This is a genomic window from Streptomyces sp. NPDC058008, assembly GCF_042886395.1.
Taxonomy (GTDB): Bacteria; Actinomycetota; Actinomycetes; order Streptomycetales; family Streptomycetaceae; genus Streptomyces.
On the sequence record NZ_JBHVQX010000003.1, the window covers coordinates 121811 to 179329 of the forward strand.

Consider the following 57519-nt stretch of genomic DNA (forward strand, 5'->3'; position numbering starts at 1 on the left):
CCGGACAACGGCCTCAACGGCTGTAACATGCACTGGGCGTAGTGGACAAAGTCGGCCCCCGCCGTTTGGGGGTGGGGGGGCGGGCCGGGTGCTGTGACCAACGGCACCGGGCCCGCCCGCGTTAGTCCTGGTTAACCTGCTCCCCATGACCGTAACCCTCGAAGTAAGCGACAGCGTCGGCACGATCCGGCTGGACCGTCCGCCGATGAACGCCCTGGACGTCGCCGTCCAGGACCGGCTGCGGGAGCTCGCCGAGGAGGCGGGCCGGCGCGACGACGTACGGGCGGTGATCCTCTACGGCGGCGAGAAGGTGTTCGCGGCGGGCGCGGACATCAAGGAGATGCGGGCGATGGACCACGCGGCCATGGTCGTGCGCTCCCGGGCCCTCCAGGAGGCCTTCACCGCGGTGGCCCGCATCCCCAAGCCCGTGGTCGCGGCCGTCACCGGCTACGCCCTGGGCGGCGGCTGCGAACTGGCGCTCTGCGCGGACCACAGGATCGCCGCCGACAACGCGAAGTTCGGCCAGCCGGAGATCCTGCTGGGGCTGATCCCCGGCGCCGGCGGCACCCAGCGCCTGGCTCGTCTGGTGGGCCCCTCCAAGGCCAAGGACCTGATCTTCACGGGCCGTCAGGTGAAGGCCGACGAGGCCCTGTCGATCGGCCTGGTGGACCGTGTGGTGCCCGCCGCCGAGGTGTACGCGCAGGCGCACGCCTGGGCCGCGCGCCTCGCGCGGGGGCCCGCCCTGGCGCTGCGGGCCGCCAAGGAGTCCGTCGACGCGGGACTGGAGACGGACATCGACACCGGGCTCACCGTCGAGCGGAACTGGTTCGCCGGCCTGTTCGCCACCGAGGACCGCGAGCGCGGCATGCGCAGCTTCGTGGAGGAGGGCCCGGGCAAGGCCGAATTCGTCTGACCGGGGGTGAGCCGCGTGCACGGGCACGCGTTCATCCGTGCGAGCGGTTCGGCGGGACCTTAAGGCAACCTTAAGGTCCGGCCTCCGCCCGGCCCGTGCAATTACCGGGCCCTCTCGGGTCGCCGCAGGTGGGCATGTCCGAGGGGGCCTCCGTTCTGCCTCTGGCATATGCCAGAGAACCGGCGCGGAATGACTGGTTCCGGGCAAGGGATTCCGTCGGAACGGTCACGGAGAGCGTTCTGTGCGGCCATGATGGGGGGCATGGCGGGCCTGGAGGGTGTGGAACAGCCGCGGCCGCGCAGCAACGCTGCGGCGGCGCGCTCGATGTCTGTCGTCGAAGACGAACAGGCGTTCAAGGCACTGGAGTTGTTCGGGAATCCGACGGAGGGCGAGGTCCGGCTCCCCTCGCGTCCGGAGTCCGCGGCCTCCGCCCGCAGGATCACCGCGTGCGTGATGCTGCACCAGTGGCAACTCCCCCCGCAGACAGCCGAGTACGGCGTCCTGCTCGTCTCCGAACTGGTGGGCAACGCGGTGCGCCACACCGGGGCGCGGATATTCGGCCTGCGGATGCTCCGCCGTCGGGGCTGGGTCCGGATCGAGGTGCGTGACCCGTCGCGCGGACTGCCGTGCCTGATGCCTGTCCGTGAGATGGATGTCAGCGGCCGCGGTCTGTTTCTGGTGGACAAGCTCTCCGACCGGTGGGGCGTGGACCTCTTACCGCGCGGCAAGACCACCTGGTTCGAGATGCGCACCACCGACCGCTGACACGCAGAAGCCCCCGGCCGGCCTGGGTGTGGCGCGTCGGGGGCTTCTGAGGGGACCGTGGAATGGGGGGTGTGTCCACGGTCGCACGGGGGACCTGGCCCGGGTCGGAGGAGGTCGCGTCACCGACTATGGCAGACGGGCGACCCCGCATCCAAAGCCGTAAATCAGGCATTTAGCTCAAAGCTGCCCATTTAGGTTGGGAATCGCAGGTGTGTTGGGTCACTCGCCTGGCATTCTTTACGTTTTATTCAGCTTCGCTGAGTGATTCATTGATCACCTCCCGGGATCGGCCACGCCCGGCAACGCGGGTTTCCGGCCCCCTCCGCCTTACTGTGTCCCGGTCCCGGGCAACCCGGGACACAGGACCCGAACCGATCCGCGAGGTGGACGGCCATGGACGGTCGCTGGACACCGGTGCCCCGCCGTGGCGCCCTGCGCACGGCGGCCGGAGCCCTCCTGGGAGGCGTCGCGGCGGCGGGCTGCGCACAGGCCGGGGCCCCGCCGTCACCGGCCCGCAGGCCGCAGAGCGCCGACGGCGCCGCCGACAGCACGTCCGCGGTCCCGAAGGCCCACGGTGCCGTCGCTCCGGCCCCGTCCCCGCGCGGCTTCCCCGGACAGCCCGTCCAGATCGAGCACGGCCCCCGGGGCCGTCCCGGCGTCGCCCTCACCTTCCACGGCCAGGGGGACCCCGCCCTGGCCCGCGCCGTCCTCGGCGAGGCCGAGCGGGCGGGCGCCCGGATCACCGTCCTGGCCGTCGGCAGCTGGCTCGACGAGCACCCCGGCATGGCCCGCCGCATCCTGGACGGCGGCCACGACCTCGGCAACCACACCCAGAGCCACCTCGACATCAACGCGATGGACGGGGCGCGGGCGTACGAGGAGATCACCGGCTGCGCCCGGCGGCTGCGCCGGCTGACCGGCTCCATCGGCACCTGGTTCAGACCCTCACGCGCCCGCCGCGCCACCCCCCTCGTCCAGGACCTCGCACGCCGGGCCGGATACCCGCACGTCCTGTCCTACGACGTGGACTCCCTCGACTTCACCTCGCCCGGGGTCGCCGCCGTCACCCGCAAGGTGGCCGGCGAGCTCCGCAACGGTTCGGTGGTGAGCCTGCACTTCGGCTACCGGGACACCATCGCCGCGCTGCCCCTCCTCCTCACCGAGATCGACCGGCGCCGACTGCGCGCGGTGACCACCACGGAGCTGTTGACCTGATGCCTCCCTCCCCGCGCGCCCTGACCGCCGCCGCCCTGCTCGTCGCCGCGCTCGCCGCCTGCGCCGCCCCCGCCGGCCCGGCGCGGACCGGGCCCTCCCGCACCGAGGCCGCCGCCCCGCCGGACCGGACGGCGCCCCCGCCCGGCCTGCCCGGGATGCCTCCGGTGCTCGACCCGGAGAACATCTACGCGGCGGACCGCGCCGGCGAACTCGCCCCGGCCGTCAAGGACTTCCCCTCCCGGGTCTACGTCCCCAACACCAACTCCGACACGGTGTCGGTGATCGACCCGGCGACGTACAAGGTCGTCGGGACCATTCCGGTCGGCAAGCAGCCGCAGCACGTCGTGCCCTCCTGGGACCTGAAGACGCTCTGGGTCAACAACGACGTCGGCGACAGCCTGACCGCCATCGACCCGGCCACCGGCAAGGCGGGGCGGACGCTCGCCGTCTCCGACCCGTACAACCTCTACTTCACGCCGGACGGCCGGTACGCCGTCGTCATGGCCTCGATGGACCGCGAGCTGGTCTTCCGCGACCCGCACACCATGAAGACCGAGAAGAAGCTGCCGGTGGACTGCGCGGGGGTCAACCACGCGGACTTCTCGGCGGACGGCCGGTACTTCATCGTCTCCTGCGAGTTCTCCGGCGAACTGCTCAAGGTCGACACCCGGCGGATGGAGGTCGTCGCGCGGCAGAAGCTGCCGATGCGGGGGGCGATGCCGCAGGACGTGAAGCTGTCCCCGGACGGCACGACCTTCTACATCGCCGACATGATGGCGCACGGCGTGTGGGTGCTCGACGGGAAGGCGTTCACCACCCCGGAGCTGCTGCCGACCGGCAAGGGCGCCCACGGCCTCTACGTCAGCCGGGACTCCAAGGTGATGTACATCTCCAACCGGGGCGAGGGGTCCGTGTCCGTCTTCGACTTCGCGCGGCGCGAGCTCACCGCGAAGTGGCGCCTGCCCGACGGCGGAAGCCCCGACATGGGCGGAGTCTCGGCGGACGGCAAGGTGCTCTGGCTCTCCGGGCGTTACGACGCCGAGGTGTACGCGATCGACACCTCCGACGGCCGTCAGATCGCCAGGATCCCGGTCGGCAGCGGCCCGCACGGACTGGCGGTCTACCCGCAGCCCGGCCGCTACTCACTGGGCCACACCGGTGTGTTCCGCTGACGGCGCCGGGTCCGGTCCGGCACCCTCGCCCGCCGGTCAGGCCGTCCGGGCGGCCGGATAATCTGACCCCCGTCAACGACGCATGACGAAGGGGCGGAACAGTGGCGGACATCGAGTCGGCACGTACGGCATTCGAGCGCTTCGACCAGAACGGCGACGGCCGCATCACGGCCGCCGAGTACAAGAGCGCCATGGCCCAGCTCGGTGACCCCTACGTCACCGAGACGGTCGCCCAGGCCGTCATCAACGCCCACGACGCCAACGGCGACGGTGAGCTGACCTTCGACGAGTTCTGGGCCTCGCAGAACAAGGCCTGAGACCGTACCGGACCGGCGGGTGCCGGTCCGGTACGGCGGGGCGGCCGGGGCTACTTGAGGTAGACCAGGCCGTCGGTGGTGAGGGTGGGCCGGCCCTTCGTGCCGACCACCACGATCTTGACGGTGTGCTTGGCGGAGGCGGGCCAGGACTTCGTCCAGACGGCCTGGCGGTAGGCGGTGGCGGAGGACTTCAGGTCCACCGTCGCGGCCTTGACCCCGTCCACGTAGACGTACGCCTGCCCGGAGGTCGAGGCCCGGGACACCACCCAGGCGGCCGAGCGGCCGGTGAACGTCCACGTCAGGGAGGCGTTCTTGGTGCCGCTCGCGTACGACGCGCCGCCGAGGTAGCTGGACGACGACTTCGTGGTCCAGGTGCCGGTCTTCTTCGCCGCGGACTCCTGGAGGATGACGGGCGTGCCCGCGACCGAGGCGGCCGCGCTGTTGCCGGCCAGGTCGTACGCCGTCGTCCTCCAGCTCGTCGCGACGCCGGACTTCGCCGTGTGCGAGGCGCTGGTGACCGTCGGACCGTAGGTCCTGGCCACCGGGGCGGTCAGGCGGACGTCCCTGAGCAGTACGGCGTCGGACGCCTTCCATCGCAGGGTGAGCGGAACGGCCGTCGTGTTCACCGTGCCGGTGCGCAGCGACAGGGCGGGCTTGGTGGAGAAGACCGGGGCCGTGCGGTCGGCGACCACGGTGGCCGCCGCCGACAGGGAGGTCTTCCCCGACCGGTGCGTCGCACGCACCTGGACCGTGTGCGTGCCGACGGCCAGGGTGGCCTTGGCGGACGAGGCGCTGCCCGCCGTGGAGACGACCGGCTTCCCGTCCACCAGCAGTTCGTACCTCGTGACGAACACGGCGGGCGTGGTCGCCGACCAGCCGACGGTGATGTCCGCCTTGGTGTAGTACTTCGCTCCCGAGAGCGCCGCTCCGGTCACGGACTTGACCGTCAGACCCGCGACGGGGCCGTCCGCGTAGGTGCGGATCACGGGCAGCTGGGTGTACAGCCGGGTGCCGGGGCACTGGGTGTTGAAGCCGTCACGGTGCCCGGAGATCCGGCCGAAGGAGTACGCGGTCCCCGCGGTGAACTTCTTGCCCGTGTAGTTGGTGCCGTCGGCGCCCGCGGTCAGCGTGGTCGTGCCCGACGGGCTGAACCCGTACTGGCCGAGCTTCCACGCGGCGACCCTGGCCACCGCGGTCGTCGCGGCGGTCGCCGCGGCCTCGTCGGTGTACATCCCGATGACGGCGATGCCCGCCGTCTCGCGGTTGAAGCCGTAGGTGTGCGCGCCCTGCACCGCGCGGTCCGCACCGCCCTTGCGGCCCTCGAAGACGGTGCCGCACCGGTCGACGAGGAAGTTGTAGCCGAGGTCCTTCCAGCCGTTGGACTGCACGTGGTAGGCGTGCAGTCCCCGGACGATCGCCGCGGAGTCGGCGCAGGAGTACGCGTTCGTCTGGGCCGTGTGGTGCACGAACACGGCCTTCACCGTGGCCATGTAGTCCGGTGCCTCGTCGTTGAGGGACTCGTCGGCGCCCCAGCCGGCCCGGGTGACGATCGGGGGCTTCGGCGCGGTGGACGGCAGCGCCGGGGGCAGGGTCGTGGTCGGCCCCGTCGTGGGGGACGGGGACCCGGCCGGGGCGGAGGGGGAGGCGCCGTCCGTGGGCTCCGTGCTCGCCGGCGGGTCCGCCGTGGCGCTGGGGCCGGGCTCCTCGGCCGCCGGGCCGGTCGTCTCGCCCGCGCCCGGTTCGGAGGGCTCGGCGGACGGGGTGTCCTCCGGTGCGGGGGGCGTGTCGGTGGGGTCGGCCGGAGGTTCGTCCGGCGCGTCCACGGCGTACGCGGCGGGCTCGGCCGCGGACCCGGACACCTTGCCGGGGTCCACGGTGTCGAGCCGCAGGCCCGCGGGGAGCCCGGCGGTGGTGCCCTTTCCGGCGGACACGCGGACCTCCACGCCGTCGGAGGGGCCGACCCAGCGGGGTTCGGTGGTACCGCGCACCCCGGGCCGGCCGGCCTCCGTACGCCCGTCGACCTCGGTGTCGATGGGCAGCCAGGCCGACCAGTCGCCGGTGGGGACCGACCGGGTGCGCGCCTCGACGGTGCCGTTCACCTCGGCCGACGGATCGGTCCAGGTGACGCCCAGCATGCTGAACGGCTCGGTGCTGTCCCGTCGCAGGGACGCGTTCGCCCCGTCGGCCGAGACCTTCAGGGCGTCGTGGTGCACCTCGGTCCGTACCGGACCTGACGTGGCGCCGATGCCGTCGGGTACGTCCGAGGTGCCGGTCACCCCTTCGAACACCAGGACACCTGCCACGGCCGTCGTCGCGACGGCGGCCGTGGCCCATATTCTTCGTTTCACTCGCACGTGGGTCCCCGAGGATGATGACTGCCGCGCCGGCAGTGCGGAGGAAATGACCGGCACCCGGCCGGTTCTCCGCCCGATCCTCGCGCACTCTTCACACCTTGTCCCCGCAAAAACGGGATCGACCTGGTCACAATCGGTCGGATCCGGCCGTTCCGGCGGGTCCCGGGTGCTCAGTTCTCCGCAGCCGGTGGGAAGACGGTCCCGAACGAGGCCTGGAACAGGGCCTGGACCTCCTCGCCGCCCAGGCCTTCGTCACGCGCCTGGTGCAGCCACGCGTGCAGCGCGGTGCGCAGCGGCCACTCGGGGCCGTCCCCGGGCTCCGCGAGGGTGCGGGTGATGAAGGTCCCCGCCCCCTGGCGCACCTCTGCCAGCCCCGCACGCTCCAGCTCCCGGTAGGCCTTGAGCGTGGTGTTCGGATTGACCTTGGTGGTGGCGGCGACCTGGGCCGCCGTGGGCAGCCGGTCACCCTCCTCCAACGCACCCATGCGCAGCGCCTGTTCGACCTGACGGACGATCTGGAGGTACGTCGCCACCCCGCTGCGCCGGTCGATGCGGAACACGACCACGGACATCACCTTCCGCTCGATGAGCGACACTTTACGTAGAGGACCGGGGATCCCCCTACAGGGGGCGCCGGGAGGTCCACCACAGGGCGAACACGGTCAGGACGGCCGTACCGGCCAGGAGGATGCCGGCGCCGGCCCACTGCATGGCCGCCATCTGGCCGGGGTCGAGGTACTCGTAGACGTTGTTGACGATGCCCTTCTCCTTGAGGCAGGCGTCCGTGGCCTTCTCGGTCGCCTCGGCGCAGGAGCCCCACCCGTACAGGTGGCCGTCGGCGCTGCCCACCCAGCGGTCCAGCTCGTACGAGTCGTCGAGGGACGCGGGCATGGCGCCGTCCAGCGGATAGGTGATCGTGCGCGGCGTGCCCAGCAGGTCCCGGTACATGCTCCAGCCGGTCTGCGCGGCGACGCAGAAGACGAAGGTGACGACCATCGAGGCGAGGACCCGGCGCAGCAGGATGCCGATGGTGACACCGGCCGCGGTGAGGAACAGGGCGAGCGCGGGCAGCACCGGGCCCGTCGTGTCGAACACCCCCGCGTCCATCCAGTGGCCGGGGAGGACCGAACGGTAGGGCCGCCACCACCAGGTGAAGACCGCGGAGAGCACCGAACAGGCCACCAGGGTGATCAGGAGGCACCAGCCGAGCTTCGCGACGAGCCAGCGGCGGCGCGTCACGGACTGGGTCGTGACGAGCTGCGCGGTGCCCTGCTCCTGGTCGGCGGCGATCAGCGGGGCGCCGAGGAAGACGGCGAGGATGCCGGGCAGCAGGCCCAGCAGCGAGGTGAGCCTGTTGTAGCTCTCGCCCACGACGGGCTGCGGTACGGACTTCTCGGGCCAGCCGGCGGCGTCGAGCAGATCGATCAGCTGGCCGCGCTGGTACACGATCCACAGGGAGCCGAGCACCACCAGGGCCAGGACGCAGGCCAGGGTCGTGCGGTGCTGGCGCAGCACCAGCCAGGTCAGTCCCCGCAGCAGCCTCGGACGGGCGGTGCGTGCGGTCGGGGTGCCGGTCAGGGTCGTGCTCATGCGGTCCTGGTCCCTTCGGTCTCGATCTGCGCGCCGGGCGTGTACAGCGGGGGTGCGTCCGGCGAGCGCAGGTGCGCGAGCAGCACTTCCTCCAGGCTGGGCTCGGCCACCTGCCAGTCACCGGACAGCGGGCCGTCGGTCCGCAGCATCGCCTGGAACTGCCGCCCCTGGACTCGCTGTTCGATGACGGTGTGCCGGGCGAGAGCGGCGGGCAGGCCACCGTTCTCGGCCAGTCCGGTCACCAGGGCGTGCGCCGGGACCAGTGCGTCGGCGTCACCGGCCATCCGGACCCTGCCGTCGGCGACGACCAGCAGGTAGTCGCACATGTCCTCCAGCTCGGCCAGGATGTGGGAGGACATCACCACCGTGGTGCCGCGCTCGACGGCCTCGGCCATCAGCAGGGTGCTCATCTCGTCGCGGGCCAGCGGGTCGAGGTCCGCCATCGGCTCGTCGAGCAGCAGCAGATCGGGCCGCTTCCCGAAGGCCAGCGCGAGGGCGACCCGGGTGCGCTGGCCGCCGGAGAGGGTCCCGACCGCCGCGTTCATCGGCACGTCGCCCGACCGGACGATCCGCTCCGCCGTCGCCACGTCCCAGGCGGGGTTGAGCTCGCTGCCGATCCGCAGCGTCTCCGCCACGGTGAACCGCTTGTACATCGGCTTGTCCTGCCCGAGGAAGGCGAACCGGGGCATCACCTCGGGGTCGCCCACCGGCACCCCGAACAGGCGCAGTTCACCCTGGCTCGCGACCACCTGACGGGACGCCAGGCCCAGCAGGGTGCTCTTCCCCGCCCCGTTGGGCCCGACGAGGCCGCAGATCCGCCCGGCCGGCAGCCGGAAGGAACAGTCCCGCAGCGCCCATCCGCGCCGGTAGCGCTTCCCCAGCCCGCGGGCCTCCAGGGCCCAGTTCCCCGGACCGCCGCCCGGATTGCTCATGTCCGTCACGCGCTCGCCTCAATTCCATTAGTCAATTAATGGAATGATGGTCACCGTGGGCCGAGCCTGTCAAGCTCAACCGCGCGGGGCGGGCCGCCGTACGCCCGCTCGCTCCACGGCGCCGCGCACGCGGACAGCGCCACCGCGACCGGCACCAGGTGCGGGGCCGGCCCGGGCGGGGGCGCCGACCTCGCGGCCCCGTCGCACGGTCGTCGCGGTCCCGGTGCGGGTGCGGGTGCGCGGGGGCAGTAGCCCGGCGGTGGGGGCGGCGTGGGCCGGGACACCGGGAGTCCGGACCGTCCGTACCGGCCGCTCGCGGAGCCGATGCGGCGTGCGTCGGCACGGGCGGTGAGGGGCGCGGGCGATGGGCGGCGTACGGATCCGGCCCCGTGGGGTCCACCGGTCCCGGCGTCCCGGCGGGACCGGGACCGGAGCTCTCCCCGCGGGTGGGACGACGGCCGTACGTGCGCGGGCGCGGGGGTACGTACGCGGCGGCGGCCCTACGTGCTGGGCGGCGGCGGGGATACGCGTCGCCGCGGGTCACCGGGAGTTCACCGCCCGCGCGAGCAGGGGTCCTGAGCGGCTCCCCACAGGTCCGTACCCCGGTGGTGGTTCCGTCCGGGCCGGCCCGGCGGGGGAGGGGCGGGCAGGGACGACCGTGCCGGTGGCACCGGGGCGGTGGCGGGCCTGCGGAGGACGCGCGAGGGCGGGTGTCCCCCTCGTCCGCCCGAGGGGCGTTCGACCGTCAAGGGGCGGTCCAGGGGCCGGCCGAGCCGCGGTCGCACCGCCCGTGTCCCGGCGTCGTCACGGGTGAGGGGGTGCGGAGTCCGGGGCGCCGGCCCCGTCGTCGTCGACGGGGCACCGGCCCCCGTGTGCTGCCGGGCGGAGCCGTTCCGGGCCGGGGCCGCGCGCTTCCGAAGGGCCCGGCCGGGGCCCGGCGCTTCGAATCGCGCGCCGGGGCCCGGGGGCCGGTTCTTCGAACGGCGCGCCGGGGCCCGGTTCTTCCGAACGGGACATCGGCGTGCGCGCCCGCTCCGGTGAAGCGCGGCGGATCCGTCCACCTCGTCGGAGGGCGCGTCCAGGCCCCGGGCTCCGTGAGCGGCGGGGTCAGCGGCCCCGGGCCGCCTGGGCCGCGGCGACGGAGGCGGTCAGCAGCTCGGCGTCGAACAGGGTGGCGTCACCCAGGCGGTGGGCCCCCGCGTAGGCGTTCAGCATGGCCTTCGTGCTGCGCAGGGCCGAAGGGGACCGGCGCAGCAGCGGCCTGGTCCAGCGGTCGATGACGGCGTCGAGCTGGTCCTCCGGCACGACCTTGTGCAGGATGGCCAGCTCGGCGGCCCGGGCGGCGTCGAACTTCTCGGCGGTGAGGAGCAGTTCGCGGATCCGGGCCGCGCCCGTCTCGTACAGCATGCGGGCGGTGATCCCGCCCCAGGCCGGCGGTACCCCGAGGCCCAGCTCCGGTATCCGGTAGTGGCTGGTGTCCGCTCCCACCCGCAGATCGCAGAAGACCGCGAGCCCCAGCCCCGCCCCCACCACGCCTCCGTGCAGCCGCGCGATGGTGACGACCCCGGTGTTCGCCAGCAGGTCGCACATCCGGCGCGCCTTGTTGGCGAGCGCGCGCATGCCCGCGTTGCCGGTCTCCGGGGAGAGCAGCGAGGGGAACTCGGTCCGGTCCCCGCCGAGGCAGAAGTCGGCGCCCGCTCCGGAGAGGATCAGCACGCGGGCCGTGGGGTGGTCGTCCAGTGCGCCGAGGACGGCGATGAGTTCGTCGAGGAGCAGTCCGGACAGCGCGTTTCCGGTCTCCGGACTGTTCAGCCGGACTCTCACCACCGCATCGTCGTACTCGACGTGCAGGGTCTTGAGATCATCGATCATTTTCCTGATTCCTGACGGACGGTTTCTGGGGCTGGGCGCTTCCGGGGACGGGCACGATGAAACGGTTCTTCTCTTCGGGTGACCCGCTCAGGCCGCCGCCAGCACGAGGTGGTTGAGCCGGCGGAACGAGACCCGGGGTTCCCAGGCCGGCGGTTCGCTGATCCGGAGCCGGGGCATTCGCCTGAGCATCGAGTTCAGCAGCAGCGTGCCCTCCAGCCGCGCCAGCGGGGCGCCGAGGCAGTAGTGGATTCCGCTGCCGAAGCCGAAATGGGACGGCTTCCGGCTGACGTCGAAGTTCTCGGGCTCCTCGAACTGCCGCGGATCGTGCTGGGCGGCCCCCACCATCAGCTGCACCATCTCACCCTCGCGGATGAAGGTGCCCCCCAGGGTGAGGTCGTGCGGGGCCGTCCTGCTGATCGCGTGGATGGCGGGGTCGTACCGCAAGGTCTCGTCGACCACGTGCGGGACGTACTCGGGGTGGGAGCGCAGCCGGTCCAGCTGCCCGGGGTGCTCCAGCAGCAGCCGGACCATGCCGGAGAGCAGGTGTTCCGTGGTCTCCAGCGCGGCGACGATCACGAAGACCGCCATGGCGTGCGCCTCGGCGTCGGCCTTCTCCCGGTCCGGTTCCAGCGTGTCCCAGGTGGCGATCCACGAGGAGATCGGATCGCTCCCCGGCGTCCGGCGACGCTCGCGCACCACTGCGGTGAAGTACTCCTGGAGGCCGCCGGCCGCCGCGTCGGCCCGCGCCAACTGGCTGGGGGACGGGAAGAACTCCTGGCTGAGGGTCTGATCGTTGGTCAGGGACCTCAGCCAGGAATAATCGGCCGGAGGGAGGTTCAGCCATTCCCCGATCGATCTGACGGGGAGCTCCTCGGCGACCAGGGAAGCGAAATCCGAGTCGCCCTTGAGCAGCCCGTCCTCGAAATCATCGAGAACCTTCTCGACGTTCTTCGCGATCGAGACTTCTATTTCTGCCAGCTTGGCCCGGTCGAACATGCTGCCCGCCGAGCGCCGCACTCTCGTATGGTGTGGCGGATTGAGCATGGGAAGCGATTTCGCCGTTTGCAGCGAGGCCGGTGTGTTCCAACGGGCGGCGTTGCCCTGGCTGGTCCTCCACTGTGTATCCGGCACCTTCCACGTTCTGCTCCTCATCACCTCGTCGCAGAGAGCGAACGAGGTGACGAGGTGTCCGCCCCAGGGGGAGGGGAAGATATCCCCGAGATTCCTCAGTTCTGTGTACAGAGGCCGGGGATTCGACTGGCCTTTCCTGGTGCGCAGCCGGGAGAAGAGAGCGGCCACGGTGCGGCGGTCGACGGTCGGAGTCGGCAGGGTGGGTTCCACGAGAATCTTTCCCTCAAAGGGTTACGTTGGGTTTCCCCCTGACTACCCTTCGGGCGGAACGCCCATGCGACCGCGACCCTCCACGTGGTGTGGTGGATCTCACCCCTTCCACCAGGAGAGAAAGCCGCTCCAGAAAGTCCCCTTTCGGGGGTGTTGCTGTTGTTCGCCCGCCGGATTTACCGGTGCGGAACGGGTATCGGCCGGGAAACGTGCGGTGGCCGAACTTTCCCTGCGTACCGGGGTGAACCGGGCGGGGAGCGCGGTCAGCGCGCGGTGCAGCGGACCCGGCCGCCAGGTCAGCGAGGTGACCGGAACGCTCAGCTCGATGTCCGGCAGCCTGTTGAGGAGTTTCTCGATCGTCAGGATCGAGATCAGCAGCGCCGGGTCCTTGGCGGGGCACGCGTGCGGGCCCGCGCCCCAGGCCAGGTGGGCCCGCTTGCTCAGCGTCTGACGGCTCGTGGAGAGGCTCGGGTCGCTGTTGGCGGCCGCGAAGCTGATGAGCACGGGGTCCCCGGCGTTCAGCCTGGACCCCGAGAGGTCCACGTCGTGCACCGGGTAGTGGCCGGCCCAGTTGGCTATGGGCGGGTTGTTCCAGAGCACGTCGTTGATGGCGTCCTCCACCAGCAGGCTCGCGCCGTACTGGCCCCCCGCGTACTTCTCGTCGGACAGCAGGAGTCGCAGCGCGTTGCCGATGAGGTTCTGGGTGGGTTCGGCGCCGCCCCCGATCAGCGTCATGATCTCGGAGATCAGCTCCTCGTCCGTCAGCCGGCCCGGGTGCTGCATCAGCCAGGAGGTGACGTCGTCACCGGGCTGGGCGCGCTTGAGGGCGACCAGCTCCATCAGCGTCTCGGTCAGCAGCGCGATGGCCTTGTCCGCCTCGACGCCGTCCATGAGGCAGGAGATGCTGAAGACCAGCTGGTCGCCCAGCTCCGCCGGGCAGCCGAAGAGCTCGTTGAAGACCAGCAGGGGGACCAGCTGGGCGTAGTCGGCGACCAGGTCCACCCGCCCCCGGCCGTTGAACTGGCTGATGAGGTAGTCCGCGACCCGGTCGACGTGCCGGCTCAGCCGGTGCGTGTCGATCCTGGCGAACGTCTCGGTCACGACCTGACGGTGCCTCATGTGCGCCGCGCCGTCGGAGTAGAGCGAGTTCGGCCGGTAGAGCATCATGGGGACGATCGCGCTGTCCAGCGGGACCTCGCCCGCGTTGAGCGCGCGCCAGCGCCGCGCGTCACGGACGAAGGTCTCCGGATTCTGCAGCACGTGCAGCGCCGCCGCGTAGTCCGTGACGAGGGAGGCGTGGACGCCGGGCGACAGCTCGACGGGCGCGGCGGGGCCGAACGTCCGCAGGTACTCGTAGAAGCCGTTCGGATCAGCGGCGAACTCGGGACCGTACAGAGGAACGCTTCCGCTTCCGTTCCCGCTCCGGTGTGCGGGGCAGCCCGGCGGCGGGGCGGGGAAGTCCGAGGGGGATTGCATGGGGCCGAGCTCCTAGGTGAGGCGTGACTGGAGGTAGCGGACGAGCGTGATCAGCGCGTTCGCCGAGGAACGCTGGTCGCGTGCGTCGCAGCCGACGAGAGGCGTCTCGGGCAGCAGGTCGAGTGCCTCCCGGATCTCCTCGTCGGCGTGATCGGGGCCGTCGCCGAACCGGTTCACGGCGATGGCGTACGGGATCCCGTAGTGCTCGACCAGGTCCATCACGGGGAAGGACTCGTCGAGGCGTTCCGGATCCACCAGCACCAGCGCCCCGAGCGCGCCGCGTGACATGTCCTCCCAGACCTGCACGAAGCGCTGCTGACCCGGTGTTCCGAAGAGGTAGAGGACCAGTTCCTCGCTGAGCGTGAGACGGCCGAAGTCCATCGCGACCGTGGTCGTGGTCTTGCCGGTCGTGCCCTTGAGGTCGTCGATCCCCTCGCCCGCCCGCGTCATGACCTCTTCGGTGCGCAGCGGCGGGATCTCGGACATCGTTCCGATGAAGGTGGTCTTCCCCACGGCGAAATGACCGACCACCAGGATCTTGGCTGCGGTCTGCACCGATTCCCGGAGATAGACACCGTCATCCAAATCGGGCTTGAAGGCCATGCAGCACCTGCTCCAATATGTTCCGGTCGACGAGTTTCGCGGCAGGGATCGGGGCCCGCGTGACGAGGTACCCGCCCTGGGTGAGGTCGGACAGCAGGATCTTGACGACGCCCACCGGGAACTGGGTGTGCCCGGCGATCTCGGCGACCGAGAGATGCCCTCCGGAGCACAGCTCCAGAAGGCGCCGTTTCTCCGGGTCCAGATGCTGCACGGGCGGCGAGTCCTGAGCGGTCGTCACCAGGGTGATCAGTGAGAACGCGTCGTTGTCCAGCAGGCTGCGGCCATTGGTGATGACGTACGCCGGGACTAAGGGGGTGGCGGCCTGTTCCTGGTTCGATCCGTCCGGCGCCGTCATGCCTTCGTGTCGGCAATCTCGCGCGGCGGAACGGTCAGTGCCTTGCCGAGCTGGCCGACGAGCTGCTGCATGCGGAAGGTGATCTCGGCCATGTCGACGTCGGGCGTCGCGGAGACCGCGAGATAGGCGCCTTCGCCGGCGGAGATGAGGAAGACCCAGCCGTGGTCGAACTCCACCAGGGTCTGGCGCCACGTCCGGTGCTGGTTCCCCGGCACACCGCAGAAGTCGACCACCGTCCGGCTCAGCGACTGGATTCCGCTCATGGCGGCGGCGACGGTGTCGGCCTGGTCCTTCCCGACGTCCTTCGAGCGCGCCATGAGGAGACCGTCGGCGGACACGAGAAGGGCGTGCTGCGCCTCGGGCACTTCCAGGGCACTGTCAAGCATCCATGACAGGTCGTAATTCACTGAGTCTCAGGCCCTTCGCTGCTTGCGTTGGTGGAACGGCGGCCGGACTGTGTTCCGCGCTGGAACGCGCCCATGACGGAAGCGGCCCGTTCGCTGGAACGAACCGGCTCGTCCGGTGAGTCGACGGCGGGGACGATGGATATCGCGCCTCTGCGCCGGCGTTTGGGCAGACCTCCGAGGGTGGTCGAGGGGGGCACCGGGCTCTCCTCGGGCGGCAACGAGGGGGGTACGGCCACCGCGGGGAACTCCTTGGGCTCGGGCATGGGCGCGGGCACGGGAACCGGCGCGGGCATGGGCGCGGGCACGGGCTCGGGCTCCGGCGCCTGCATGGTCGTCAGGAGTTCCTCCGGGAGCAGCACGACCGCTCGCACCCCGCCGTAGGGGGAGGTCGAGTCCACGGAGACCGTGAAGCCGTACCGGGCGGCGAGGACGCCGATCACGGTGAACCCGAACTGCGGCGGGTTCCCCAGCCCCGAGACGCCGGGGGAGCGCTCGCTCGAAAGGAGCTTCGCGGCCCGCTCCTTCTCCTCCTCGTTCATCCCGACGCCGGCGTCGTCGACGATGATGCAGACGCCCTTGGGGACCGGCCGGATGTTGATCTCGATGACCGTCTCCGGCGCGGAGTAACTGGTCGCGTTGTCCAGCAGCTCGGCCAGGGTCAGCGCGACCGGTTCGACGGCGCGGCTCGCGATCGCGAAGTTCGTCTGGGCCCGGATCTCCACCCGCGTGAAGTAGCGAATACGGCCCTTCGCACTCCTGACCACGTCGTAGAGCGACGCGGCGGCGCGCTGCCTGCCGAGCCATCCGTCGCAGAGCACGGCGATGGACTGCGCACGACGGGCGAACTGCGAGTTCATGTGGTCGATGTCGAGGAGGTCTTGGAGAATCTGGAGTTCTCCGTATTTCTCCTGCAACTTCGTGATCGCCAACTGCTGCTCACCGGCGAGACCCTGAAGCGTGCGCATGGCGGACTTCAGAGCGGTCTTCGTTGCTTCCTCGGCCCGGTCCTTCGCCTCTTCGACGGACTCGGCGTAATGATTTTCGAGGTTCGCGTAGTGAGTCTTCAGCTCCTCTTTCTCTCTGCGTAGCGCGGCTATTTTCTTCCTGCCGCGAATCGTCGCAGTCGCTGCGACAGGAATGCCGGCGATCAGAACCCAGAGCGCTGGATCCTGGAGATATTGCGTCATAAGGCTCTCTTCGGGCGACTGGGCCACCGGATACGGAGTGTCTGGCGGGTGTTGTCGAGTACGTCCCCGGAAACAGGTGTCTTACGGCCACAGATGTGTGGGATCGGTCGCGCATGCTCGCCCGGCCAGACAGCCTCGAAAGGCTTGGCTGATGGCATAGGTCTCCCCCGGGGGGTGGCGGATTTCTGGGCCGATGCGCTGACTTTCCTGTAATGCCATAGCGGGTTTGGTGCCGCTTGGCAAGCTTGGTGATCGTATCACCACGGGTTGATCGGGCCATGGGTCGATCTGTTCCTTTTTGGATGCCTGACGGCTATTTAGAGATGCTGCCGATTTGAGGGTTTTGGTGAGTATTGAGGGCCGCTCGGATACCGGGCCGGTCCGGGGCGTTGCCTGTTTTTCGGGCGAATCATCCCCTCGGCCGGACCCGGGGGCACGTGCCAGAGGCACGGTCGTGATGAAATCGTGCGGAACCGGTGCGGATGTGACGGCCCCGGCAACCGGACGTCCTCCGGCAGGCGGCACGGGGACATCACGGCGGCCCGCCCGCCCGGATTTCCGGCCCTCGGCGCGGAACGGTTTCGCGGGCGGCGGACGGCCGCCGGTCCCGCCCGGGTGACTTCGCTCCGGCGGCGGGCAGGGCCCCCGCGGACACGCCGGCCCGCCGACCGGGGCTCCCCGGGCACCTCCGCGCCCCCACGGAGTCGCCGGGTGGGCGGGGAAGGCGAAGGCCCTGACCGACGCGGACCGGCAGGTACGCGCTGTTCAGGGCCCAGGGGGTCAGTACCCGGCGATGTTCACCCACGAGCTCGGTGCTCGACGACGCGCACCGGAGGCGTCAGCACTCGATGATGTTCACCGCGAGCCCGCCCCGGGCGGTCTCCTTGTACTTCACGGACATGTCCGCGCCCGTCTCCTTCATGGTCTTGATGACCTTGTCCAGGGAGACCTTGTGGCTGCCGTCGCCGCGCAGCGCCATCTTGGCGGCCGTGACCGCCTTGACCGCCGCCATCCCGTTCCGCTCGATGCAGGGGATCTGGACCAGGCCGCCGACCGGGTCGCAGGTGAGGCCCAGGTTGTGCTCCATGCCGATCTCGGCGGCGTTCTCTACCTGCTCGGGGGAGCCGCCCAGGACCTCGGCGAGGGCGCCCGCGGCCATGGAGCAGGCCGAGCCGACCTCGCCCTGGCAGCCGACCTCGGCGCCCGAGATGGAGGCGTTCTCCTTGAACAGCATGCCGATGGCTCCGGCGGCCAGCAGGAAGCGGACGACGCCGTCCTCCTTCTCCGCCGCGGTGCAGCCGTGCGCGGCGAAGTTCATCCAGTAGTGCAGGACGGCGGGGATGATGCCCGCCGCGCCGTTGGTCGGGGCGGTGACGACCCGGCCCCCGGCGGCGTTCTCCTCGTTGACGGCCATCGCGTAGAGGGTGATCCACTCCATCGCGTGCGTCTGGGGGTCGCCCTCGGCGCGCAGCTGCCGGGCGGAGTTCGCGGCGCGGCGGCGGACCTTCAGCCCCCCGGGCAGGATGCCCTCGCGGGTCATGCCCCGCGTGATGCAGGCCTGCATCACGCGCCAGATCTCCAGCAGGCCGGCCCGGATCTCGTCCTCGGTGCGCCAGGCCTTCTCGTTCTCCAGCATGAGGGAGGAGATGGACAGGCCGGTCTCCCGGGCGAGCCTCAGCAGCTCGTCGCCGGTGCGGAAGGGGTGCTTCAGGACGGTGTCGTCCGGGATGATCGGGTTCTCGCCGGCCACCGCGTCCTCGTCGACGACGAAGCCGCCGCCCACCGAGTAGTACGTCTTCTCCAGGAGCGGGGCGCCCTCGCTGTCGTAGGCGAGGACCGTCATCCCGTTGGCGTGGTAGGGCAGTGCCTTGCGCCGGTGCAGCACCAGCTGCTCGTCGGCGTCGAACGGTATGTCGTGCACGCCCAGGAGGCTGATCCGGCCCGAGGAGCGGATCTCCTCGACGCGGGCGTCCGCGCCCTCGACGTCGACCGTGCGGGGCGACTCGCCCTCCAGGCCGAGCAGGACGGCCTTGGGCGTGCCGTGTCCGTGGCCGGTCGCGCCGAGCGAGCCGTACAGCTCGGCCCGGACGGACGCCGTGTGGACCAGCAGACCCTCGTTCTTGAGGCGGCGGGCGAACATGCGGGCCGCGCGCATCGGGCCGACCGTGTGGGAGCTGGACGGGCCGATGCCGACCGAGAAGAGGTCGAAGACCGAGAGGGCCACGGGGGTACTCCTAGGACGTGGGCCGACGACGGTGTCGGCCCGGGTGGTGCGGGGACGGGCCGGTGGGCCCGGGAACGCGGGGCAAAGGGGTGGGGGCACCGCGCACACTCCGTTCAGTGTGCGCGGTGCCCCCACCCTGTGTGCAAACTGCCGGTGACGTGACCAGGGCGTGTCCTGGACGTCCCGCCTGCCCGGTGAAGCCCGGCACGCTCGCCGTGCGCGGGGACGCCCCGGTGGCTCAGCCACGAGACCGTCTCCGCGCCCAGCGCGCACATGGCCGGACGACGCCGGGCCCGCCCTCCGGGCGGACGGCGCTAGGTTCAGGACACGTTCTGGCCGAGACCGGGGTACAGCGGGAACTTCGCGGCGAGCGCGGTCACGCGGGCCTTGAGGGCGTCGGCGTCGTACGCCGGCTTCAGCGCGGCCGCGATGATCTCGGCGACCTCGGTGAAGTCCTCGGCCTGGAAACCGCGGGTGGCGAGCGCCGGCGTACCGATGCGCAGGCCCGAGGTGACCATCGGGGGCCGGGGGTCGTTCGGGACGGCGTTCCGGTTGACCGTGATGCCCAGCTCGTGGAGCCGGTCCTCGGCCTGCTGCCCGTCCAGCTCGGAGTTACGCAGGTCGACCAGGACCAGGTGGACGTCCGTGCCGCCGGAGAGGACGGACACGCCCACCTCGGTGACGTCCGGCTGCACCAGGCGCTCGGCCAGGATGCGGGCGCCGTCCAGGGTGCGCTGCTGGCGCTCCTTGAACTCCTCGCCCGCCGCGACCTTGAAGGAGACCGCCTTGGCCGCGATCACGTGCTCCAGCGGACCGCCCTGCTGACCGGGGAAGACCGCCGAGTTGATCTTCTTGGCCAGCTCCTGCGTCGACAGGATCACGCCACCGCGCGGACCGCCGAGGGTCTTGTGCGTGGTGGTCGTGACGACGTGGGCGTGCGGCACCGGGTTGGGGTGCAGACCGGCGGCGACCAGGCCCGCGAAGTGCGCCATGTCGACCATCAGGTACGCGCCGACCTCGTCCGCGACCCGGCGGAAGGCGGCGAAGTCGAGCTGGCGGGGGTAGGCGGACCAGCCGGCCACGATGAGCTTCGGCTTCGACTCCTTGGCGAGGCGCTCGACCTCGGCCATGTCCACGACGCCGGTGTCGTCGACGTGGTACGGGACCACGTTGTAGAGCTTGCCGGAGAAGTTGATCTTCATGCCGTGGGTCAGGTGACCGCCGTGGGCCAGGTTGAGACCCATGATCGTGTCGCCCGGCTTCAGCAGCGCGAACATCGCGGCGGCGTTGGCCTGCGCACCCGAGTGCGGCTGGACGTTCGCGGCCTCGGCGCCGAAGAGCGCCTTGATGCGGTCGATCGCGATCTGCTCGACCACGTCGACGTGCTCGCAGCCGCCGTAGTAGCGGCGGCCGGGGTAGCCCTCGGCGTACTTGTTGGTGAGGACGGAGCCCTGCGCCTCCATGACGGCGACCGGAGCGAAGTTCTCCGACGCGATCATCTCGAGGGTGGACTGCTGACGGTGGAGCTCGGCGTCGACGGCGGCGGCGACGTCCGGGTCCAGCTCGTGGAGGGAGGAGTTGAGAAGCGACATCAGTGGGTCCCTAGGGTCTCAGTTGCCGGAGAACGCGGTGTACTCGTCGGCGGAGAGAAGGTCGTTCGGCTCCTCCGCGACGCGCACCTTGAACAGCCAGCCGCCCTCGAAGGGAGCGGAGTTCACCAGCGACGGGTCGTCCACGACGTCCTGGTTGGCCGCGGTCACCTCGCCGGTCACCGGCGAGTACAGGTCGCTGACCGACTTGGTCGACTCCAGCTCACCGCAGGTCTCGCCCGCGGTCACCGTGTCACCGACCTCCGGGAGCTGGGCGTAGACGACGTCACCGAGCGCGTTGGCCGCGAACTCGGTGATGCCGACCGTGGCCACGCCGTCCTCGAGGGCCGACAGCCACTCGTGCTCCTTGCTGTACCGCAGCTGCTGGGGGTTGCTCATGACCTGAATTCTCCTGTACGCGGGGGAGTGCTGATGAACGGTGGTCTTACGGTGTGAGACACGACTGCGTCACGTGCGTGGCGCTCCGTGTCAGGCGCGGCGCTTGTAGAAGGGCAGCGCCACGACCTCGTACGGCTCGTGCGTGCCCCGGATGTCGACCCCGACACCCTCCGTGCCCGGCGCGGCGTGCGCCGCGTCCACGTAGGCCATGGCGATCGGCTTGCCCAGGGTGGGCGACGGGGCTCCGGAGGTGACCTCGCCGACGACCTTCCCGCCGGCCACCACGGGATAGCCGGCGCGCGGCACCCGGCGGCCCTCGGCGACCAGGCCGACGAGCTTGCGGGGCGGGGCGGTCTCCGCGCGGGTGGCCGCTGCGCTGAGCGCCTCGCGGCCGACGAAGTCGCCCTCCTTCTCGAACTTCACGACCCGGCCGAGGCCCGCGTCGAAGGGCGTCAGCGCCGTGGTCAGCTCGTGGCCGTACAGCGGCATGCCCGCCTCCAGGCGGAGCGTGTCGCGGCAGGAGAGCCCGCAGGGGATCAGGCCGTAGGGCGCGCCCGCCTCCGTCAGCGCCGTCCACAGCCGCTCGGCGTCGCCGGGGGCCACGAAGAGCTCGAAACCGTCCTCGCCGGTGTAACCCGTACGGGCGATGAGCGCGGGGACACCGGCGACCGTTCCGGGGAGTCCCGCGTAGTACTTCAGTCCGTCCAGGTCGGCGTCCGTGACCGACTTCAGTACGGCGGGGGAGTCCGGCCCCTGTACGGCGAGCAGCGCGTACGCGTCCCGGTCGTCCCGGACCTCGGCGTCGAAGCCGCCGGCCCGCGCGGTGAGGGTGTCCAGGACGAGCTGGGCGTTGCCGGCGTTGGCGACGACCATGTACTCGGTGCCGTCCAGGCGGTAGACGATCAGGTCGTCCAGGATCCCGCCGTCCTCCGCGACGATCATCGTGTAGCGGGCCCGGCCCACGCCGACGGTGGCGATGTTGCCGACCAGCGCGTAGCTCAGGAACGCCGCTGCCTGCGGTCCGGTGACGGTGATCTCGCCCATGTGCGACAGGTCGAAGAGCCCGGCCCGGGTGCGTACGGCGTTGTGCTCGTCGCGCTCGCTGGCGTAGCGCAGCGGCATGTCCCAGCCGGCGAAGTCGGTCATGGTCGCGCCCAGGGAGCGATGCAGGGCATCGAGGGCGGTGAGACGGGGGGCAGTGCTCATGGACATGGCTCCAGGGCATGACGACAGGGGGTGGTTCCCTCCCCATCTGTCATCGGAACCTGAGAGGTTCGCCGAGAGCCCCTGAAAGGGTCCTGACGGGTCGGCCCCGTCAGGGTCGGCTTGCACCTTGGGTGGGACCGCGCAGCGGCCCGCTTTTCAGATCTGCCTCATCCACGCGGTACGGGGCCTGAGAGATTCAAGGGAGGAACTTGCTCCTTCGGCGCCCGGCACACGGTGACCGGGACTCTCCCGCGCGGATTCAAACGGCCGGTATGCAGTTGGCGGGGTCATCATCGCACGCATCGGGCACGAGTGGGGCGTCCGGTCCCGACGGGTACCGGTCCCGGCACACGAGGCCGGAAGCTGGTGTGCCGCATTACCTTTTCTTTACACTTCTTGGGCAGGTCCGTGAGTGACTCGGCAGGGGGAATGCGATGACGTTGCAGCGCTATGCGGCCACCGCGGGGGCGGTGCCCGGCGCGATGCCCCAGCAGCCCGGCGCGCCCGCCCGGGAGCTGACCGACGGGCCCCCCGCACAGGTGGTGCGTGATCTGCGGGCCGGGGGCGGCCCGGCGCCGCGCGGCCTGGACTTCGGGGCGGGGGACGTGGTCGTGGTCTCGGGGCTGCCCGGCAGCGGGAAGTCGACCCTGATCCGGCGCACCGCACGGGAACACGCCATCGACTCCCAGGATGCCCGGGAGCGCTGGGCGGCCGTCCTGCCCGGGTTATTCCCGTACGGCCTCTACCGCCCGCTGGTGCGCGCCGCGCACTACGCCGGGCTGCGGCGGGCGCTGCGGGCGGGCAGGCCGGTCGTCGTGCACGACTGCGGCACCCAGGCCTGGGTGCGGCGGTGGCTGGGACGCGAGGCCGCGCGCCGGGGCGGCACCCTCCACCTCCTCCTGCTCGACGTCACCCCCGGGGTGGCCAGGCAGGGGCAGCGGGAGCGGGGGCGGGGCGTGTCCGGCTACGCCTTCGCCCGGCACCGCCGCGCGGTCGCCAGGCTGCTGCGCGACACGGAGAGCGGGCTGCTGCCGCCGGGGTGCGCCTCGGCGGTACTGCTCGACCGGGAGGCGGCGGCGGCGATCGGCCGGATCACCTTCCGGGACGCACGGCCCCCGCAGGGGTAGCCCGGAACGGGCGGGCGGCCGCCCGGGTGCCCCCCGGGCGTCACCGGCCGCCCGGCGGCGGGTCCCGGCCGTCAGCACGCGCCCGGCCGTCAGCACGAGCCCGGCCGTCAGCACGCGCCCGGCGGCCGGTGCCCGCCCGGCCCTCCCCGAGCGCACGAGGCCGTCCGGCCACGGACAACGACTGCACGGAGGCGTGTCACCGTTCGCATACGCACAGTTCGCGCCCCTCCGGCCGGCTGTCCGGAATCTGGACGGTGCGGTGGTCCCAGGAGGGTCCCCCGCCTGCGGCACTGCCCTCGGGCCGTGCGCCGGTCTAAGGTTTCTGCCGCACAGCATGGCGAGAAAGGGACACAGACACCGTGGACATTCCGGCTCAGGCCCAGGCTCCGTCCTACCCGTCGCAGGGATGGCCGGCCAACGAGCTCGAAGAAGTGCTCAGCGCGTCGCTCGGGGTGCCCGGGGCGGGCGGGCGGCTGGTCGAGGTGCTCGGCCGCAGCCAGGTCTGGGTCCCCCTGCCGAACGGCGGCGGACCCGGCAGCTCCGACCTCGACCTGCCGACGCTCGACATCGAGGGCGGCGCGTACGTCCCCGTGTTCAGCTCCGAGGCGCAGTTCCTCCAGTGCGTCGGCTCCCACCTCTCCTTCACGGTGGCGCCCGCACGCGAGTTCGCCCGCGGACTGCCCCCGCAGGTGGGGATAGCCGTCAACCCGGGCGGCGCGGTGGGAGTTCCCCTGCCGCCCCCCGCCGTCGCCGATCTCTGCCGGGCCGGCCGCACCCCGCTGGACGGTCCCGCCACCGGCGGCCGGGTGCGGCTGTACGAACCGGACTGGAAGGAGGACCCCGTCGACTTCCTCGCCGCCGTGTCCGCCGAGTTCCAGGCGACCGGAGTGGTGAGCACCGCGCGCCGGGCGCTGGCCAGCGTCGAGGGGGACAGTCCCGCGCTCTTCGTCGGCGTCGAGTTCACCGTCCGGGAGGCCGCCGAGCAGAGCGCCCCGCTCGACGCCCTGGGCCGCGCGCTCGGCCGGGTCCAGGTGCCGTGGCCGGTGAACGTCGTCCTGCTCGACGTGGCACAGGACCCGGTGGGCGACTGGATGCTGGAGAAGGTGCGCCCGTTCTACCGGCGCGACGGGCACTGACGGCGGGAACTCCTCACGCCACGCGGCGTCAAGCCGGTGTCAGGAGCGGCGCATAAGCTGGTTGGATGACGAGACCGCCCCGTGTGCCCGGGAGCGGCACCACAGCACCGTGAAGCCTGCGGGACAGCGGAACGAAGAGGGGCGGGACCCAGAGTGAGTGCGTCAGGCACCGCGGCGGCCGGGCAGGTCGAGCACATGCTTCGCCAAGTGACCCCCGGGCGGCTCGACGCGTACGAGTCGCTGCTGCGGTCCCTGGCGGACGGCCAGGTCTGGATGCTGCTCTGGCACGGCACGGCGGGCTCCCCCGACGCCCAGTACGGCAACATGGAGGTCGACGGCCTGGGTTACGCCCCGTGCGTGACCTCCGCCCAGGAGCTCGCGGCCAGCGGCTGGACCAGGGCCCACGAGGTCACCACCGGCCGCGACATCGCCCGCGCCCTCTTCCCCGACCGCTGGGGCATCTGGCTCAACCCGCATGCCCCCGGCGGCGGTGTCGGCATCCCGTGGCTGGACCTGCGCCGCATCGCCACGGGCCTGGACCGGATGCCCGCCGGGCCGCTGCGGCTCACCGAACCCGCCGTCGAGATCCCGCAGTTCTACGCCCTGCTGTCGCAGAACGCCCACCGCACCCCCGCCGTGCGCGCGCTCCGCCGCGCCTGGGTGCAGCCCGCGCTCGGCGTTCCGTACCTCGCGATCGGGCTCGACCTCTACGACACCGGGCGGCCGTCCGTCGACGCGGTGCGCGCGATGATGCGGCAGTCGATCGGTGCCGTACCCGACGGGCTGCCCGTCTCCACGGTCTCGCTCTCCGACGAGTACGACCCGGTCGCGATGTGGCTGAAGGCCAACTCGCGTCCCTTCTACGACCGCGAGGCGCACGCCGCGCCCCCCGCCGCACCTGCCTACGGCTACCCGCCGGCCGCCGGCCCGGCGCCGCACGCCTACTGAGTAGGCCTGCGGGCCCGGCCCGCCGAGGTGCAATCAGTAGGCATTTCAGCGCTGTTGGGTGTCATGTCCGTAATAACGGATGAGTGACCGAGAGGTCCGCTCAGGATGCACGGCTGTCCGCATAACGGAAGCCCCGTGACAGCATCACATTTGAGCAAACATTCCCCGTCAGGTCTGGCGGGTGATCGCGAAGTGACTGAAGACTCCACACCAGCAGGTGGTCCATGCCCGGCGCACCCCTCTTTCAAACAGGGGCCGTTCGGCCGCACATCACCACTTGTGTCACGTTTCGTAAGAGCCGCTACAGCGGCGGTCACAGGCCGGCCACCGTCGGCCGAGAGGGGTCTCCAGCGCAATGACGGCACCGATCGAGACCACCGGGGCGGACGCGCGGCCCGAAACGGTGCTGGAAGGCGCCGGGCGCAAGGAGATCGAGGGCCGTTCGCTCGGCCGCATCGCCTGGACGCGCTTCAAGCGGGACAAGGCCGCGATGGCCGGTGGCATCGTTGTCGTGCTGCTGATCCTCACCGCGGTGCTGTCCAAGCCGCTCCAGTCACTCCTCGGGCTCGACCCGAACGCGTTCAACCAGAGCCTGGTCGATCCCGTCATGCTGGCGCCCAAGGGCGCCCTCGGCGGCATCAGCTGGGACCACCCCCTGGGGGTGGAACCGCAGACCGGACGCGACATCCTGGCCCGCATCCTCGAAGGATCCTGGGTCTCGCTCGTGGTCGCCGTCGGCTCCACGCTGCTCTCCGTGGTCATCGGCGTCGTGATGGGCGTCGTGGCCGGGTTCTACGGCGGCTGGGTCGACAGCTTCATCAGCCGCCTGATGGACACCTTCCTCGCCTTCCCGCTGCTCCTCTTCGCGATCTCCATCTCCGCCTCCCTGCAGGGCAACGCCTTCGGGATGGAAGGGCTCACGCTGCGGATCGCGGTCCTGATCTTCGTGATCGGCTTCTTCAGCTGGCCCTACATCGGCCGCATCGTCCGTGCGCAGACCCTGTCGCTGCGCGAGCGCGAGTTCGTCGAGGCCGCCAGGTCGCTGGGCGCCCGCGGCCCGTTCATCCTCTTCCGCGAGCTGCTGCCGAACCTGATCGCGCCGATCCTCGTGTACGCGACGCTGCTGATCCCCACGAACATCCTCTTCGAGGCCTCCCTGTCGTTCCTCGGCGTCGGCATCGCACCGCCGCAGGCGTCCTGGGGCGGCATGCTCACGCAGGCGGTCGACCTCTACGAGGTGGACCCGATGTTCATGGTCATCCCCGGTATGGCGATCTTCATCACCGTGCTGGCCTTCAATCTGCTGGGGGACGGGCTGCGTGACGCACTCGACCCTCGTGGCAAGTAATCGCGGCAGTGCCGCACCGGACTAGCGAGGGGGCTTTCCTCAGCATGCAGAACAGAAAGACAGCAGCGGCCATAGCCGTGGCCGTGGCGGTGTCGCTCGGCGCATCGGCGTGCAGCAGCAGTGACTCGGGCGGTGACAGCAACGGCGGCGGGGGCAACGTCAAGGCTGACGCCGGTCTGACCAGCATCGTCAACCAGACCGACAAGAAGGGGGGGACGGTCACGCTGGAGCACGCGAGCGGTCCCGACTCCCTGGACCCCGGTAACACGTACTACGGCTGGGTGCAGAACTTCTCCCGCCTGTACGGCCGTTCGCTGGTGACCTTCAAGCCGGCCGCCGGCAAGGAGAGCCTGGAGGTCGTCCCCGACCTCGCCACGGGCCTCGGCAAGGCCAGCGCGGACGCCAAGACCTGGACGTACACGCTCCGCAAGGGCGTGAAGTACGAGGACGGCACCGAGGTCACCTCGAAGGACGTCAAGTACGCCGTCGAGCGCTCCAACTTCGCGCCGGAGGCCCTGTCCAACGGCCCGACGTACTTCAAGGCGTACCTCGAGGGCGGCGACACCTACAAGGGCCCGTACAAGGACAAGTCGCCCGAGGGCCTCAAGTCCATCGAGACGCCGGACGACTACACGATCGTCTTCAAGCTCAACAAGCCGTTCGCGGACATGGACTACCTCGCCGCCTTCTCGCAGACCGCGCCGGTCCAGCAGAAGGCCGACACGGGCGCCAGCTACGTCCAGAAGATGGTCTCCTCGGGTCCGTACAAGTTCTCGGCGTACGACGAGAGCAAGGGCGCGACGCTGGTCCGCAACCCGGAGTGGGACCCGAAGACGGACCCGATCCGCAAGGCGCTGGCCGACAAGGTCGAGCTCAAGTTCAACGTCAACGCCACCACGATCGACGACCACCTGCTCAGTGACGCGATCACGGTGGGTGCCGAGGGCACGGGTCTGCAGTCCAAGACCCAGCCCAAGGTCCTGGTCAAGGCCTCGGAGAAGGCCAAGACGGACAACCCGTACGCCGGCGCCCTCCAGTACCTGGCGCTGAACGTCAACGTGAAGCCGTTCGACAACGCCGAGTGCCGCAAGGCCGTCCAGTACGCCGTGGACAAGCAGAGCATGGTCGACTCCATCGGCGGTTCGGTCAAGGGCGACCCGGCCACCACGGTCATCCCCCCGACCGTCGCCGGGTACAAGAAGTTCGACCTGTACCCGTCCGAGGGCAACAAGGGTGACGTCGCCAAGGCGAAGGAGCACCTGACCAAGTGCGGTCAGCCCAACGGCTTCAAGACCACGCTGACGGCCCGCTCGGACCGTCCTGACGAGATCACCGCCGCCACGCAGCTCCAGGGCAGCCTGAAGGCGATCGGCATCACCGCCGAGATCAAGCAGTTCCCCGCGGACAAGTACTTCACGGACTTCGCCGGTGTCCCGGACTGGGTCCACAAGAACAACGCGGGCATGATGATGATGGCCTGGGGCGCCGACTGGCCGACCGGCTTCGGCTTCCTCGACCAGATCGTGAACGGATCGGCCATCAAGCCCTCCGGCGGCACGAACCTGATGGAGCTCAACGACAAGGCCATCAACGAACTCCTGGTCAAGGGCATCGGCACCGTCGACACCACGGCGCGCAACGCGACGTGGGGCGAGGTCGACCAGAAGGTCATGGAGAACGCCTCGGTCGTTCCGCTCTTCTACCGCAAGAACCTGCTCTACCGCCCGGACTCCGCGGCGAACGTCACGGTCACGGACGCGTACCTCGGCATGTACGACTACGTGCTGATGACGTCCGCCAAGTAACACCTGTTCATCGACAGCATCCCTTGAAAGGCAGGTGAAGGCGCCGGGCCGGCGGGCGTACCCCGTCCGCCCGCCCGGCGCCGCACGGCTGTGGCTGCGTACATCATCCGACGCGTATTCGCCGCGGTGTTGCTGCTGCTGGTGGTCAGCGCAGTCACGTTCGCGATCTTCTTCCTGGTGCCCCGCCTCGGCGGGCAGACCCTCGACTCGATGGCCGCCCAGTACGTCGGGAAGAGCCCCGACCCCGACGTCATCGCCGCGGTCAAGAAGAACCTGGGGCTCGACCAGCCCCTGTACCTCCAGTACTGGAACTTCGTCAAGGGCATCGTCGTAGGCGCCGACTACCAGTTCGGCCCCGACCCGGTCACCTGCAACGCCCCGTGCTTCGGCTACTCCTTCAAGACCCACACCGAGATCTGGCCCCAGCTCGTCGACCGCGTCCCGGTCACGCTGTCGCTGGCCGTCGGTGCCGCGGTCCTGTGGGTCGTCTCCGGTGTCGCGATCGGTGTCCTCTCCGCACTGAAGCGGGGCTCGGTCTTCGACCGCCTCTCCATGGGCGTCGCCCTCGCCGGCGTCTCGCTGCCGATGTTCTTCACCGGCCTCGTCGTCCTGGCCCTGTTCGGCAACGGGGAGTACGTCCCGTTCGCGGAGAACCCCGTCCAGTGGGCGGGCAGCCTGGTCCTGCCCTGGTGCACACTCGCCCTGCTGTACTCCGCGCTCTACGCCCGGCTCACCCGGGCCGGGATGCTGGAGACGATGGGCGAGGACTACATCAGAACCGCCCGGGCCAAGGGCCTGGAGGAACGCAAGGTGGTCGTCAAGCACGGGCTGCGCTCCGCGCTCACCCCGCTCGTCACCATCTTCGGCATGGACTTCGCCCTGCTGCTCGGCGGCGCGGTCATCACCGAGCGCGTCTTCTCCTTCCAGGGGCTGGGTGCCTTCGCCATCCAGGGCGTCACCACCGCCGACCTGCCCAAGGTGATGGGCGTGACCCTGGTGGCCGCCTTCTTCATCGTCATCTGCAACCTGCTGGTGGACCTCGTGTACGCCGCGATCGACCCCCGGGTGAGGCTCTCATGAGCGACGCAATCAAGAAGGACTCCCCGGCGGCGGACACCGTCCCGGCCCCTCGGTCCGGTGACGGCAAGGACTTCCTCTCCGTACGCGACCTCAGCGTGCACTTCGACACCGACGACGGTCTGGTCAAGTCCGTCGACGGCGTCAGCTTCGACCTGAAGGCCGGCCAGACCCTCGGCATCGTGGGCGAGTCGGGCTCCGGCAAGTCCGTGACCTCGCTGGGCATCATGGGCCTCCACACCTCGGAGCGGGCCCGGATCTCCGGTGAGATCTGGCTCGACGGCGAGGAGCTCATCGGCGCGGGCCCCGAGCGCGTGCGCCGGCTGCGCGGCCAGAAGATGGCCATGATCTTCCAGGACCCGCTGTCCGCCCTGCACCCGTACTACAGCATCGGCGCGCAGATCGTGGAGGCCCACCGGGTCCACAACAAGGTCGACAAGAAGACCGCGAAGAAGCGCGCGATCGAGATGCTCGACCGGGTGGGGATCCCCGAGCCGCACCGCCGCTACGAGGACTACCCGCACCAGTTCTCCGGCGGCATGCGCCAGCGCGCGATGATCGCCATGGCCCTGGTCAACAACCCGCAGCTGCTCATCGCCGACGAGCCGACGACCGCCCTCGACGTCACCGTCCAGGCGCAGATCCTCGACCTCATCCGCGACCTGCAGAAGGAGTTCGGCTCCGCGGTCGTCATGATCACCCACGACCTGGGCGTCGTCGCCGAGATCGCGGACAACCTGCTCGTGATGTACGCGGGACGCTGCATCGAGCGCGGGGCCTCGGAGAAGGTGTTCTACGAGCCCCAGCACCCCTACACCTGGGGCCTGCTCGGCTCGATGCCGCGCATCGACCGGGAGCAGACCGACCGGCTCATCCCGGTCAAGGGCTCGCCGCCCAGCCTCATCAACGTCCCGTCGGGATGCGCCTTCCACCCGCGCTGCCCGTACGCGGACGTCCCGCCGGACAACATCACCCGCACCGAGCGTCCCGAGCTGCAACAGGTCAGCGACGGGCACTACTCCGCGTGCCACATGTCGCGTGAGCAGCGCGACCGGATCTGGACCGAAGAGATTGCGCCGAAGCTGTGACTGATCTGAACGAGAAGACTCCCGCGTCCGCCGCGGCCGGGTCGGACGGGTCCGGGTCCGAGCCGCTCCTCAAGGTCGAGGGCCTGGTCAAGCACTTCCCGATCACCAAGGGCGTGCTGAAGCGCAAGGTCGGCGCGGTCCAGGCCGTGGACGGCCTCACCTTCGACGTGCGCCCGGGGGAGACCCTCGGCGTCGTCGGTGAGTCCGGCTGCGGCAAGTCGACCATGGGCCGGCTGGTGACCCGCCTCCTGGAACCGACGGGCGGCAAGGTCGAGTTCCAGGGCCGCGACATCACCCACATGTCGGCGGGGCGGCTGCGGCCGATGCGCCGTGACATCCAGATGATCTTCCAGGACCCCTACGGCTCGCTGAACCCGCGCCACACGGTCGGCGGGATCGTCGGAACCCCCTTCCGGCTCCAGGGCGTCAAGCCCGAGGGCGGCGTGAAGGCCGAGGTCCAGCGCCTCCTGGAGCTGGTGGGGCTCAACCCCGAGCACTACAACCGCTATCCGCACGAGTTCTCCGGCGGCCAGCGCCAGCGCATCGGCATCGCGCGGGCCCTCGCGCTGAAGCCGAAGCTGGTCGTCGCCGACGAGCCGGTCTCGGCGCTGGACGTGTCGATCCAGGCGCAGGTGGTGAACCTGCTGGACGACCTCCAGGACGAGCTCGGGCTCACGTACATGATCATCGCGCACGACCTGTCGGTCATCCGCCACGTCTCGGACCGGATCGCGGTCATGTACCTCGGCAAGATCGTCGAGCTCGCGGACCGTACGTCGCTGTACGAGGCGCCCATGCACCCGTACACCAAGGCGCTCATGTCCGCCGTGCCGGTGCCGGACCCGCGCAGGCGCGGTGCCAGGAGCGACCGCATCCTGCTCAAGGGCGACGTGCCGTCTCCGATCTCCCCGCCGTCGGGCTGCCGCTTCCACACCCGGTGCTGGAAGGCCACGCGGATCTGCGGGACGACCGAGCCGCCGCTGCTCCAGCTGAAGACCGGGCACCAGGTGGCCTGCCATCACCCGGAGAACGGCGAGGACCAGGCTCCGGGTGACGCGCCGCTCGTCGCGGACGTCATCACGGTGGCACCGAAGGCCGCGGCGGAGCCGGACGCCGGTGAAGCCGGGGCGGAGGGCGCCGAGCCCGCCGCTCCGGAAGAGCCCGCCGCTCCGGAGAAGAGCACCGCTTCGGAGGAGACCGCCGCTTCGGAAGAGCCCGCCGCTCCGGAGAAGAGCACCGCTTCGGAGGAGACCGCCGCTTCGGAAGAGCCCGCCGCTCCGGAGAAGAGCACCGCTTCAGAGGAGACCGCCGCTTCGGAGGAGACCGCCGCTTCGGAGGAGACCACCGCCCCGGAGAAGAGCACCGCTCCGGAGGAGACCACCGCCCCGGACGGGGCTCCGGCTCCGGAGGGGACGGCGACGGCCGCTCCGGACGGGACCGAGGCGGCCGGACCTGCCGCTTCCGAGGAGCCCGCCGCGTCGGACGGGTCCGCCGCTCCGGACGAGCCGGCGGAGGCCCCCGCCCCCGAGGGCAGGGCCGCCGCCGCACCGGCCACCGACGCGGAGGACAAGCCGAAGGAGTAGGACCGGCACAATTGCCCGGTGCTCTACGAACTCTTCACCCCCTCCGTCCAGCATGCGCTCGACCTCGTCGGGATCTTCGTCTTCGCGATCTCGGGCGCCCTGCTCGCCGTACGCAAGAACTTCGATGTCTTCGGCATCGCGGTCCTCGCCGAGGTGACAGCGCTGGGCGGAGGGATCTTCCGTGACGTGATGATCGGCGCCATCCCTCCGGCCGCCTTCACGGATCTCGGATACTTCCTGACCCCGCTGATCGCCGCCGGCCTGGTGTTCTTCCTCCATCCGCACGTGGAGCGCATCCAGGTCGGCGTCAACGTGTTCGACGCCGCGGGGCTGGGACTCTTCTGCGTATCCGGCACGATCAAGGCGTACGAGTACGGCCTCGGCCTCACCTCGTCGGCCGCCCTCGGGCTGGCCACCGCCGTCGGCGGCGGTGTGCTGCGCGACGTCCTGGCCAACGAGGTGCCCTCGCTGCTGCGCTGGGACCGCGACCTGTACGCCGTGCCCGCGATCGTCGGAGCCGTCATGGTGGTGCTCTGCATCCGGTTCGACGCGCTCGACGCCTACACGAGCGGTGGCGCCGCGATCACCGCGTTCGTCCTGCGGCTGCTGGCCATGCGCTTCCACTGGAGGGCCCCGCGCGCCTACAACCGGCGTTCGTCCAGGGCCGAGGAGAACGCGGCCGTCATCTGACCGCAACACAAAGCTACCGCTCAGTAATACGATCGGTGTACCGTGCGTGCCATGGCACAGGCAGCAGCGCAGGCGTCGCGCACAGCACAGGCGACCATCGGTGACAGCGAGTTCGACCGTGACACCGCGGTCACGCTCCGGGAGGAGGGCGTCTACGACGCGGAGCTCTCCGCGGGCTGGACGATCATCCACGCGGTCAACGGCGGCTATCTGCTGGCGATGCTCGGCCGCGCGCTCGGCGAGGCGCTCCCGCACTCCGATCCCTTCTCGGTCTCCGCGCACTACCTCACGGCCTCCGTCCCCGGGCCGGCCGTGATCCGCACCCAGGTCGTCCGGACCGGCCGCACGCTGTCCACCGGCGAGGCCTCGCTCTTCCAGTTCGCGGAGGACGGCACGGAGGTCGAACGCATCCGCGTACTGGCCACCTACGGCGACCTGGACGGCCTGACCGACGAGGTCCGCACGTCGGCCGAGCCCCCGGCCATCGCACCCCTGGACCAGTGCTTCGGGACGGGCGACGGGACGGCGCCGATCCCCGGCAGTTCCGCCATCACCGAACGCCTGGACATCAGGCTCGACCCCGCCACGGTCGGCTGGGCCGTCGGCGCGCCGTCGGGCAGGGGCGAGATGCGCGGCTGGTTCGGGCTGGCGGACGGCCGTGACGCGGATCCGCTCTCGCTGCTCCTCACCGTGGACGCCCTGCCCCCGACCTCCTTCGAGCTGGGGCTGAAGGGCTGGACGCCCACCATCGAGCTGACCACCCACATCCGCTGCCGCCCGGCCCCCGGTCCGCTGCGCGTCTCCATCACCACCCGCAACCTCGCGGGCGGCTTCCTGGAGGAGGACGCGGACGTCTGGGACAGCGCCGGCCGCCTCGTCGCCCAGTCCCGTCAGCTGGCCCGCGCGCCGCGCGGCTGAATCCCGCCATGATGGTGCGGTGAAGTCCGACCGGCTGCTCTCCGTCCTCCTGCTGCTCCAGACCCGGGGCACGGTCCCCGCTCCCGAGCTGGCCGAGCGGCTGGAGGTCTCCGTGCGCACCATCTACCGGGACGTCGAGGCGCTCTCCGCCTCCGGCGTGCCGGTGTACGCGGAGCGGGGGCGCAACGGCGGGATCGCCCTGCTGCCGGGCTTCCGCACCGATGTCACCGGGCTCACCGCCGACGAGGCCCGCGCCCTGTTCGTCCTCGCCGCACAGGGGGCCCACGCCGCGCTCGGGCTGGACGCCGCGCTCGGCTCCGCCCTGCGCAAGGTGATGGCCGCGCTCCCGGCGCCGCACCGGCCCGCCGCCGAGCGGACCAGCCGCCGCATCCTGGTGGACCCGGTCCGCTGGATGAGCGGTCCGCCGGCCGCCGTCGACGTGGGCGACCTGCACGACGCGGTCTTCGCCGACCGCAGACTGCTGCTCCACTACCGGCACAGCGGCACGGACACCCCGCGCCTCTACACCGTCGACCCGTACGGCCTCGTGGTGAAGGCGGGCGTCTGGTACCTGACCGCGGACCTGGACGGGGCGCCCCGGCTGTTCCGCGCGGACCGGGTCGAGAAGGCGGTCCTCACCGCGGAACCCGTGGTGCGCAGGGCCGGTGTGGAGCCCGTCGACGTCTGGGAGGAACTGCGCCGGCAGGTCGAGGAGCGGCCCGGGAGCGTACGGCTGCGGGTGCGCGTGCACCGGTCCCGCCTGGACCTCTTCGTACGTCTCCACACGGCGGTGCTGGCCGGTCCGCCGGAGCCCGAACGGGAGTCGGCGGGGGAGTGGCTGCTGGCCGAGCTCGCCGTGCCCGAGCTCGCCTGGGCGCGCTCCCTGCTCGCCTTCGGCCCGAACCTCGAAGTGCTCTCGCCCCCCGGGGCGCGCCGCGTGCTCGCCGAGGCGGCGGCCGCGGTCACGGAGCTGTACGCAGGAAACGGGTGAGCGCCGCGGTGAGTTCGGCGGGCGCGTCCTCCTGGACGAGGTGCCCGGCCCCGTCGATCAGCCGCAGCTCGGCGCCCGGCACCAGGCCGGCCAGCTCATGGCCGCGGGCGACCGGGATCCAGGTGTCGTCGGTGCCCCAGCAGATCAGCACGGGCAGCTCCAGTTCCCCGTAGCGGTGCTGGATCTCGTCGGTGAACCGCTGGTCGTTCTGGGTGATCTGCCGGTAGAACGCCGGCCGCCCGGCCTCGGTGCACCAGGGGGCGACGAGCCTGTCCAGCACCTCCGGGCGCAGCCCCTGACGGCTCGCGGAGCTCACGTACTCGGTCACCAGCGCGCGGTGCAGGTCCGGGGGCAGCGCGCCGAAGGTCTCGGCCGCTCCGCCGAGCAGCCGGTAGGCGGGCGAGCCCCAGGGTGCCAGTGCCACCGGGTCGACGAGCGCCAGGCGCCGGTAGCGCGCGCCGTGCAGGAGGTGGGCGCGCAGGGTCACACAGCCTCCGAAGTCATGTGCGACCACGGCGGGTTCGGCGAGCTCCCAGTGGTCGAGCAGCTCGGTGAGCACCCGGGCCTGGGCGCGCAGGGACACGTCCTGGCCGGCGTACTGCGCGGAGGCGCCGTAGCCCGGCAGGTCCCACGCGTACACACGGTGGTCCTGGGCCAGGGCCCGGGCGATGCCCCGCCAGACGTACGAGGAGAAGGGCGTGCCGTGCACCAGGACGACGGGCGGGGCCTGTTCGGGGCCCAGCACGGTCCAGCGCACCTCGCCCGAGGAGCCGGTGAAGGTCCGGTCGAGTGTCCAGTCGCTCATGGCCCCGACCTTACGGGCCCTCCAGCCAGTGGGAGCGGCCCAGTGTGACCAGGCGCAGCCGGCGCCGGGCCACCCGGACGGCCTCCTGTTCGCCCTCCGGGCCCGCGTCCAGCAGCGCCGACGCGGTGAGCACCATGTGGTCGACGTACAGGCCGCCCAGCATCAGGAGGTCGTCCCGCTCCCAGCCCGCCGACCCGGGTTCGGCGCCGAGGACATGGGCGACCTCCTCGGCGAAGCCGCGCAGCTGGGCGGCGATGGCCTCACGGACCGGGCGCACACCGCCGTGCTGTTCGCGGGAGATGAAGCGGAAGTGGGCAGGCTGAGCCGTCACATGACGGGCTATCAGTCCCACGCTGCGGTCGAGCCGCTCCTCGCTGTCCCCGGTGTCGGCGAGGATCGTGCCGATCATGCCGTGCAGGCTCCCGAGGGTCTCCTCGACGAGGGCGACGCCCAGGTCCGCCGTGCCGTCGAAGTGGCGGTAGAAGGCCGTCGGGGTCATCCCCACGGCCCGCGTCACCTCGCGCAGGCCCAGGCTGCTCAGGCTCTGGTGCTCCAGCAGCTCCAGGGCCGCGTCGAGCAGGGCCTGACGTGTCTTCAGCTTCTGGGCCTGCCGGACGCCGGTGGTGTGACTCATGCCATTCAGTAAACAACTGTTCTCCGAGTCCTGGAAGGGGGAGAGGGTTTAGACTCGTGGGTCAGTGAACAGTCGTACTCTCAATAGCTCGCGGAAAGGCCCGACATGGTCGTCCTCGTCGCCGCCCTGCTTCTGCTGGGGGTCGCTCTCGGAGCGGTCGCGCACCTGCCGCTGCCCGTGACCCTGGCCGCCGCGGCCGTCATCGGTCTCTGGCTGGCGGTCTTCGGCGTCCGTGAACGCCTCGCCCGCCGCACCCGCTGAGGAAGGAGCCGCACCATGACGCTCACCACCGCACGCCTCGCTCGGCGCGACGCCCGAGGAGCCGGAGCGCGGGACGCCGAAAGCCGGGATGCCGGGGCCCGGGACCTCGCCGGTCCCGACGGGCGCGGCCTTCCGGAGAGCGCCCGCCGGGCCACGAGGGAGGCCGACGGGCTCGCCGTCGCCTCGTTCGTGCTCGGGCTGCTCGGCCTCCTGGTGATGAACATCCTGCTGGGCCCGGCCGCCATCGTGATGGCGCTCATCGCTCTCGCCCGGTCCACCGCCCGCCGCGGCCGGGCGCTGCTCGGACTGGGCCTCGGCGTCGCCGACCTGGTCGTCCTCGCCGTCCTCGTGACGAGCAACGGCACCGTCTCGTGGAGCCTCGCCGGCTGACGGCTGACGGCTGACGGCTGACGGCTGACGGCTGACGGGCTGACTGCTGACGGCCGGCGGTCGCGCCGACCCGGCGCCCCCGCGCGGCTAGGCGCGCACCGACCGCCAGATCCGCTCGGGCAGGAGGCGCGCGGCCTCGTCGAGGTCCATGTCGTCGATGCCGGAGAGCGAACGGCGGGCCAGTGCGACGACGGGCCCCAGGACGAGGGACTCGATCAGCGGCGTGGGGAGCGGGGCGAGTTCCCCGGAATCTACGTGGAGCCGGATCCAGGTTCCCACCTCCGAGACCCTGGCCTCCTGGGCGTCACGGAACTCCCTGCCCCGGGCCATGCCCTTGCGGTCGGCCAGGGGGGAGTGCAGGAGCAGGGCGGGGCCGCGGTGCTCCCGGACGAAGGCCAGGTAGGCGCCCACGGCGTCGGTGATGCCCGCCCGCGCGCTGCCCGCGTTCCGCAGGGCCTCGGTCAGTCCGCCCAGCAGCCGGTCCAGCCAGCGGTGACTGAGCGCGCCGATCAGCCCGTCGAGGCTGCCGAAGTGGTGGTAGAGGCTCCCCAGACTGACGCCGCTGGCCCCGATGACGGCGTTGACCGTGAGGCCCTGCTCGCCCGACTCGACGAACACGCGCAGCGCGGCGTCCAGCAGAAGATCGGACGTCACTTCGCCGCGACGCTGCTTGGGGCTCATCGAGGGGCCGTCCCTGTCGTTCGTGACGCGGGCTCTTCCGCGTGAATTTCTAGAGTGACTTTCTAGAATATGCCTCCGTCCCCGGAGCCCGGTGGCCAGACTTCCCCTCGTACGGAACGGCACGGGCCACGGCACCGCTGCTCGTCGGCGACCGCGAGCCCGGCTCCCTGGCGCGCGACCGCGTACTCCCCGGTCCACCCCGAGCGAGGCCCTGGAGGTGCACGGAGGGCCGCTGCCCGTGGACGCCCTCTCGCTGCTCCGCGATGTCGCAGGAGGGCTGGTCCCGGTGCGCCAACGCGGCACGGCGCACCGCGACCTGAGACCGTCCGGCCACATGCTCACGGTCAGGGGCGCCACGGTCATTGACTTCGGCACGGCCAGGGCCGCCGAGCGGAGTCGGCTGACCGGAAGGGCACGGACGTCGGAGCTCCCGCCCCCCGTGGCCCCGAACGGGCCGCCACCAGGCGCGATCCGTGCGGCACCACCGATGTGTCCGCACCGGTGCCGGTGATCGCGTACGCGGTCACCGGTGCCCCGCCCCGAGCTTGTCCGGGATCCGGGCCCGGTTCCTTCACGGAGCCGCCACGGGCCGGGGCCGGGGCCGCAAGGCGGCGCCCTCGGCACCGGCCGCGCCACGGGCTCGTAGAATCGTCTCCACCATGGCCTACCTCGACCACGCCGCGACCACGCCGATGCTTCCGGAGGCGATCGCGGCGATGACCGCGCAGCTCGCCGTCACCGGCAACGCGTCCTCACTGCACGCTGCCGGGCGCCGGGCCCGCCGTACCGTCGAGGAGTCCAGAGAGACCCTCGCCGACGCGCTCGGCGCACGCCCCAGCGAGGTGGTCCTCACCTCCGGCGGCACCGAGGCCGACAACCTCGCCGTGAAGGGGCTGTACTGGTCCCGGCGCGACGCCGGCCCCCGGCGCACCCGGGTCCTGGCCAGCCCCGTCGAGCACCACGCCGTGCTCGACGCCGTCGACTGGCTCGCGGAGCACGAGGGCGCCGCCGTCGAGTACCTCCCGGTCGACGCGTACGGGCGGGTGCACCCGGAGGCGCTGCGCGAGGCGATCGCGCGCGACCCCGGCGATGTCGCCCTGGTCACCGTGATGTGGGCCAACAACGAGATCGGCACCATCATGCCGATACGCGAACTCGCCGAGGTGGCGAGCGAGTTCGGCATCCCCATGCATGCCGACGCGGTGCAGGCGTTCGGTCAGCTGGAGGTCGACTTCGCCCGCTCCGGGCTGGCCGCGATGACGGTGAGCGCGCACAAGATCGGCGGCCCGTTCGGCATCGGAGCGCTGCTGCTCGGCCGCGACCACACCCCCGTGCCCGTCCTGCACGGCGGCGGACAGGAACGGCACGTGCGCTCCGGCACGCTGGACGTACCCGCCGTCGCCGCGTTCGCCGTGGCCGGACGGCACGCCGCCGGCCGGCGCGAGGACTTCGCCCGTGAGATCGGCGCCCTCCGTGACGAGCTGGCCGCCGCCGTGCTGAAGGCCGTCCCCGACGCCATCCTCGGCGGCGACCCGGCCCCCGGCGGCAGGCTGCCCGCCAACGCCCACTTCACCTTCCCCGGCTGCGAGGGCGACTCCCTGCTGCTGCTGCTCGACGCCCAGGGCATCGAATGCTCCACGGGATCCGCGTGCACCGCCGGAATCGCCCAGCCCAGCCATGTGCTCCTGGCCACCGGCACCGACCCCGCGCTGGCCCGCGGCACACTGCGATTCTCGCTCGGCCACACCTCGACCGGGCAGGACGTGGAGCAGCTCGCGCGGGCCATCGGCCCCGCGGTCGACCGGGCCCGGACGGCCGGGCTCAGCTAGGCGCGAGCGGCGCGGGCGACTCAGCTAGGCCCCGAGCGGCACGGGCAGCTGGGCAGGGGCCCGTCCGGACCGGCCAGGACCCGGCTGCCCCGGATCCGGTCCCGGCTCGCGCGGGCGCGCACCCGGCGCACCCCGGCCCCGGCTCGTGCAGGCCGAGTCTCAGCTCGCGCAGCTTGGTTCCGGCCCACCGAGGCCTGGTCCCGGCTCGTGCGGGCCGGGTCTCAGCTTGGGCGGGCGGGCATCGGCCCACCCAGGCCTGGTCCCGGCCCACCCCCGCCTGGTCCCGGCTCGTGCCGACCGGCACCGGCCCTCGCCGGTCAGGCGTCGGCGCACCCGCGCCGGGTCTCAGCTCGCGCGGACCGGTATCGGCCCACCCTCGCCTGGTCCCGGCTCGTGCCGACCGGCACCGGCCCTCGCCGGCCAGGTGTCGGCGCACTCGCGCCGGGTCTCAGCTCGCGCGGACCGGTATCGGCTCGCGCAGCCTGGTCCCGGCTCGTGCCGACCGGCATCGGCCTTCGTCGGCCAGGCGTCGGCGCACCCGCGCCGGGTCTCAGCTCGCGCGGACCGGTATCGGCTCGCGCAGCCTGGTCCCGGCTCGTGCCGACCGGCACCGGCCCTCGCCGGCCAGGCGTCGGCGCACCCGCGCCGGGTCTCAGCTCGCCTGTGTCCCGGTCGTGGCCCGTGCCCGGTCCGTGGACGCCGCGCGCACCAGCTTCATGTAGCGGCTCCAGTCCCAGTGCGGTCCCGGATCGGTGTGGTCCGTGCCGGGCACCTCGACGTGCCCGATGATGTGCTCGCGGTCCACCGGGATCGCGTACCGCTCGCATATCGAGGCCGTCAGCCGCGCGGAGGACGCGTACATCGCCGCCGTGAAGTCCTGCGGACGGTCGACGAAACCCTCGTGCTCGATACCGACGCTGCGCTCGTTGAACGCGCGGTTGCCCGCGTGGTACGCGACGTCCAGCTCGCGGATCATCTGCGTCACGTGGCCGTTCTTCCCGACGACGTAGTGCGACGCGGCCTGGTGGGCCGGGTCCTGGAACACCCGGACCGCGCTCTCGTAGCTGCCCTGTGTGACGTGGATGATCACCCGGTCCACGCGGTAGTCGTCGGGGCGGTCGGCCCGCCGCCAGTTCGCCTCCGAGGCCGCGACCCAGCGCGCCGGGGCGTAGTCCAGCTCACCCTCGTCACGAGGCTTCTGCACGCCCGGTATCCGCCACCAGACGCGCCGGATCTCCCCCGCGGCCAGAGCGGCCGTGCCCGCGGCGGCGACCCCGCCGCCGATCAGCAGCGTGCGCCGGCTGATGCCGTGACCGGGGCCGTCGCCCGGTGATCCGGCATTTCCGTTGTTCCCCATGTGCACCACAACGCTTGTCCGAGCGCATTCGGTTCCCGGGGCCCCGTACTCTGGACGGGCTATGACTCAGACTTCCCAGCGCCCCCTCCGTGTGCTCGCCGCCATGTCGGGCGGAGTCGACTCCGCCGTCGCGGCGGCCCGAGCCGCCGAGGCGGGCCACGACGTGACCGGTGTGCACCTCGCCCTCTCCGCGAACCCGCAGTCCTTCCGTACGGGCGCGCGCGGCTGTTGCACCATCGAGGACTCCCGGGACGCCCGCCGCGCGGCGGACGTCATCGGCATCCCGTTCTACGTCTGGGACCTGGCGGAACGCTTCCGCGAGGACGTCGTGGACGACTTCGTGGCGGAGTACGAGGCGGGGCGCACCCCCAACCCCTGCCTGCGCTGCAACGAGAAGATCAAGTTCGCCGCCCTGCTCGACAAGGCGCTGGCCCTCGGCTTCGACGCCGTGTGCACCGGCCACTACGCCACGGTCGTCCTGAACGAGGACGGCACCCGGGAGATGCACCGCGCCTCCGACATGGCCAAGGACCAGAGCTACGTCCTCGGCGTCCTGGACGAGAAGCAGCTCGCGCACGCCATGTTCCCGCTCGGGGACACCCTCACCACCAAGGACGAGATCCGGGCCGAGGCCGAACGCCGGGGCCTGGCGGTCGCGAAGAAGCCCGACAGCCACGACATCTGCTTCATCGCCGACGGTGACACCCAGGGCTTCCTGGCCGGCCGGCTCGGCGGCCCGGCGGAGGGCGACATCCTCGACGAGTCCGGCGCGAAGGTCGGTACCCACGAGGGCGCGTTCGGCTTCACCATCGGCCAGCGCAAGGGCCTGCGCATCGGCCACCCCGCCCCCGACGGCAAGCCCCGCTACGTCCTGGACATCTCGCCGGTGAACAACACGGTGACGGTCGGCCCGGTCGAGGCACTCGACGTCACCGCCCTCACCGCGATCAAGCCCCGCTGGTGCGGCACCGCCCCCTCCGGGCCCGGTACGTACACCGCGCAGCTGCGCGCCCACGGCGGCGAGACCGAGGTGACGGCCGAGCTGACCGACGGCGTCCTGTCCGTCACCTTCACCGAGCCCGTGCGCGGCGTGGCGCCCGGCCAGGCGGTCGTGCTGTACGACGGGACCCGGGTCGTCGGATCGGCGACCATCGCCACGACGGTGCGCAAGGAGAAGGCGGCGGCCGGCTGACGGCCGGGTCGCTCCCCTGCGACGACCCGGCCGCTCCGGCCCCCGCGGACGCCCTACGACACGGCGGTCCGCAGGAACGGGCTCCTGGCGAAGAAGTCCGCCAGGACCGGCGCGATCACGTGCGGTGCCAGCTCGCGGGTCTGGCCCGTCAGCGTGCGGTGCCTGGCCCGGGGGATCGCGGCCGCGAGGGCCAGGGTCGTCCGGTGCGCCACCTCCGTGCTGAAACCCCCGGTCACCACCAGGGTGCGCGCGGTGACCGACGCCAGCCGCGCGGCGGGCACCGAGCCGTCGCCCAGCAGGGCGTCGTCGTAGGCCAGGGTGTGCGCCACCGCTTCCAGTCCTGACCACAGCGGGTCCCGGCGCATACGCGCGATCATGTCCTCGGGGACACCGCTCCGGGACAGGTACAGCGCCACGGCGCCCCCCCGGTCGCCCTTCGCCAGCAGCCGGTGCAGCAGCGCCGTGGAGCGGGACCTGTACAGGAGAGCGGTCGCTCCCGGGGTGTACGGCGGCTCGTAGACCGCCAGCATGTCCACGGGCAGCCCGGCCGCCTGCGCCTCCAGGGCCAGTGCCCCGCCCGACAGCATGCCGAACACCGAGACGCGCCCGCCCACCGCCGCCGCGACCGAGGCCAGGTCCTCGATCTCACGGCGGAGCGAGTACGGCCCGCCGTCGCCGCTCGCCCCGCGGCCCCGCCGGTCGTACGTGACGGCCGTGAAGCGCGGGGCCAGCAGGGCGGCCAGCGGCGCCTCGTCGGCCGAGGTGCTGAGGGCCCCGCCGACCAGGATCACCGGCGGCCCTTCGCCGCGGCGGCGGTACGCGATCGGCGTACCGTCGCGGGAGAGAGTCTTGTCCATGCGAGGGTGGACTGCCGCGCCCCGCGGAACTCATCGCCCGGGCGCGGAAATATTTCTGACGGTCAGCCGGAGACGACCTCCGTGGCGTAGAAGCAGAAGTGGTCCCTGATCGCGGCGACTTGTTCCTCGGGCTCCGGATAGGCCCAGACGAGGTCCTCGGCGCCGGGCACCGACCAGTACGACGCGTCCCCCTTGAACGGGCAGTGCGTACGGGTGTCCGAGGGGGTCAGCAGGTCGGTGCGCACGTCCCCGGGCGGCAGGTAGTAGCGGTCGGGGCAGCCTGTCTCGCGCAGCACCAGCGGGCGGTGGCTCTCGGCGAGCACCCGCCCGTCGTGCACCGCGCGCACGTGCACGGGGGCCGGTCCGACGGTGATGGTGTGTCCTGTGATGGAGGCCATAGCTGCTTCAGCCCCCGGAGCGGCCGGTTTCTTCCCGTACCGGGGGAGCGGTCGTACCGTGGTCGCATGAACATCTGTGTCTTCCTCTCGGCGGCCGACCTCGACGACCGCTACACCGTGCCCGCCCGCGAATTCGCCGAACTGCTCGGGAGGGGCGGACACACCCTGGTCTGGGGCGGGTCGGAGAGCGGGCTGATGAAGGTCGTCGCCGACGGGGTCCAGGAGTCCGGCGGTCGGCTCGTCGGGGTGTCGGTGGACTTCCTGGCGGCGAAGGCGCGCACGAACGCCGACGAGATGGTGATCGCCAAGGACCTGGCCGAGCGCAAGGCCCTGCTCCTGGAGAAGTCCGACGCGATCGTGATCATGGTCGGTGGCACGGGGACGCTCGACGAGGCGACCGAGATCCTGGAGCTGAAGAAGCACGGCAAGCACACCAAGCCCGTCGTCCTGCTGAACACCGCCGGGTTCTACGACGGCCTGCGCCAGCAGTTCCAGCGCATGGAGGACGAGGGCTTCCTGCCGCTCCCGCTGACCGAGCTCGTGTTCTTCGCCAAGGACGGTGTCGGCGCCCTGGCCTACCTGGAGGAGTCGGCCGGCCTGCGGTGACGGGAGCGCGGGACCCGGCACGGGGAGCGGACCGTGCCCGTCCGTGGAGCCGCGGCCGGCCCGGTGCGCCGCGGCGCGGGCCCGCCCGGGACACCTGAGGAGCCCGACGGCCTGCGGTGATGCGAGCATGAGGGCATGCCTACTCACCTCATCACCGGTGCCGGCTCCGGTATCGGCTCGGCCGTCGCGCGCCGCCTGCTGGAGCGCGGCGACGAACTCGTGCTGCTGGCACGGGACGCCGGACGCGCCAAGGAGCTCGCGGCCCTCCACCCCGGGGCCCGCACACTGGTCGGCGACCTCGGCAACCCCGACCGGCTCTCCTGGGCGTTCGGGCAGCAGCCGATGCCCGAACGCCTCGACTCGCTGCTGCACATCGCGGGTGTCGTCGAACTCGGCCCGGTCGGCGACCTCACCCCCAAGGCCTGGCACTTCCAGCTCAACGCCAACCTCGTCTCCCCGGCCGAACTGACACGCCTGCTGCTGCCGCAGCTGCGCGCCACCCGGGGCCAGGTCGTCTTCGTGAACTCCGGCGCCGGTCTCGCCGCGCACGCCGGATGGGGCGCGTACGCCGCCAGCAAGCACGGCCTCAAGGCACTCGCCGACTCGCTGCGCCACGAGGAGCACGGCAACGGGGTCCGGGTCACCTCCGTCTACCCGGGCCGCACCGCCAGCCCGATGCAGGCCAAGGTCCACCAGCAGGAGGGCAAGGAGTACGACGCCTCCCGCTGGATCGACCCGGAGTCCGTGGCCACCACGGTCCTGCTGGCCCTCGACCTGCCGCGCGACGCCGAGATCAACGACCTGACGGTGCGCCCCGGCCGCTGACGAGCCGCCGGACCGGCCTCCGGGAGCGCCCGCCCCGGAGGCCCGTAGGCTTTCCGCGTGAGCGAGAAGAGCGGGTTCAGCGCGAGTGCGGCCACCGGTATCGGGTCCATGCCGGGGGGAGACGCCCGGGAGGCGGCCAGGACCGTCACCGGGTCCTTCGCGGACGGCCGGGGCATGCCGTATCTGGCGGAACTGCCCGCGCGCGGCCCCGGCGCGGACATGACCGGGCGCACCGTCGGCCTGCTCGTCGAGATGTACGGCCACGTCGAGCCCAGCGGCTGGCGGATCAGCGACCGGCCCGGCCGCGACACCCGGCGGGCCCGCTCCTGGCTCGGCGAGGACCTCGACGCCCTGGAGGAGTTCACCCAGGGCTACGAAGGGCTGCTCAAGGTCCAGGCCGTCGGCCCCTGGACGCTCGCCGCGGGACTCGAACTGCGCGGCGGCGAGGCCATGCTGGGCGACCCCGGCGCCTGCCGCGACCTGGCGGGCTCACTGGCCGAGGGGCTGCGCTCCCACCTCGCGGAGGTGCGCCGCAGGGTCCCCGGCGCCGAGGTCGTGCTCCAGCTCGACGAACCCTCCCTGACCGCCGTGCTGCGCGGGCGGATCAGGTCGGCCAGCGGCTACCGCACCTACCGCGCCGTCGACCGCCAGACCGTCGAGGGAACACTGCGGGACGTGCTCTCGGTCAACGCGGCGGGGCTCACCGCCGTCCACTCCTGCGCCCCTGAGGTGCCGTTCGCCCTGCTGCGCCGCGCCGGAGCGGGAGCCGTCTCCTTCGACTTCTCGCTGCTCACCGAGCGTGAGGAGGAGGCGATCGGGGAGGCCGTCGAAGGCGGCACCCAGCTCTTCCTCGGCGTGGTTCCCGGCCTCGACGGCGCCTCGACCGCATTGTCGGACCCGGGCGGTAGCGTCAAGGAGGTCAGGACGTTGTGGAGCAGGCTGGGGCTGGATCCGGGGACTCTCAGCGAGTCCGTCGTGATCACCCCGTCCTGCGGGCTCGCGGGAGCGTCGCCCGCGTACGCGCGCGCCGCGCTCGCCCACTGCGCCCGGGCCGCGAGGTCGCTCGCGGACAACCCGGAGTAACGGGTCGTGGAGTCAACGGGGCAACGGGAGGAACGGACGATGGCCGGCGAACAGCAGGCAGGACAGCTGACCGGTGTGCCGGCGGAGGTGCGGGAACGGCACGCACTCCTCGCCGAGCAGATCGAGGAGCACCGCTTCCGGTATTACGTGAAGGACCAGCCGGTCATCGACGACGCCGAGTTCGACCGGCGGATGCGCGCGCTGGAGGCCATCGAGGAGGAGCACCCCGAGCTGCGCACACCGGACTCGCCGACCCAGAAGGTCGCGGGCCCGTACACCACGGAGTTCACCTCCGTCGAACACCGCGAGCGCCTGCTCTCCCTGGACAACGCCTTCGACGACGGTGAGCTCGCGGCCTGGGCCGAGCGGGTCGCCAAGGACGTGGGCCGGGGCGGGTACCACTTCCTGTGCGAGCTGAAGGTGGACGGCCTCGCCGTCAACCTCACCTACGAGCACGGCAGGCTGACGCGCGCCGCGACCCGGGGCGACGGCCGGACGGGCGAGGACATCACCCCCAACGTCCGTACGATCGCCGACATCCCGCTCCGCCTCCAGGGCGACGACGTCCCCGCGCTCGTCGAGATCCGCGGCGAGGTCTTCTTCCCGATGGAGGCCTTCGAAGGGCTGAACGCCCGGCTGGTGGAGGCAGGCGACAAGCCCTTCGCCAACCCGCGCAACGCGGCGGCCGGATCGCTGCGGCAGAAGGACCCCAAGGTCACCGCCACCCGCCCGCTCCACATGGTGGTGCACGGCATCGGTGCCCGGGAGGGCTTCGACATCGACCGGCTCTCCCAGGCGTACGACCTGCTGAGAGGGTGGGGCCTGCCGACCGCCAGGCACAACAAGGTGGTGGGGTCCCTCGACGAGGTGCGCGAGTTCATCACCTACTTCGGCGAGAACCGCCAGTCCGTCGAGCACGAGATCGACGGAGTCGTCGTCAAGCTCGACGAGATCCCGCTCCAGGGCAGGCTGGGCTCCACCTCGCGCGCGCCGCGCTGGGCCATCGCCTGGAAGTACGCGCCGCAGGAGGTCAACACCAAGCTGGTCAACATCCGGGTCGGCGTCGGACGCACCGGCCGCGTCACCCCGTACGCCCAGGTCGAACCGGTCGAGGTGGCGGGGTCGGAGGTCGAATTCGCCACCCTGCACAACCAGAACGTCGTGAAGGCCAAGGGCGTCCTCATCGGTGACACCGTGGTGCTCCGCAAGGCGGGCGACGTCATCCCGGAGATCCTCGGGCCGGTCGTGGACCTGCGCGACGGCAGCGAGCGCGCGTTCGTCATGCCGTCCGAGTGCCCCGAATGCGGAACGGCGCTGCGCCCCATGAAGGAGGGCGACATCGACCTCCGCTGCCCCAACGCCCGCTCCTGCCCGGCCCAGTTGAGGGAGCGCCTGGCCTATCTGGCAGGCCGTAAGTGCCTGGACATCGACCACTTCGGCTATGTGGCGGCCGCGGCCCTGACCAAGCCGCTGGAGCCCGAGGAGGCACCGCTGCTGGACGAGGGCGACCTCTTCGGCCTGACGGTGGAGCAGCTGCTGCCGATCCGGGCGTACGTCCTGGACGCGGACAGCGGGCTGCCCAAGCGCGACCCGAAGACGGGCGAGGAGAAGATCGCCACGGTCTTCGCCAACCAGCTGGGCGAGCCGAAGAAGAACGCCCTCGGCATGCTGGAGGGCATCGCGGCGGCCAGGCAGGCACCGCTCGCCCGGATCCTCACCGGGCTGTCGATCCGGCACGTCGGACCGGTGGCCGCCGTCGAACTGGCCCGGCAGTTCCGGTCCGTGGACCGGATCGACGAGGCGTCCGAGGCGGAGCTGGCCGCGGCGGACGGGGTGGGGCCCATCATCGCCGCCTCGGTCAAGCAGTGGTTCGCCGAGGACTGGCACCGCGAGATCCTGCGCAAGTGGCGGGAGGCCGGGGTCCGGATGGAGGACGAGGGAGCGGGCGAGGAGGAGGGGCCGCGGCCCCTGGAGGGACTCACCGTCGTCGTCACCGGCACGCTGACCGCGCACACCAGGGACGGCGCCAAGGACGCACTCCAGAACCTCGGGGCGAAGGTCACCGGATCCGTCTCGAAGAAGACCTCCTTCGTGGTGGTCGGCGACAACCCCGGTTCGAAGTACGACAAGGCGATGCAGCTGAAGGTGCCCGTCCTCGACGAGGAGGGCTTCGCGGTCCTCCTCGAACAGGGTCCGGACGCCGCCCGGGAGGCCGCGGTCCCCGCCGAGGCCTGACCGAGGCGCGATCGAGACCCTGGGGGCGCTTGGCCGTGGGCGAGGGGGGAATCAAACGGACGAGGGGGACAGGAGGGGGCCGGGAGGCCCGGTTCCGCCCGCCCGCGTCACCTGTTCGGCGCATATCAGACCGTCAGGGGTGTCAGGTCCGCATTCGGGCAAGAGCTGCAGAGCGCTGCCCGCGGGGGCCCTCGTCGGCCTACTGTTGAACGAGCACCTGCCGTGCCCGGCTGCGTGGTGGGATCTGGATCGTGGTGGCGTGGGGGCGGGGGCCACCGTGGGACTTCGGCACCGCCGGCTGTGAGAGGGACGGAATGAAACCGACCGAGAGCGCCGCACCGGTGTCGCGGCTGCAGGGTTTCGCTGGCCTCACGTCGAGAGTGGGCGCCGCCGTCGTAGCGGTCGCCGCGGTGCAGCTCGCGGCCGGCTTCTACCGCACGGTCCAGGACGGCCACGCCCTCTTCCCGGCCGGCACCGCGGGCTGGTCGCTCGCCCTGCTCACCGGAATCATCGTCGGACACCTGGTCGCCCTGGGGCGCGACCGCTGGTGGGGCGGCACCGGTTCCGGCGCCGCCCTCACGCTCGCCGTCCTGCTGCTCTACGGCTGGGTCGCCGCCGGGCTGGTCAGCCTCGTCGTCGTGGTGCTCGTCGGCACGGCCAGGCGCCACCGCTGGTGGCAGGGACTGCTGCACGGGGCGGTGGACATACTCGGCGTCGGGGCGGCCGCGCTCGTGCTGTCCGTCTTCGGCGAGGTGCCGACCGTCGAGTCGCCCTGGCTGCCGCTCCACTGGGGCATCCGGGCCGTGCCGGAGGTGCTGCTCGCCGCCGGTACGTACCTCGTCGTCACCCGCGTCCTGCTCTGGTACGCCAGGGCGTCGCAGAGCGGCGGGCTGCCGACGATCGCCCGCACCGCGCTGCTGCGCCAGGGACTCGTCGCGGTCGCCCTGCTCGGCATCGCCCCGCTGATCTGCGTGGTGGCGTCCGCCATGCCCGTCCTGCTGCCGCTCTTCGCCGTGCCGCTGATCGCGCTGGACTCCACCCTCTGGATCGCCCGCGCGCGGGCCGAGGAACAGCTCAGGGACCCGCTCACCGGCCTGCCCAACCGCCAGTGGCTCCTGGAGCGCACCTGGACGGCCCTGGAGGAGGCCGGCGCGACCGGGGTCAGATCCGCGCTCGTCCTCATCGACCTCGACCGTTTCAGGGCCGTGAACGACACCCTCGGCCATCTCGCCGGGGACCGGCTCCTGCTCCAGATAGCGGAGCGGCTGCGGCTCGCGCTGCCGCGCGGCGCGGAGGCCGCCCGGCTCGGCGGCGACGAGTTCGCCGTGCTGCTTCCGACCGCGGACTCGACCACCAGCGCCCAGCGCGTCGCCCGCCACCTGGTCGCCGAACTCTCCTCCCCCCTCGATCTCGACGGCCTCACCCTGGTGCTGGAGGCCAGCGCGGGGGTCGCCGTCCACCCCGACCACGCGCTGGACGCCGAAGGCCTGCTCAGGCGGGCGGACGTGGCCATGTACCAGGCCAAGCGGGACCGCACGGGCGTGGAGGTCTACGAGTCCAAGCGCGACAGCAACACCCCGGACCGGCTCGGCCTCCTGGGCGACCTGCGCCGGGCCCTGGACGCCCGCGAGGTCGAACTCCACTACCAGCCCAAGGTCCGTTTCGACGGCCAGGTGGCCGGTCTCGAAGCGCTCGTGCGCTGGGTGCACCCGGAGCGCGGGCGGGTCCCCCCGGACGAGTTCATCGCCATCGCGGAATCCTCCGGGCTGATGCCCCACCTCACCGAGTACGTGCTGGAGACCGCGCTGGCCCAGGTGGCGCGGTGGCGGGCGCAGGGCCTGTTCGTCCCCGTCGCGGTCAACGTCTCACCGCGCGACGTCCACACCCCCGGTTTCGCCGGCAGCGTCGCCGCCCGGCTCGCGCGGCACGGCGTGCCGGCCGGTGCCCTGCAACTGGAGATAACGGAGCACGTCCTGCTGGAGGACCCGCAGCGGGCCGCCGACACCCTGGCGGGGCTCACCGGGCACGGGGTCAAGATGTCCCTCGACGACTTCGGCACCGGCTACTCCTCCCTCGTCCACCTGCGGAAGCTGCCGGTGAGCGAGCTCAAGATCGACCGGTCGTTCGTGGCCCGGCTGGCCGTGGACAACGAGGACGCCGAGATCGTCCGCTGCACCATCGACCTCGCCCACTCGCTCGGGCTGATCGTCGTCGCCGAGGGCGTGGAGGACGACGAGACCTGGGAGCGGCTGCGGGACCTGCGCTGCGACGCCGTGCAGGGCTGGCTCGTCGCCGCCGCGATGCCGCCGCAGGAGACCACGGCCTGGCTGCGGGCCCGCGGTGAGCACGGCTGGCGCCGGCCGTCGGAGCTGGAGGCCGCGGCCGCCCAGGCGGTGGCACCCGAGCAGGCCCCCCGGTCCGCGGGGCACGCGCTGAATCCCGGTCCGGCCACGGCCTGAGACCCGCCGGGGACCGGGCCGGTGCGCGGCGGCGGGCCGGCCGGTGGCCGTTTTGTCCTCAATCGGTGTCCGGGCTGCCCGCACGCGCCGCGGACGAGTCCGGGGACCCCATAGGATTGGGCCAAAACCACACACCGAACCCTGAGGATCGCTGCATGCCTGGCATCACGCGCGAGGAGGTCGCCCACCTCGCCCGGCTGGCGCGTCTGGAGCTGAAGGGCGAAGAGCTCGAACACTTCGCCGGTCAGCTCGACGACATCATCGGCGCGGTCGCCCGCGTCTCCGAGGTCGCCGACCAAGACGTACCGCCGACCTCCCACCCGCTGCCGCTGACCAACGTCATGCGCGCGGACGAGGTCCGTCCGTCGCTCACCCCCGAGCAGGCGCTCTCCGGCGCCCCGGCCCAGGAGCAGCAGCGTTTCAAGGTGCCGCAGATCCTGGGGGAGGACTAACAGCCATGACGGACATCAGCACCATCATCAAGCTCACCGCGGCCGAGATCGCCGCGAGGATCGCGTCCGGCGAGCTGACGGCCGTCGAGGTCACCGAGGCCCACCTGGCCCGGATCGACGCCATCGACGAGAAGGTCCACGCCTTCCTGCACATCGACCGCGAGGGCGCGCTCGCGCAGGCCCGCGCCGTCGACGCCAAGCGAGAGGCGGGCGAGAAGCTCGGCCCGCTGGCCGGCGTCCCGCTCGCGCTCAAGGACATCTTCACCACGCGGGACATGCCGACCACCGTCGGTTCGAAGATCCTCGAAGGCTGGGTCCCGCCGTACGACGCGACCCTCACGAAGAAGCTGAGGGCCGCCGACGTCGTCATCCTCGGCAAGACCAACATGGACGAGTTCGCCATGGGGTCCTCCACCGAGAACAGCGCCTACGGCCCGACCGGGAACCCCTGGGACCTCACCCGCATCCCGGGCGGTTCCGGCGGCGGTTCCTCCGCCGCGCTGGCCTCCTTCGAGGCGCCGCTGGCCATCGGCACGGACACCGGCGGCTCCATCCGCCAGCCCGCCGCCGTCACCGGCACCGTCGGCGTCAAGCCCACCTACGGCGGCGTCTCCCGCTACGGCATGGTCGCCTTCTCCTCCTCCCTCGACCAGGGCGGCCCCTGCGCCCGTACGGTCCTGGACGCGGCCCTGCTGCACGAGGCCATCGGCGGACACGACCCGCTCGACTCGACGTCCATCGACGCACCGGTCCCGCCGGTCGTCGAGGCCGCGCGCAACGGCTCCGTGCGGGGCATGCGCGTCGGTGTCGTCAAGCAGTTCGCGGGCGAGGGCTACCAGGCCGGCGTCGTCCAGCGCTTCGAAGAGTCGGTCGAGCTGCTGAAGTCCCTCGGCGCCACGGTCGTCGAGCTGGACTGCCCGTCCTTCGACCTCGCCCTTTCGGCGTACTACCTGATCGCGCCGTCCGAGTGCTCCTCGAACCTCGCGCGCTTCGACGCCATGCGCTACGGCCTGCGCGTCGGCGACGACGGCACGCGCTCCGCCGAGGACGTCACCGCGCTCACCCGCGAGGCGGGCTTCGGCGACGAGGTCAAGCGCCGCATCATCCTCGGCACGTACGCGCTCAGCTCCGGCTACTACGACGCGTACTACGGCTCGGCGCAGAAGGTCCGCACGCTCATCACCCAGGACTTCGAGAAGGCCTTCGAGCAGGTGGACGTCATCGTCTCCCCGACGACGCCCACCACCGCCTTCCCGATCGGCGAGCGCGCTGACGACCCGATGGCGATGTACCTCGCGGACCTGTGCACCATTCCGACCAACCTCGCCGGAAACTCCGCCATGTCGCTGCCCTGCGGCCTGGCCCCGGAGGACGGCCTGCCGGTCGGGCTGCAGATCATCGCCCCCGCCATGAAGGACGACCGGCTGTACAAGGTCGGAGCCGCCGTCGAGGCCGCCTTCGTGGAAAAGTGGGGGCACCCGCTGCTCGAGGAGGCTCCGTCACTGTGAGTGCCATGGCAAAGAAGGCCAAGAACTTCAAGAAGTCCAAGTCCGGCGTGTACCTGTCGCTCGGCACCACCGCTTTCGGCGCGCTCAGCGTCGTCAAGCAGGCGAGGATGGCCCGCCAGGACAACGACACGCTGCGGCTGATCGACGCCGCCGTGTCCGCCGCCGCGATCGTGACCGGCATGGCGATCCTCTACCGCGAACTCAAGCGTCTCGGCGACGACGACGTCCTGCTGGGCTGAGAGGGAAAGTTTCACCGTGACTGTCATCGACCTGGAGTCGTACGAGGACGCCCTCGCGACGTACGACCCCGTCATGGGCCTTGAGGTCCATGTCGAGCTCGGCACCAAGACCAAGATGTTCTGCGGCTGCTCCACCGAGCTCAAGCAGGACGCGAACTCGCAGACCTGTCCGGTCTGCCTCGGACTGCCGGGCGCGCTGCCGGTGGTCAACGAGATCGGCGTCGAGTCCGCCATCAAGATCGGGCTCGCGCTGAACTGCGAGATCGCCGAGTGGTGCCGCTTCGCCCGGAAGAACTACTTCTATCCGGACATGCCGAAGAACTTCCAGACCTCCCAGTACGACGAGCCGATCGCCTTCGACGGCTATCTGGACGTCCAGCTGGAGGACGGCGAGATCTTCCGCGTGCAGATCGAGCGCGCCCACATGGAGGAGGACACCGGCAAGTCGACGCACGTCGGCGGTGCCACCGGCCGCATCCACGGCGCCTCCCACTCGCTGCTCGACTACAACCGGGCCGGCATCCCCCTCATCGAGATCGTCACCAAGCCGATCGAGGGGGCCGGCGCACGCGCCCCCGAGGTCGCCAAGGCGTACGTCGCCGAGCTCCGCGAGCTCATCAAGGCGCTCGGTGTCTCGGAAGCCCGGATGGAGATGGGCCAGATGCGCTGCGACGTGAACCTGTCGCTGCGCCCGCACGGCCGCGAGGCGTTCGGCACCCGCTCCGAGACGAAGAACGTCAACTCGCTGCGTTCCGTCGAGCGCGCCGCCCGCTTCGAGATCCAGCGCCACGCCGCGGTGCTGAACTCCGGCGGCACGATCGTGCAGGAGACCCGGCACTTCCACGAGGAGGACGGCTCCACCACGGCCGGCCGCATCAAGGACAACGCCGAGGACTACCGCTACTTCCCCGAGCCCGACCTGGTGCCCGTGGCCCCGGCCCGCGCCTGGGTCGAGGAGCTCCGCGAGGGGCTTCCCGAGCTGCCGCGGCTGCGCCGCAAGCGGCTCAAGGAGGAGTGGGGCGTCAACGAGCACGACATGCAGTCCATCCTCAACGCGGGGGCGGTCGACCTGATCGTCGCCACGACGGACGCGGGCGCTCCCTCCGACCAGGCCCGCAAGTGGTGGATGGGCGAGCTCGCCCGCAACGCCAACGAGACCGGCCGCAGCCTGGACGAGCTGCCCGTCACCCCGGCGCAGGTCGCCCGGGTGGCCGAGCTCGTCGCCTCGGGCGACCTCAACGACAAGCTGGCGCGCCAGGTCCTGGAGGGTGTCCTCGCGGGCGAGGGCGACCCGGACACCGTCGTGGAGAAGCGCGGTCTCAAGGTCGTCTCCGACGAGGGCGCGCTGGGCACCGCCGTCGACGAGGCCATCGCGGCCAACGCGGCGATCGCCGACAAGATCCGCGGTGGCAAGGTCGCCGCCGCGGGCGCGCTCGTGGGCGCGGTCATGAAGGCCACCCGTGGCCAGGCGGACGCCGCGCGCGTCCGTGAGCTGATCCTGGAGAAGCTCGGCGTCGAGGGCTGATCCCCCGATCGCCCCTGGGGGGCGGTGCACCCGGCCGACGGGTGCACCGCCCCCTTTCCGCGTTTCCCGCCCGCACTCCCGCCGTCCGCTGCGGCCGTTCCCGCCTCCGGCACCCGGCGTGAGCCGCGCGGACGTTCACCGCCAGTCCGTACGGCGGTCTTCCCGCAGCCACCCGGTGTGACTAGCTTCCCGTCGTACATACGGAATCGGGAGGCTCTTTTGACGACGGACATGTCACGGCGGCGGCTCTTCGCGCTCGGGGGCGGCGCCCTCGGCGCCGCGGCGGCGGGATCGTTCCTGCCCCCGTCGCTCCAGGCGGCGATCGCCGCACAGCCCGCGGCCGGACGGTCCGGTGGCGCGGGGCTGGACGCCATCGAACACGTGGTGATCCTCACGCAGGAGAACCGGTCCTTCGACCACTACTTCGGGACGCTGCGCGGGGTGCGCGGCTTCGGGGACCGCAACGCGGTCGAACTGCCCTCCGGCAGGCCCGTCTTCGAGCAGCCGGGACCCGCGGGCACCACCGTCCTGCCGTTCCCCGTGCGCGGGGCCGCCGAGACGCAGAAGAAGGACCTCCAGTACATCGGCGCCCTCGACCACTCGTGGAGCGGTGGCGCCAGGGCCTGGGCCGACGGCTGGATGGACGGCTGGGTCACCGCGAAGACCGCCGCGACCATGGCGTACTACGACCGCGCCGACCTCCCGCTGCACCACGAGCTGGCCGACACCTTCACCGTCTGCGACGCCTACCACTCCTCGATCCACAGCTCCACCAGCCCGAACCGCAACCACCTGTGGAGCGGCCGGACGGGCGACGAGGCCGACGGCAGGCGGGCCGTGGGCAACGACGCCTACGACGAGGGCACCCATCCGGGATACGACTGGGGCACCTACGCCGAGCGGCTGGAGAAGGCCGGGCGGAGCTGGAAGACGTACACCGAGTGGGAGAACTTCACCGACAACCAGATCGAGTTCTTCGCCACCTTCAAGGCCGTCGCCCGCAAGGCCCTGGCACGCACCGGCGGCCACACCTACATGGAGTCCTTCTACGCCACCGTGCGCGAGGCGGGCACGGCGGGCGAACGGGAGCGGCTGCTGGGGCTGCTCGACGAGGGCGTCGCCGCGCTGACCGGGGCCGAGCGCAGCCTGTTCGAGCGGGGACTGCGGCGGGTGGAGACGGGCACGCTGGCCGACGCGTTCGCCCGGGACGTGGCCGCGGGCACGCTGCCCGAGGTCTCCTACCTGGTCCCGTCGGCGGTGGACTCCGAGCACCCGAGCGTCTCCTCGCCGGTGCACAGCGCGACCATCGTCTACAAGATCCTGGACGCGCTCGGCAGGCACCCCGACGTGTGGCGGCGCACCGTCGTCCTCATCAACTACGACGAGAACGACGGCTTCTTCGACCACGTACCCCCGCCGGTCGCCCCCGCCGAGGTGACCGAGGAGCACTGGGAGGGCAGGCCCACCGGGCTCGGCGTACGCGTGCCCCTGCTGGTCGTGTCCCCGTGGTCGGTCGGCGGATACGTCTGCTCCGAGGTCTTCGACCACACCTCCGTGATCCGCCTCCTGGAGCGCTGGACCGGGGTGCGCGAGCCCAACATCGGCGACTGGCGGCGCCAGGTCGCCGGCGACCTCACCTCGGCGTTCGACTTCGGCCGTCCGCGGCGGCAGCCGGAGACGGAACGCCCGGGCGCGATCCCGCCGTTCGGCGGACGCTGGCAGCCCAGGCCGCCGGCCGTCCAGCGCATGCCCGTCCAGGAGCCCGGCACCCGCCCGGCACGGCCGCTGCCCTACCAGCCGGACGCCCAGGCGAAGCGCGTGGACGGGGAGCTGCGGGTCTCCCTCACCAACACCGGCCGGTCCTCCGCGCACTTCGCCCTCCACCCGTACGCCGGGGAGTTCCCCGCTCCGCAGCACAAGGACGTCAGGCGCGCCGCACGCTGGACGGTGCCGCTGACCGGCGAGGCGTACCGCTTCACGGTCACCGGGCCGAACGGCTTCCGGCGGGAGTTCGAGGGCGCGGCCGACGGCGCCGCCGAAGTCTCCTCCCGCGTCGACGCCCACGAGCGGGACCTGCACCTCACGCTGCGCAACAACGGCCGCCGGACGCTCACCTTCACCGTGCGGCCCCTCGGGTACGTCGACGAGGACGACCTGCGCGACTGGACCCGGACCGTCGCGGTCAAGCCGGGGCGCAGCCGTACGGTCGTGCACTCGGCGGCCGACGCCCACGGCTGGTACGACCTCGTGGTCACGGCGGACGAGGCGGGGTCCTTCCGGCGACGGCTGATGGGCCACATCGAGAACGGCAGGGCCAGCGTCTCCGGCTGAGGTCCGGGGGCCGGGACGGGAGGGGAGACCCGCCCGGCGCCGGGGTGCGGGCGTGCGCCGGGCGGCGGAGGCGGTCGCCGGGCCGTGTGACCATGACCACGAAAGCGACAAAAGGTCAGGAACGGCTGACAGAGTGAGGCTCCCAGGTCATGCGACTTCGCGGGATGTTTCCCTTATGTCCCCCCGCGGTCCACGAACCCCAGGAGCAGTCCGTTGGCCGCCATCGCACGCTGGTGCCTCAGGCACCGCCTCGCCACCGTCCTCATCTGGCTGTTCGCCCTCGGAGGTGTCGCCACGGCGGCGGGGTTCGCGGGTTCCGCGTACTCCAACGACTACGAGGTCCCCGGCACCGAGTCGGGTCTGGCGGCCGGACTCCTCCAGTCGGGGTTCGAGGACCCCGGCGGTGACACCGGCACCGTCGTCTGGCACACCGAGGGCTCCACCGTCCGCGACCCCGGTGTCGAGCGCACGATGACCACGACGCTGCACGCCATCGGCGCCCTGCCCGGTGTCGGAGACGTCACCGGGCCGTACGGAACCGCGTCCGCGGCCCAGGGGCAGATCAGCGCGGACGGGCACACCGCCTACGCGACGGTCACCTTCGACCACCGGGCCGGTGAGATCCCGCCCGGACAGGTACGGGCCGTCGTGGACACCGCACGGGAAGCCGCGGGGGACGGGCTCCAGGTCGAACTCGGCGGTACCGCCGTCGCCACGACCGAGACACCGACGCTCCACCTCAGCGAGGTCGTCGGGGTGGCCGTCGCCGCGGTCGTCCTCTTCCTCGCCTTCGGCTCGCTCGCCGCGAGCCTCCTGCCCATCGCCACCGCCCTCGTCTCCGTCGGCACCGCCTACGCGGGCATCGTGCTGCTCGGCCACGTCATGACCGTCGCCGACTTCGCCCCGATGCTCGGCATGCTCATCGGGCTCGGCGTCGGCATCGACTACGCCCTCTTCATCGTCACCCGGCACCGGCGCGGGCTGCGCCGGGGCCTGTCCGTACCGGAAGCGGCACAGAACGCCGTCGCGACGACGGGGCGCGCCGTGGTCTTCGCCGGGGCCACCGTCTGCGTCGCCCTGCTGGGCATGCTCGTCCTGCGGCTCGGCTTCCTCAACGGTGTCGCGATCGCCGCCTCCCTCACCGTGGTGCTCACCGTCGCCGCCTCCGTGACCCTGCTGCCCGCGCTGCTCTCCCTCATCGGAACGCGGGCCCTGAGCCGGAGG

General features: G+C 71.6%; 52 protein-coding genes and 1 riboswitch (1 of these 53 running past the window's edge). Of the genes, 31 read left to right on the forward strand and 21 right to left on the reverse strand.

What is annotated here, in order from left to right:
• Positions 1–145 precede the first annotated feature (145 nt).
• The 5 genes from ACFVS9_RS04105 (at position 146) to ACFVS9_RS04125 (ending at position 4382) form a co-directional block, all read left to right on the forward strand.
• Positions 146–913, forward strand: coding sequence for an enoyl-CoA hydratase/isomerase family protein (locus ACFVS9_RS04105; protein ID WP_389929897.1), 768 nt, complete (start codon positions 146–148; stop codon positions 911–913).
• A 249-nt stretch (positions 914–1162) separates the two neighbouring features.
• On the forward strand, positions 1163–1678 hold the full coding sequence (locus tag ACFVS9_RS04110) for an ATP-binding protein (RefSeq protein WP_383117672.1): 516 nt from the start codon (positions 1163–1165) through the stop codon (positions 1676–1678).
• Positions 1679–2071: 393 nt separating this feature from the next.
• A complete protein-coding gene (locus ACFVS9_RS04115; RefSeq protein ID WP_383117671.1) occupies positions 2072–2893 on the forward strand; it encodes a polysaccharide deacetylase family protein in 822 nt (273 codons plus the stop codon).
• Complete coding sequence (locus ACFVS9_RS04120) at positions 2893–4065, forward strand: beta-propeller fold lactonase family protein (RefSeq protein ID WP_389929899.1); 1173 nt, start codon at positions 2893–2895, stop codon at positions 4063–4065. The genes ACFVS9_RS04115 and ACFVS9_RS04120 overlap by 1 nt, the downstream gene beginning before the upstream one ends.
• 101 nt (positions 4066–4166) lie before the next feature.
• A complete protein-coding gene (locus tag ACFVS9_RS04125) occupies positions 4167–4382 on the forward strand; it encodes an EF-hand domain-containing protein (protein ID WP_389929901.1) in 216 nt (71 codons plus the stop codon).
• Positions 4383–4432: 50 nt separating this feature from the next.
• Here ACFVS9_RS04125 and ACFVS9_RS04130 read toward each other — a convergent pair whose 3' ends face one another.
• From ACFVS9_RS04130 to gcvT, 15 genes are all read right to left on the reverse strand, one after another.
• Positions 4433–6736: an N-acetylmuramoyl-L-alanine amidase gene (locus ACFVS9_RS04130; protein ID WP_389929903.1), complete on the reverse strand. Its 2304-nt coding sequence runs from the start codon at positions 6734–6736 to the stop codon at positions 4433–4435.
• A gap of 170 nt (positions 6737–6906) precedes the next feature.
• On the reverse strand, positions 6907–7308 hold the full coding sequence (locus ACFVS9_RS04135) for a GntR family transcriptional regulator (protein WP_383117681.1): 402 nt from the start codon (positions 7306–7308) through the stop codon (positions 6907–6909).
• A gap of 49 nt (positions 7309–7357) precedes the next feature.
• Positions 7358–8326, reverse strand: a complete 969-nt coding sequence (locus ACFVS9_RS04140) for an ABC transporter permease (RefSeq protein WP_383117667.1) — start codon at positions 8324–8326, stop codon at positions 7358–7360.
• On the reverse strand, positions 8323–9258 hold the full coding sequence (locus tag ACFVS9_RS04145; RefSeq protein WP_389930085.1) for an ABC transporter ATP-binding protein: 936 nt from the start codon (positions 9256–9258) through the stop codon (positions 8323–8325). Before ACFVS9_RS04145 ends, ACFVS9_RS04140 begins: the two co-directional genes overlap by 4 nt.
• Positions 9259–10365: 1107 nt before the next feature.
• A complete protein-coding gene (locus tag ACFVS9_RS04150; RefSeq protein WP_389929905.1) occupies positions 10366–11130 on the reverse strand; it encodes an enoyl-CoA hydratase/isomerase family protein in 765 nt (254 codons plus the stop codon).
• Positions 11131–11217: 87 nt separating this feature from the next.
• Complete coding sequence (locus ACFVS9_RS04155) at positions 11218–12471, reverse strand: cytochrome P450 (RefSeq protein ID WP_383117665.1); 1254 nt, start codon at positions 12469–12471, stop codon at positions 11218–11220.
• Between the two features lie 99 nt (positions 12472–12570).
• Positions 12571–13947, reverse strand: coding sequence for a cytochrome P450 (locus tag ACFVS9_RS04160; protein ID WP_383117664.1), 1377 nt, complete (start codon positions 13945–13947; stop codon positions 12571–12573).
• 12 nt (positions 13948–13959) lie between these two features.
• Positions 13960–14550, reverse strand: coding sequence for an ATP/GTP-binding protein (locus ACFVS9_RS04165; RefSeq protein ID WP_383117663.1), 591 nt, complete (start codon positions 14548–14550; stop codon positions 13960–13962).
• A complete protein-coding gene (locus ACFVS9_RS04170; protein WP_383117662.1) occupies positions 14525–14905 on the reverse strand; it encodes a DUF742 domain-containing protein in 381 nt (126 codons plus the stop codon). The genes ACFVS9_RS04165 and ACFVS9_RS04170 overlap by 26 nt, the downstream gene beginning before the upstream one ends.
• On the reverse strand, positions 14902–15312 hold the full coding sequence (locus ACFVS9_RS04175) for a roadblock/LC7 domain-containing protein (RefSeq protein WP_383117661.1): 411 nt from the start codon (positions 15310–15312) through the stop codon (positions 14902–14904). Before ACFVS9_RS04175 ends, ACFVS9_RS04170 begins: the two co-directional genes overlap by 4 nt.
• On the reverse strand, positions 15309–16499 hold the full coding sequence (locus ACFVS9_RS04180; RefSeq protein WP_389929908.1) for an ATP-binding protein: 1191 nt from the start codon (positions 16497–16499) through the stop codon (positions 15309–15311). The genes ACFVS9_RS04175 and ACFVS9_RS04180 overlap by 4 nt, the downstream gene beginning before the upstream one ends.
• Positions 16500–17337: 838 nt before the next feature.
• On the reverse strand, positions 17338–18723 hold the full coding sequence (locus ACFVS9_RS04185) for an L-serine ammonia-lyase (protein ID WP_383117659.1): 1386 nt from the start codon (positions 18721–18723) through the stop codon (positions 17338–17340).
• A 320-nt stretch (positions 18724–19043) separates the two neighbouring features.
• Positions 19044–20315 carry a serine hydroxymethyltransferase gene (gene glyA / locus ACFVS9_RS04190; protein ID WP_383117182.1) on the reverse strand — a complete coding sequence of 424 codons (1272 nt, stop codon included), beginning with the start codon at positions 20313–20315 and terminating at the stop codon, positions 19044–19046.
• Positions 20316–20333: 18 nt separating this feature from the next.
• The gene (gene gcvH, locus ACFVS9_RS04195) at positions 20334–20711 is read right to left on the reverse strand and encodes a glycine cleavage system protein GcvH (protein WP_014153963.1); all 378 of its coding nucleotides are present in this window, start codon (positions 20709–20711) and stop codon (positions 20334–20336) included.
• 90 nt (positions 20712–20801) lie between these two features.
• Positions 20802–21917, reverse strand: a complete 1116-nt coding sequence (gcvT, locus tag ACFVS9_RS04200; RefSeq protein WP_383117183.1) for a glycine cleavage system aminomethyltransferase GcvT — start codon at positions 21915–21917, stop codon at positions 20802–20804.
• A 166-nt stretch (positions 21918–22083) separates the two neighbouring features.
• Positions 22084–22179: riboswitch (glycine riboswitch) on the reverse strand.
• Positions 22180–22351: 172 nt separating this feature from the next.
• On the opposite strand from gcvT, the gene ACFVS9_RS04205 reads away from it, so the two are divergent.
• The 11 genes from ACFVS9_RS04205 (at position 22352) to ACFVS9_RS04255 (ending at position 34628) form a co-directional block, all read left to right on the forward strand.
• Complete coding sequence (locus ACFVS9_RS04205; protein WP_389929911.1) at positions 22352–23044, forward strand: AAA family ATPase; 693 nt, start codon at positions 22352–22354, stop codon at positions 23042–23044.
• A 359-nt stretch (positions 23045–23403) separates the two neighbouring features.
• A complete protein-coding gene (locus tag ACFVS9_RS04210; protein WP_389929913.1) occupies positions 23404–24180 on the forward strand; it encodes an enhanced serine sensitivity protein SseB in 777 nt (258 codons plus the stop codon).
• Between the two features lie 153 nt (positions 24181–24333).
• On the forward strand, positions 24334–25128 hold the full coding sequence (locus ACFVS9_RS04215; protein WP_383117186.1) for an enhanced serine sensitivity protein SseB C-terminal domain-containing protein: 795 nt from the start codon (positions 24334–24336) through the stop codon (positions 25126–25128).
• Positions 25129–25483: 355 nt separating this feature from the next.
• On the forward strand, positions 25484–26476 hold the full coding sequence (locus ACFVS9_RS04220; protein ID WP_356738517.1) for an ABC transporter permease: 993 nt from the start codon (positions 25484–25486) through the stop codon (positions 26474–26476).
• 44 nt (positions 26477–26520) lie between these two features.
• Positions 26521–28281, forward strand: a complete 1761-nt coding sequence (locus ACFVS9_RS04225) for an ABC transporter substrate-binding protein (RefSeq protein WP_383117187.1) — start codon at positions 26521–26523, stop codon at positions 28279–28281.
• Between the two features lie 90 nt (positions 28282–28371).
• Complete coding sequence (locus ACFVS9_RS04230) at positions 28372–29361, forward strand: ABC transporter permease (protein WP_383117188.1); 990 nt, start codon at positions 28372–28374, stop codon at positions 29359–29361.
• Positions 29358–30446: an ABC transporter ATP-binding protein gene (locus ACFVS9_RS04235; RefSeq protein ID WP_383117189.1), complete on the forward strand. Its 1089-nt coding sequence runs from the start codon at positions 29358–29360 to the stop codon at positions 30444–30446. Before ACFVS9_RS04230 ends, ACFVS9_RS04235 begins: the two co-directional genes overlap by 4 nt.
• Entirely contained in the window at positions 30443–32029 is a 1587-nt protein-coding gene (locus ACFVS9_RS04240; protein WP_389929917.1) for a dipeptide ABC transporter ATP-binding protein, read from the forward strand. Before ACFVS9_RS04235 ends, ACFVS9_RS04240 begins: the two co-directional genes overlap by 4 nt.
• An 18-nt stretch (positions 32030–32047) precedes the next feature.
• Positions 32048–32719: a trimeric intracellular cation channel family protein gene (locus ACFVS9_RS04245; RefSeq protein WP_383117191.1), complete on the forward strand. Its 672-nt coding sequence runs from the start codon at positions 32048–32050 to the stop codon at positions 32717–32719.
• A 51-nt stretch (positions 32720–32770) separates the two neighbouring features.
• Entirely contained in the window at positions 32771–33637 is an 867-nt protein-coding gene (locus tag ACFVS9_RS04250) for a thioesterase family protein (protein WP_383117192.1), read from the forward strand.
• Between the two features lie 19 nt (positions 33638–33656).
• Positions 33657–34628 (forward strand): helix-turn-helix transcriptional regulator, encoded by a 972-nt coding sequence (locus ACFVS9_RS04255; RefSeq protein WP_389929919.1) that lies wholly within the window; start codon positions 33657–33659, stop codon positions 34626–34628.
• On the opposite strand, the gene ACFVS9_RS04260 is transcribed toward ACFVS9_RS04255, so the two are convergent.
• On the reverse strand, positions 34600–35433 hold the full coding sequence (locus ACFVS9_RS04260; RefSeq protein ID WP_389929921.1) for an alpha/beta fold hydrolase: 834 nt from the start codon (positions 35431–35433) through the stop codon (positions 34600–34602). The genes ACFVS9_RS04255 and ACFVS9_RS04260 overlap by 29 nt on opposite strands.
• Before the next feature lie 10 nt (positions 35434–35443).
• Positions 35444–36067: a TetR family transcriptional regulator gene (locus tag ACFVS9_RS04265; RefSeq protein ID WP_389929923.1), complete on the reverse strand. Its 624-nt coding sequence runs from the start codon at positions 36065–36067 to the stop codon at positions 35444–35446.
• Positions 36068–36172: 105 nt separating this feature from the next.
• Here ACFVS9_RS04265 and ACFVS9_RS04270 point away from each other — a divergent pair, with 105 nt between their 5' ends.
• Entirely contained in the window at positions 36173–36328 is a 156-nt protein-coding gene (locus ACFVS9_RS04270) for a hypothetical protein (RefSeq protein ID WP_383117196.1), read from the forward strand.
• Between the two features lie 15 nt (positions 36329–36343).
• Positions 36344–36718, forward strand: a complete 375-nt coding sequence (locus tag ACFVS9_RS04275; protein WP_383117197.1) for a DUF4190 domain-containing protein — start codon at positions 36344–36346, stop codon at positions 36716–36718.
• Positions 36719–36805: 87 nt separating this feature from the next.
• On the opposite strand, the gene ACFVS9_RS04280 is transcribed toward ACFVS9_RS04275, so the two are convergent.
• Positions 36806–37399: a TetR/AcrR family transcriptional regulator gene (locus ACFVS9_RS04280; protein ID WP_383117198.1), complete on the reverse strand. Its 594-nt coding sequence runs from the start codon at positions 37397–37399 to the stop codon at positions 36806–36808.
• A gap of 659 nt (positions 37400–38058) precedes the next feature.
• Here ACFVS9_RS04280 and ACFVS9_RS04285 point away from each other — a divergent pair.
• Positions 38059–39228 (forward strand): cysteine desulfurase family protein, encoded by a 1170-nt coding sequence (locus ACFVS9_RS04285; protein ID WP_389929926.1) that lies wholly within the window; start codon positions 38059–38061, stop codon positions 39226–39228.
• A gap of 652 nt (positions 39229–39880) precedes the next feature.
• Here the strand turns inward: ACFVS9_RS04285 and ACFVS9_RS04290 are convergent.
• Positions 39881–40585 (reverse strand): N-acetylmuramoyl-L-alanine amidase, encoded by a 705-nt coding sequence (locus tag ACFVS9_RS04290; protein WP_389929928.1) that lies wholly within the window; start codon positions 40583–40585, stop codon positions 39881–39883.
• A gap of 61 nt (positions 40586–40646) precedes the next feature.
• On the opposite strand from ACFVS9_RS04290, the gene mnmA reads away from it, so the two are divergent.
• Positions 40647–41777: a tRNA 2-thiouridine(34) synthase MnmA gene (mnmA, locus tag ACFVS9_RS04295; protein WP_383117201.1), complete on the forward strand. Its 1131-nt coding sequence runs from the start codon at positions 40647–40649 to the stop codon at positions 41775–41777.
• A gap of 53 nt (positions 41778–41830) precedes the next feature.
• Here mnmA and ACFVS9_RS04300 read toward each other — a convergent pair whose 3' ends face one another.
• Positions 41831–42634 (reverse strand): alpha/beta fold hydrolase, encoded by an 804-nt coding sequence (locus ACFVS9_RS04300; protein ID WP_389929931.1) that lies wholly within the window; start codon positions 42632–42634, stop codon positions 41831–41833.
• Positions 42635–42696: 62 nt separating this feature from the next.
• Positions 42697–43032, reverse strand: coding sequence for a DUF427 domain-containing protein (locus ACFVS9_RS04305; RefSeq protein ID WP_389929933.1), 336 nt, complete (start codon positions 43030–43032; stop codon positions 42697–42699).
• Between the two features lie 66 nt (positions 43033–43098).
• Here ACFVS9_RS04305 and ACFVS9_RS04310 point away from each other — a divergent pair, with 66 nt between their 5' ends.
• The 11 genes from ACFVS9_RS04310 to ACFVS9_RS04360 form a co-directional block, all read left to right on the forward strand.
• Positions 43099–43638, forward strand: a complete 540-nt coding sequence (locus tag ACFVS9_RS04310) for a TIGR00730 family Rossman fold protein (RefSeq protein ID WP_358966607.1) — start codon at positions 43099–43101, stop codon at positions 43636–43638.
• Positions 43639–43773: 135 nt separating this feature from the next.
• A complete protein-coding gene (locus ACFVS9_RS04315) occupies positions 43774–44463 on the forward strand; it encodes an SDR family oxidoreductase (RefSeq protein ID WP_383117205.1) in 690 nt (229 codons plus the stop codon).
• Positions 44464–44520: 57 nt separating this feature from the next.
• Positions 44521–45546 (forward strand): methionine synthase, encoded by a 1026-nt coding sequence (locus tag ACFVS9_RS04320; protein WP_383117206.1) that lies wholly within the window; start codon positions 44521–44523, stop codon positions 45544–45546.
• Positions 45547–45585: 39 nt separating this feature from the next.
• Complete coding sequence (ligA, locus tag ACFVS9_RS04325) at positions 45586–47781, forward strand: NAD-dependent DNA ligase LigA (RefSeq protein ID WP_389929936.1); 2196 nt, start codon at positions 45586–45588, stop codon at positions 47779–47781.
• Between the two features lie 314 nt (positions 47782–48095).
• Positions 48096–50240 (forward strand): putative bifunctional diguanylate cyclase/phosphodiesterase, encoded by a 2145-nt coding sequence (locus tag ACFVS9_RS04330; RefSeq protein ID WP_383117208.1) that lies wholly within the window; start codon positions 48096–48098, stop codon positions 50238–50240.
• A 155-nt stretch (positions 50241–50395) separates the two neighbouring features.
• Complete coding sequence (gene gatC, locus ACFVS9_RS04335) at positions 50396–50692, forward strand: Asp-tRNA(Asn)/Glu-tRNA(Gln) amidotransferase subunit GatC (RefSeq protein ID WP_014153935.1); 297 nt, start codon at positions 50396–50398, stop codon at positions 50690–50692.
• A gap of 5 nt (positions 50693–50697) precedes the next feature.
• On the forward strand, positions 50698–52200 hold the full coding sequence (gene gatA, locus ACFVS9_RS04340; protein ID WP_389929939.1) for an Asp-tRNA(Asn)/Glu-tRNA(Gln) amidotransferase subunit GatA: 1503 nt from the start codon (positions 50698–50700) through the stop codon (positions 52198–52200).
• Between the two features lie 5 nt (positions 52201–52205).
• Positions 52206–52439 (forward strand): hypothetical protein, encoded by a 234-nt coding sequence (locus ACFVS9_RS04345; protein WP_356884902.1) that lies wholly within the window; start codon positions 52206–52208, stop codon positions 52437–52439.
• A 16-nt stretch (positions 52440–52455) separates the two neighbouring features.
• Entirely contained in the window at positions 52456–53964 is a 1509-nt protein-coding gene (gene gatB, locus ACFVS9_RS04350; RefSeq protein ID WP_383117210.1) for an Asp-tRNA(Asn)/Glu-tRNA(Gln) amidotransferase subunit GatB, read from the forward strand.
• Positions 53965–54183: 219 nt separating this feature from the next.
• Positions 54184–56295: a phosphocholine-specific phospholipase C gene (locus ACFVS9_RS04355; RefSeq protein WP_383115496.1), complete on the forward strand. Its 2112-nt coding sequence runs from the start codon at positions 54184–54186 to the stop codon at positions 56293–56295.
• A gap of 213 nt (positions 56296–56508) precedes the next feature.
• On the forward strand, positions 56509–57519 hold the 5' portion of the coding sequence (locus tag ACFVS9_RS04360; protein ID WP_389929942.1) for an MMPL family transporter. It continues 1215 nt past the right edge of the window; 1011 of the gene's 2226 nt are visible here — the first part of the coding sequence; it begins with the start codon at positions 56509–56511; the stop codon falls past the right edge of the window.

Coding starts and splice junctions, on each gene's coding strand:
- ACFVS9_RS04105 (WP_389929897.1), top strand. CDS start 146: ATGACCGTAACCCTCGAAGTAAGCGACAGCGTCGGCACGATCCGGCTG.
- ACFVS9_RS04110 (WP_383117672.1), top strand. CDS start 1,163: ATGATGGGGGGCATGGCGGGCCTGGAGGGTGTGGAACAGCCGCGGCCG.
- ACFVS9_RS04115 (WP_383117671.1), top strand. CDS start 2,072: ATGGACGGTCGCTGGACACCGGTGCCCCGCCGTGGCGCCCTGCGCACG.
- ACFVS9_RS04120 (WP_389929899.1), top strand. CDS start 2,893: ATGCCTCCCTCCCCGCGCGCCCTGACCGCCGCCGCCCTGCTCGTCGCC.
- ACFVS9_RS04135 (WP_383117681.1), bottom strand. CDS start 7,308: ATGTCCGTGGTCGTGTTCCGCATCGACCGGCGCAGCGGGGTGGCGACG.
- ACFVS9_RS04140 (WP_383117667.1), bottom strand. CDS start 8,326: ATGAGCACGACCCTGACCGGCACCCCGACCGCACGCACCGCCCGTCCG.
- ACFVS9_RS04145 (WP_389930085.1), bottom strand. CDS start 9,258: ATGAGCAATCCGGGCGGCGGTCCGGGGAACTGGGCCCTGGAGGCCCGC.
- ACFVS9_RS04150 (WP_389929905.1), bottom strand. CDS start 11,130: ATGATCGATGATCTCAAGACCCTGCACGTCGAGTACGACGATGCGGTG.
- ACFVS9_RS04160 (WP_383117664.1), bottom strand. CDS start 13,947: ATGCAATCCCCCTCGGACTTCCCCGCCCCGCCGCCGGGCTGCCCCGCA.
- ACFVS9_RS04165 (WP_383117663.1), bottom strand. CDS start 14,550: ATGGCCTTCAAGCCCGATTTGGATGACGGTGTCTATCTCCGGGAATCG.
- ACFVS9_RS04170 (WP_383117662.1), bottom strand. CDS start 14,905: ATGACGGCGCCGGACGGATCGAACCAGGAACAGGCCGCCACCCCCTTA.
- ACFVS9_RS04180 (WP_389929908.1), bottom strand. CDS start 16,499: ATGACGCAATATCTCCAGGATCCAGCGCTCTGGGTTCTGATCGCCGGC.
- glyA (WP_383117182.1), bottom strand. CDS start 20,315: ATGTCGCTTCTCAACTCCTCCCTCCACGAGCTGGACCCGGACGTCGCC.
- gcvH (WP_014153963.1), bottom strand. CDS start 20,711: ATGAGCAACCCCCAGCAGCTGCGGTACAGCAAGGAGCACGAGTGGCTG.
- gcvT (WP_383117183.1), bottom strand. CDS start 21,917: ATGAGCACTGCCCCCCGTCTCACCGCCCTCGATGCCCTGCATCGCTCC.
- ACFVS9_RS04205 (WP_389929911.1), top strand. CDS start 22,352: ATGACGTTGCAGCGCTATGCGGCCACCGCGGGGGCGGTGCCCGGCGCG.
- ACFVS9_RS04220 (WP_356738517.1), top strand. CDS start 25,484: ATGACGGCACCGATCGAGACCACCGGGGCGGACGCGCGGCCCGAAACG.
- ACFVS9_RS04225 (WP_383117187.1), top strand. CDS start 26,521: ATGCAGAACAGAAAGACAGCAGCGGCCATAGCCGTGGCCGTGGCGGTG.
- ACFVS9_RS04235 (WP_383117189.1), top strand. CDS start 29,358: ATGAGCGACGCAATCAAGAAGGACTCCCCGGCGGCGGACACCGTCCCG.
- ACFVS9_RS04250 (WP_383117192.1), top strand. CDS start 32,771: ATGGCACAGGCAGCAGCGCAGGCGTCGCGCACAGCACAGGCGACCATC.
- ACFVS9_RS04260 (WP_389929921.1), bottom strand. CDS start 35,433: ATGAGCGACTGGACACTCGACCGGACCTTCACCGGCTCCTCGGGCGAG.
- ACFVS9_RS04265 (WP_389929923.1), bottom strand. CDS start 36,067: ATGAGTCACACCACCGGCGTCCGGCAGGCCCAGAAGCTGAAGACACGT.
- ACFVS9_RS04270 (WP_383117196.1), top strand. CDS start 36,173: ATGGTCGTCCTCGTCGCCGCCCTGCTTCTGCTGGGGGTCGCTCTCGGA.
- ACFVS9_RS04275 (WP_383117197.1), top strand. CDS start 36,344: ATGACGCTCACCACCGCACGCCTCGCTCGGCGCGACGCCCGAGGAGCC.
- ACFVS9_RS04280 (WP_383117198.1), bottom strand. CDS start 37,399: ATGAGCCCCAAGCAGCGTCGCGGCGAAGTGACGTCCGATCTTCTGCTG.
- ACFVS9_RS04285 (WP_389929926.1), top strand. CDS start 38,059: ATGGCCTACCTCGACCACGCCGCGACCACGCCGATGCTTCCGGAGGCG.
- ACFVS9_RS04290 (WP_389929928.1), bottom strand. CDS start 40,585: ATGGGGAACAACGGAAATGCCGGATCACCGGGCGACGGCCCCGGTCAC.
- mnmA (WP_383117201.1), top strand. CDS start 40,647: ATGACTCAGACTTCCCAGCGCCCCCTCCGTGTGCTCGCCGCCATGTCG.
- ACFVS9_RS04300 (WP_389929931.1), bottom strand. CDS start 42,634: ATGGACAAGACTCTCTCCCGCGACGGTACGCCGATCGCGTACCGCCGC.
- ACFVS9_RS04305 (WP_389929933.1), bottom strand. CDS start 43,032: ATGGCCTCCATCACAGGACACACCATCACCGTCGGACCGGCCCCCGTG.
- ACFVS9_RS04310 (WP_358966607.1), top strand. CDS start 43,099: ATGAACATCTGTGTCTTCCTCTCGGCGGCCGACCTCGACGACCGCTAC.
- ACFVS9_RS04315 (WP_383117205.1), top strand. CDS start 43,774: ATGCCTACTCACCTCATCACCGGTGCCGGCTCCGGTATCGGCTCGGCC.
- ligA (WP_389929936.1), top strand. CDS start 45,586: ATGGCCGGCGAACAGCAGGCAGGACAGCTGACCGGTGTGCCGGCGGAG.
- ACFVS9_RS04330 (WP_383117208.1), top strand. CDS start 48,096: ATGAAACCGACCGAGAGCGCCGCACCGGTGTCGCGGCTGCAGGGTTTC.
- gatC (WP_014153935.1), top strand. CDS start 50,396: ATGCCTGGCATCACGCGCGAGGAGGTCGCCCACCTCGCCCGGCTGGCG.
- gatA (WP_389929939.1), top strand. CDS start 50,698: ATGACGGACATCAGCACCATCATCAAGCTCACCGCGGCCGAGATCGCC.
- ACFVS9_RS04345 (WP_356884902.1), top strand. CDS start 52,206: ATGGCAAAGAAGGCCAAGAACTTCAAGAAGTCCAAGTCCGGCGTGTAC.